Raw genomic sequence first — 57,671 nt, forward strand, 5'->3', positions numbered from 1 at the left:
TGACCGCATATAGTATACCCTGTACAATACAATAGTGGCAGACATACACGAACATCAATACCTTCTGTTGCAAACGGACAGCTGTCCGTTTACATTCATGATGCTAACAGAAATTTCGTTTCTTTGTCAATACGAACATAATAAATTCACATCTAACGAGGTGGTTACAGATGTCCATTCGTCATGAACGCAAGGACGCCATGGAAAATCGCCAATTAATACTCCAAACCGCCAAACAACTCTTTCATGATTATGGCGTTCAATCGGTCAGCATGCATCAAATTGCCAAAACAGCGGGCATTGGACAGGCAACTCTCTATCGCAGATATGCGCATAAAGGTGACCTTTGCTTCGATGTCCTTCAACATTATGGGAAGCAATTTATAAATGAAATTATGATGTACCTCGACAAACATAACCATGCCGCACCTATTGATCGACTAACGGGTATTTTGGAGCTATGGATTGATGAAATTGAAGAAAAAGCCGAACTAATCGTTGCCATGTCCACCAAGATTGATTTGAACTGCGAGGATGGCCGCGGCAACTTCTTCCTATCCCCTATCTACCACTTCATCCGCGATAAATTGTCGGAGCTTATTCTCGAATGCCTTGGCCCCAAACTAGATCAGCAAGCGGATCCAGATTTTGCAGCCCATACGATCATTTGTTCCATCTCGCCGATTGGCTATTTTCATATTAAAAACGAGAAAGCCTATACGAAAGAGCACATGAAGGCGCATTATCGTCAGTTGTGCTGCTTACTTTTCAAAAGAGATTAGCTCGCTTGCCACAAATGCCTAAACGGCTGAATAAAGACCTCTCAATGTTGAATTGAGAGGTCTTTTGTCGTTTCACTTATGGGACTCACGATAAATTAATAGTAATACCGCGGCTTCTCCTGCAGTTCCGATCTCTTTTGCAAGAAACGGTAGAACGCACTCGCTGCCTGTGCCTTCGTCACTTCTTCCTGTGGCGCAAAGTAACCATCGTTGAGTGACATAATATTCAGTCCAACAACAATCGCGGCATCGCCCAAGTTCGCCAGCTTCCCAGCATCTGCGAATTGGCTATTAAATACACCGTCAAACTTCGTTAGACTGTGATACCCCAGCGCTTTCACGATCAATTGCGCCATCGCTTCACGATCCATCGTAGCTTCCGGATTGAACTCTTTCCCCACATCAAGCAGTCCGCGATCAACCGCATTTTCAACATAGGCAAAATATTTGGAACCATTGCTCACATCAGCGAAGGAAGCAGCCCGATCAGCTCCATAATAGATGCCGCCGTTGCCACCGTTCATAGCGATGACAAGCATTTTGACCAACTCACCGCGCTTAATTGTTTGATCAGGATTCACTTTGCCGTCTTTCACATCCAGTGCTTGATAATCAAGCATCAGTTGAAGTTCATTTTGTGCCCAGTGCTTATCAATATCACTCACGATGACCTTATCCAAAGAGATGACCTCGCCAGATTGCGCACTGCGCCATTGACCGGACTGGGCATCTAGAAGGAAGCTATCGCGATTCGGATTTTTGGAAATAAGGGAATATACGAGCTTCGCTTTCGTTTCCCCTTTGGCATTCGCCGCCGCTGACATAGGAAGCTCTCCTGCAGCCATCATCACGCGGTATTTCTCAATTGGCATAGGGCCGTAGTATCCGTTGTTCTCCAATACGAAGCCAAGCTTCACATCGAACTGCGCCAGCCACAGATCCTTTGCCTTATCGACCGAAATAACCTCAGGCTTTTGAGCAGGATACGCTACATCGCTAAGGGATACATAATAGTTGGAGATGCCACCTGTTACACGGTCGATGCTTACCCGCACCTCTTCATTGCCTACAGCAACACCGTCAATCACACGTTTGTAACTAACTTCCCAAGTACGCATCTGCTTCAGCATGTCCTCGGAGAAGTCTTTCTGAACGTTCAGTACAAGCTGATCCGTTGAAGCAGGTAGCTGCGCTTTGACGAAGTCCGTGCTTTTCGCAATCGCATCATCCAATGAGATTTTGCCCTCGATCGGCTTGTCATTTTCATTGCTATAAGGTACGTAGAAGTTGAAATTAGTAATTGCTCCGGTTTTACTGTTCACTGTTGCCCAAATGTTATTTCCTGCAATCATTTTCCCACTTGCTGCAGTATCCGTCGTCGACTTCGTCCAGCTCATATTCCAGCTCGAGGATGTCTCGCCTGTTTCAGGGTTTTTCGATTCATTATAATTCGCTTCTTGCAGCTTATAGTCAGAGGACAGGCTAAACGTCGATACGATCTTCTTAACCGCTTCTTCCTTCGTCAAATTCAAGGTAACTGACGGATTCGAACCCAACGGTTTATCTGTTAAAGGCTTATTGCCTCCGCTTACATTAGGAAGTGCGTTCCAGACCTCTCCCGTCGCAGCATCCAAAGCAAAACCGTTCATTAAGTATGCAATAATCGGAATTCGCTTCCCTTGGGTGTTATAAGGGATTTGATACTGCAAGGAAAGCTCCGTCTTCTCACGGAATTGCTGGACAGCCTTCTCCTTCGAAATCGGTGTGCTCGTCTGGTCGAAAATCACATTATCGTCCCAATTGTACCAATAGCTCGTAACCTGACCGTCACCATTGACGTTGACATTCAGCCCATTGCCTGAGAAGGGAATTCCCCCTACGGATCGATCATAGCGGATATTATACTGATAATTGCCGTCAAGCGGGGTACGGAACGCATTCTCTACCGAGTCATTGTACAGAAGCTCTTTCTGTTTCGTTGGATTTACTTTGGCAACGAATGCAGCAGCCAGCTCCTTCGCAGCTTGAAAATCCACCTTAGGCGGATACGATGGCTTGTTTTCAGGATCATTGTCATTCATCGAGTAGGAAGTTAACGTTCCGTCCAGACCGTTGATGGAGATATTCGCGGAGCCGTAGAAACGATCTTTCACCTTTTTCGCATAGCTGATGTTCCAGGTCGGGATATTTTGGCCGTTCATCCCGTAATACGCATTTAAACTAATCGACTGGAATGTATAGTCAGTGGGCAATGTTATGTAAGCTTTCGCGTGTTCTAGCGCTTGTTCTTTGGTAATTTTGGCATCGAGTGACGACGTATCGACTTGCCCTGGGAAGGCAGGGGATGATATGGGGGTCGCCGCACCTGAACCAGTTGCAAATTCCGCCCATACCCCAGTCGGGGCAACTGTAAGCAACAATGTCGAAGCGAGTACCATCGTGCTTGCTTGTTTTAATAATTTCAAAGTCATCTTCCTCCTTAGTGTTCTCCATACAACATGTGGATCCACATGTCGGGCAGCTGCTTGGACGTGTCCAACTGCTATATATAACTTGACGGTTAATTCTGGAAAAAGGTTGCGAAAGCGCTCCATAAATTTCAAATAAATAATGACTTGCTTCAAACCCGATCATGCATCCAAGGAAATAAAAAACACATGCTCGAACATTCGTTAAACGAATTGTCCTGCATGTGTTATTGGATACGACTTTTATGTAATTACCGCTCAGATTTAGCATTCTCTTGACTGAGAGTCTGCATTAAATCCTTCAGCTCGCCTTGCGTTAAATCCCGCCATTTGCCTACCTTCAAAGTACCCAAATGAATATGCATAATGCGAACACGCTGGAGACGCACCACACGATATCCGAACGCTTCGCACATTCTGCGGATTTGGCGATTCAGACCTTGCGTTAGAATGATGCGAAATACCCGTTCATTCACTTGAATAATTTCACAAGGCTTCGTCATTGTCCCCAGAATACGGACGCCGCTTGCCATTCCCCGTAGAAACATCTGCGTAATCGGGCGATTCACCGTTACAATATATTCTTTGTCATGGTTGTTCTCTGCACGGAGAATCTGATTCACAATATCCCCATTATTCGTCAGCAGGATGAGCCCCTCCGAGTCCTTATCCAATCTGCCGATAGGAAAAATACGCTCCGAATGCCCCACGAAATCCACGATATTCCCTCGAATATGCGCTTCCGTTGTGCTGGTTATCCCTACAGGCTTGTTAAGAGCAATGTAGACATGCTCTTTCTTCTCTCCGATCGCTCGACCATCCACCTTTACTTCATCGCCCGGACCTACTACACTACCCAATCCAGCAATTTCACCATTGATCGTCACACGCCGTGCTTCGACCCACTTGTCCGCCTCACGTCTGGAACACACGCCGGTTTCACTAATAAACTTATTAATTCTCATGCCCGCGAAATTCCCTTCTATCCCGTCTTCATTTGAATTCAATACCTTCTATTATGCTGGATTCGAGGCGGCGGTTCAAGTTGCCCTTGCAAACAGTCCAAGGAACGCCAGAGCATCTTCGATATCTCTCTATCAAAAAATGATATGAATGGACTGGTAGATTCATCCACGCAGACTCTCTTAATCTAGCATCTATTAGAATAGAAGGAGGGGATGACCAATGAGCGCAAAAAAAGCAAGAATCGTTAAAGCTGTTTCCACACCTCAGCAAGCGAATCGTAAAACCGATTTAGGCAACGGGTTCCAACGTTTCTTTTTCAATCGTACCATTTCACCGAACACTTATTTTACCTTCACGTTCCGAGGTGGGGCTTACAAACCGGTAAGTGGCGGATTTTTTATCTCCAATCAAAACTCCTTGCCCGCTTATGCAACTAGCTTCTACAACCAAACCGACACCGTTTATGTTATTACCGTCTACAACCCAACTCTATTTACACGTGCGATCTCCTTTACATTCGTAGCTAAGCTGTAATCGTATACGTCCAGAATATAAATCAACCCCCTCGCACCTAAACGGTGGACGGGGTTTTCTACTTCTTACGTGTTGTTTGTTATACTAGTGAACAGATTACATACCGAAGGAGTACGATGATGCACTTTCTACTATTAGGAGCAACGGGCCGCGTAGGGCGGCGTATACTAGAACAAGCTTTGCAAGATGGTCATGAGGTAACCGCAGTCGTACGAAATATTGAAAAAGTAGACCTGCGATCCGATCGACTCACCTTGCTGCAAGGTGATGCTTGTTCCGCAGCGGATCTGGAACGCGCCATGAGCGGCGTAGACGTCGTCGTGAGCTGTCTTGGCACCGATGGTGGCACGGTGCTAACCGATGCGACGCCCCTGCTTATCGGGGCGATGAAAGCTGCCGGCGCGAGCCGCGTGGTCACCGTCGGCACAGCCGGCATCCTGCAGAGCCGGGAGCATCCGGGGCTGCTGCGCTTTGAAGCGCCGGACACGCGGCGCTCCTCGACCCGCGCAGCTGAGGAGCACCGCCAGGCGTGGGCGCTGCTCGCTGCGTCAGGCCTGCGCTGGACCGTCGTGTGTCCAACGTATTTGCCCGACGGCGAGGCGCAGGGTCAGTTCCGCGCGGAGCGCGATTTCTTGCCGGATGGCGGCACGTCCATCTCCGTCGGCGACACCGCGGCGTTCACCTACCGCGTCGCGGTGGAAGACATGTATGTGGGCAGCCGCGTGGGGTTGGCATATTAGATGCCAGACCGCCTTACCCGGCCGCAGCCGGCAACCTCGGCCCCCTCGCGGCAATTAACTGGATTTTATGCAGCTAATCCAGGCGAATATCTTCACATTCATTGAATAACTGGATTTCCTACAGCTAATTTCAAGGGTTTTCTTCCAAATCGGCAGTTTGGGCAAATTTAGCTGTAGGAAATCCATCTAATGTTCATTTAGAGCCAAATTAGATGAAATTAGCTGTAGGTTTTACAGCTATTTCAGGATTGCACGCCGTGCCGACAGAGAGTGGGGCTTATGATTGCCCCCGCTCAAGGTCCATGTTACATTGAGCTCACCTGCAACGACGCACCTTTCACCCCTTACTTCGAACCTACCTGTTACGTCACACTATTCTACTTTTCAACAAGCTAATCTACAGCGGCATACCATCAACTTTTACATTAAGCTCACCTGCAACGTCGCACCTTTCACCCCTTACTTCGAACCTACCCGCTACGTCACACTATTCTACTTTTCAACAAGCTAATCTACAGCGGCATACCAACGATTTTTACATTGAGCTCACCTGCAGCGTCGCACCTTTCACCCCTTACATCGACCCAACCTGTTACGTCACACTATTCTACTTTTCAACAAGCTAATCTGCAGCGGCATACCATCAACTTTTACATTGAGCTCACCTGCAACGTCGCACCTTCGGCCTTTACAACAAACTTGCCAGTAGCGTCGCGCCATTCAACTACACAAACTCCACTCTCGAAACCGAAGCTCCTTGACCCTCTGCCACGCAACTAACTGGATTTTATACAGCTAATCCAGGCGAATACATTCACATTCATCGAATAACTGGATTTCCTACAGCTAATTCCAAAGCTTTTCATCCAAAGCGGCCGTTTGGGCAAATTTAGCTGGAGGAAATCCATCTAATGCAACATTACAGCCTAATTGGATGAAATTAGCTGTAGGTTTTACAGCTATTCCAGGATTCAGGATTGCACGCCGTGCGGACAGAGAAGCGGTCGAAACGAGGCCGTGTAGCTTCTAACAGCCTATAGCTACTTCACGAATTCCACCAGGACACTGCAGCAGCCATTCCTTCAAAGTAAGCGATCAGTGGTCAGGTCATATCACAAAAAAACGGATGAGCGCCAGTTCGGCGCCATCCGTTTTTTACTGCTTCTTAGTGATTACGTCTCTTGGACAGCTCTCTCATATTAAGGCCTGACACAACAATTCCACCAAAGCGGAATAGGTAACCGAGCAAAGGAATGAGACTTAGGAATGCCAATGCAATGTTGATGATGGTTTTCAGCGTAGTCCCATTGCCCGTGAGAATCGCAAATACCAGATTGACGAAAACCAACGGGATGACCCACGCGCATGACCATGCATACACAAATGGGATTAAACCAAGTACATACCCCACTGCAATTGCTATCTCGGATAGCAGCTGCAACAGGTTAAGCAGACGAATTGTATCTGAACGCATAAACTCTCCTCCACTTCACACAAGTATCAATTTGCTCTCATTGTAGCATATTGGAAAGTCGGAGTCGTTAGCCTTTTGTCGAGTTTCGTCCACGACTCGAGACCGAGTCCTTACACCCAAGCGACCGTCTACAGCTTGCTCGGCACGCTGGCCTCCTCTGCAGCCGCAGCAATTTCCGGATGTCCAGCCTGCAGCTGGTACATCTGGTAGTACCGCCCTAGGAGCCCCATGAGCTCCTCATGCGTGCCACGCTCGACGATCTCGCCGTGGTCGAGGACAAGAATAAGGTCGGCGCTGCGAATCGTCGACAGCCTGTGGGCAATGATGAAGGTGGTCCGCCCCTTCTTTAACACATCGAGCGCGGCCTGAATGATGGCCTCGGTCTCCGTGTCGATGGAGGCCGTCGCCTCATCGAGGATCAAGATCGCCGGGTCGAACGCCAGCGCCCGGGCAAAGGAGATCAGCTGCCGCTGCCCAGCAGACAGCGTGCTGCCCTTCTCGATGACAGGCTCATCGAGGCCATGCGGCAGCGCACCAAGCATTTCCGCTGCGCCAACCTCGCGCAGCGCTGCCTCCACCCGTTCCCGGGTGATGGACGGATCGTCCAGGGAGACATTGGACGCAATCGTCCCCGTGAACAGGAACGGATCCTGCAGCACGATACCCATGTGCTGACGAAGCTGCTGCTTCGATAGCTCGCGGATATCACGGCCATCCACCGTGATGCGGCCTTCGCTGACCTCATAGAAGCGGAACAGTAGGTTCAGGATCGAGCTTTTGCCTGACCCGGTATGCCCTACCAGTGCAACGGTTTGCCCTTGTTTAGCCTCGAAGGAGATGTCTTTCAGCACATCCTCCCCTTCTTTGTAGGCGAAGCGAACGTGCTCGAAGCTCACGTGGCCTTTGTAGCGGTCATTTTTTTCAGCGACAACGTCAATTCCTTCTTCATCCAACAGCTCGAACACGCGGTCAGCTGACACGAGTGCTCGCTCCAAGTTCGGCAGCTGATTCACGATACCTACCATCGGATGGAACATCCGGTTGAGGTAATCGACGAAAGCGTAGAGCACACCAACGGTAATCAACGTATTCAGCGAACTGCCGCCCACGTACCAGATCAAGCCGAAAAAGAACAAGTTCCGCACCACGTTCATCAGATTATGAGAGGTTAAGGAGTTCAGGCTGAGCAGCTTATTTTGGTACCGTGTATATTCCTCGTTCAGAATTTCAAATTCTTCGGTCGTTTCCTTTTGCCGGCGAAAAGCTCGAATGATCGTCATCCCTTGAATTGCCTCATTGATCATACCGTTGATCGCGCTAATGCGCTCCCGAATTTCGTGATTGATCGTGGAAGCGTACTTGCGATAGACGATAATCCAAGCCACCAGCAGCGGAATAATCGGCAATGTGAAGAGAGCCAAACGGTAGTCTAGTATGAAAATAGCGGCGATAATCCCAACGATGTAGATCGTACCCGTAAAAAAGTTCGCCAACACCTGCACATACAGATCCCGAACGGATTCGGTGTCATTCGTGATGCGTGAAACAATTTTGCCCGCAGGCTGATTATCAAAATAATTGATAGGGAGTCGCTGGATTTGAGCGAACACGTCCCTGCGCATGCGCTGAATGATGCGATTCGCCGCAGATTGAAGCAAGAACTTCTGCCCATACGTAAAACCGGCTCCCACGAAAATTAAGATCACATAGAACCCCGCCAGCGTCATTAAATCCGCCCATTGCGGTTTATAAAAGTCGTACAACTCCTGTACGCTCAGCCGCTTCACCACGTATTCGGCTTGCTTCCCATCTTGTGTGACGAGCAGCTTGCCATCATCCGTGAGCTTGCGTACACCATCCCAAGGGAGTGCCTGATCTAACCAGACGAACTTGCCCCCCACTTGTAAAATACGAACCTCTTTCCCCTTCGGCTCGCCTTCCACGAAGTTATCACTCCGCTTGTAGAAAGTCTGTTCGAACGCTACGGACTTCTCACTCTTCGTCGCCGACTGCGTCTCGTACCACGGCTTCTCGATGCCAAGAATGTGCGTATCGATCATATGCTTCGCAATGAACGGTCCCGCCAGCTCGGTCGCGACAGCCAAGGATAAAAATACCAAGGCAATGAGCAAGGTTTGCTTAAATTTTGATGCGTATTGGAACAACCGCTTCCCGGTTTGTTTGGTCGATTTCGTTTGTTTCGCTTGTTTCGTTTCTTTCATCAGGAGTCTCACCTACTTTTCTTTTGTTTCTATTTATCTAAGGTTTTGAATCGCCAAGTCGTCTATATTATTCAACTGTCTGTTCTTCCAGCTGCTGCCGGTCATACTGCTCTTTATACCAGCCGCCAAGCGCAAGAAGCTGTTCATGCGTGCCTTCTTCGATGATGTAGCCCTCATCCAGCACAACAATCCAATCGGCATGCTGCACGGCGGAAAGTCGGTGCGTGGTGATCAGGGTCGTTTTGCCAGCCCGCTCGGAGCGAATGCCTCGAATGATCTCGGCTTCCGTCTTTGCATCGACCGCAGAGAGAGCATCGTCGAGTAGGAGAATCTCCGGATCGACGTATAACGCCCGCGCAATGGACACGCGCTGCTTCTGACCTCCGGATAAGGCGACGCCTTTTTCCCCGACGAGTGTCTGCAGACCTTCCGGCAGGAACTCAACGTCCTTGCGGAAGGCGGCCAAATCAAGCGCACGCATCAGCTCTTCTTCGGTGCCCTGCCCCTTGCCGAACATGATGTTTTCGCGGACGCTTTTGGAGAACAGAATCGGCTCCTGTGGCACATATCCGATCCAACCATGCAGCGTATCGATTGCGATTTGTTCGATTGGCGTATCCGTGATCGTGATCGCGCCTTGACCGACAGGATACTCGCGAAGCAGCTGCTTCAGCAGGGTTGTTTTACCGCTGCCTGTTCGGCCGACGATCCCGAGCGTCTGTCCGCGTTCTAAGCGAAACGTCATGTTAACCAAATTATCAATGGATGAGGACGGATAACGGAAGGTTACTTTTTCAAAATGGATAGAATCCGGCTTCAGCTGTGTCGCAGCATTCGGCACTTCTTTGACATCTGGCTTGTAGCCAAGGGTTTCGTTAACACGATCTAAGGAGGCATTCCCGCGCTGCATAATGTTCATGAGCTCACCAATCGCAAACATTGGCCAGATCAACATACCCAGGAAGGTATTGAAGGACACTAGCTCTCCGAGCGTTAGCTCACTGTGGAACACGAGATAGCCTCCGTAACAAAGTCCGATCAGGTACGAAATGCCGACTAGAATTTTGACCGTTGGTTCAAAAAGAGCGTCAATGACTGCTACGGCGATATTTTTACGATAAACGTCGTCCGTCATCGTCGCGAAATTGTGTTCACTCGCCTTCTCCTGCACAAAAGCCCGGATAACCCGAACACCTGCAATGGTTTCCAGCACACGGTCATTCATTTGCCCAAAAGCATCCTGTGCGAGAATAAATCTCTCGTGGATGCGCCCTCCATAAATCGTAATGGCTACGGCCATAATTGGCAGAGGCAAAATGGAAGCAAGCGTCAGCTTCCAGCTAATGAAGAAGCCCATCATACTAAGGATTGTTAACATGAACAGCGTGGAATCCACGAAAGTCAAAATCCCAAAGCCCGCTGTCGTCGACACCGCTTGCAGGTCGTTCGTGGCTCTCGCCATAAGGTCTCCCGTGCGGTTACGTTCGTAGAACGTAGGTGTCATCTTCAGCAGCTGTCGCATGAATCGCGAGCGAAGTACGCGCTCCAATACGAAGGCGCCTCCGAACAACTGGTAAAGCCATACGTATGACAGACCGTAGCCAGCAATGATCAACACGCCCCAAAAAGCGAGTAATTGAACCATTTTGGACCCGGTTAATGTACCCATGTGTATCCCATCAATCGCATAACCAATCAGCTTCGGCGGCATGACATCGATAATTCCCACGATGATCAGCAACCCGATGGCGAGGCTGTAGCGTTTCCAGTTCATTTTGAAAAACCAAGCTAATTTCTTTAATACCGAAAACATGTGTGATTTCACTCCTCTCAAATGGCGCATAGACACCTAAAGACGCAAAAAGACATACCGCGCGCAGCGATATGCCTTCTATGAAACAGAAAAGCGCTCGTTACGAACTTTTCGTAACCCGCGCTTCACAACTTAACGTATAGGAAGGGGTGCTAACAGCCGAACATGCGTATGCAGTCGCTCGGGCTAACCAGCGGGTTACCATCTATGAAATTAGGTTGGACGTATGTCCGCTTATGATGTGCGTTAACTGCAATAACCATAATATCCATTGTGAAACCCCCCTTTGCGTTTATGATTTGGGCACGTTAGGCGCCTGTTAACTTTTCCAAAAGATGTCTATTCGATCCTTACAGGGTGATCTTACCATCCCTCTTCTGAACGTGTCAATCGGAGAAAAAAATTAAAACGCAACTATCCCAGCCCGACATTTCCGATGTCCATACTCGTGATGAGAAGGCTTTCAAATGTCACACATGTTTCAAATTCATCGCGCATATTGATAGATTAGGAGTTCATCGCGCCTCAAAGGAGTGAATGCACATGATCGATCAAGTGTTTGCATTGATGGGATGGATTGTTGGATTCGGAACGATCATAGGCGGTGTCATTGCGGCTACAGCTAGGTTTGTCTCGAAGGACTCAACAGCATATGACATGGTTTTTTTGTGGGACAACCGGTACACGTTGGAGGAGTTAGAGTTGGAGTTAAAATAAAAGAGAGAGGGTGTCCCAAAGCCATGTGGCGTGGGACCCTCTCTCTTTCGTTAATACATTTGTTCCTACTATATTCGACTACGCTTCCAGTTCAGTCAGCAAGTCCCGCTTTTCAAATTCGGCAATAACCTTGAATTGGTCACCATCAATCTCAATCGTGAGTGTGCCGCCTTGCAGCTCAACGATGCTCTTGGCAATCGCGAGACCGAGGCCGGAGCCTTCGGTAAAGCGGGACTGGTCGCCACGCTTGAAGCGTTCGAACAGCTCATCTACGCCATAATTCAGCTCGTGAAGCGAGATGTTCTGAATGATGAGGATGACACGCTCTTTATTTTCCGTCAACGTGACGTAAACACGTGTTCCCGGCAAGGCATATTTCAAAGCGTTGCCTATGAGGTTCTCAAAGACGCGCCATGTTTTTTTGCCATCTAGCAGCGCATACATGTGCGGGCTTTGCACGTTTACGCGGAAAGTCAGTGTGGACGCCTCGATTTTGTCGCTGAACTCCGCCAAGGCCTGAGTCAGCAGGGCGGATACGTCGACTTTTTCCCAATAAAGCTCGGTAGCTCCGCTTGCCATCTTCGACGCCTCGAAGAGATCTTCGATAAGTATCTTCAGCCGCTGCGTTTTCCGATCGAGCACCTCGAGATAGTGGGTGGATTGGTCAGTGGACAAGCCTTCCTTTTTGAGCAAATCGACATAATTGATAATTGAGGTTAACGGCGTTTTCAAATCATGTGAAACATTCGTAATCAGCTCTGTTTTGAGACGATCGCTGACGCGTTGTTTCTCCAGCGAAAGCTGCAGGCCGTACTTCAGATTGTTAATGTTCATCGCCATGCGGGAGAGCTGCCCTTTTCCTTTGGCAGGGAGGGTTACATCAAAGTTGCCTTGCGACATTTGTTCCACGCCTTTGATAATGGCACGAAGCTGCTTGATCTTCCGCATCATGTAAGGCAGTACCACGAGTAGGAACATGATGTACCAAGCGAACGTAAAGACGACAACAATCTCTTCTTCATCATTACCAGCTACAGCTACACACACGGGCAGGAAGCCCATGATTCCGATAATCGCCATAAAGACCAACAGCTTGAAGCGCAAACCTCTTTGCTCCATGGCATCTTTTATGGTTTGCCAGAACGATGCGGTTAAGCTAGCGCTCCACTCCTGAGCGAGTTCTTCCGGATGTCTAAGCAGTGCCACTGCACCTCGAAGGCCACTGCACACAATGACAAGTAGAGCAGAAGCGATGAAGACGATCCATATTTGATATAGGCTTATATACGTCGGAGACCAGTAATAGAGCTCACATTCCATCAGGATACCAAACAGCGCAGCTGTCGCGATGAAGGTCGTCCAAGCCCGAACATCCAGTGGGAAGCGTTTCCTAATCGCAGATTGGATATCGCTTAGCGATATGTCATCTGTCCGATATTTGCGTGCAAGGTAAGTTAGCGCGATTGTAAAGATCACAAGTGTTACGAGCAAGTAAACGGTTGCTGTCGCTTGCTTTTTCATAGACTGGTAGGAGAGATAATCCGCTTGAATAATGCCCGAGCCTTGCGATGGGTTTAAGATGTAGTATGTAGCATTGACCTGATCATAGTTCATTGCGTACAACATTCTATTCTGTTCATCTATCTTAGGTAATGTTAGTGTATACATGAACGCTTGCTGATCCCGCAATTTTTGCAGCGCTTCAGGCGCAATATTGCTATAGGTTTCGCCGGTTTTCAAGTTTTTCACGACGTAGTAAAGCGATTTTAGACGATTATCTAGATTCGTCTTGGCTGCCAAGAATTGCTTTTGTTTAGCCGTGATTGCGGTCTTAAGATTTTGTTGAAAAGTCGCTTCTTTCTCCTTATCCAACTCCGCAATTTTCGCATCTCTTTCGGCTTCCAGCCTATCTACCTCTGCATTGTCTTGACGGTTGCGAGCCGTATCGATGCGCGGGCTGTACTTCTGCTCCAGATTGTTGATGCGATCTTGTACGGTTCGCTCCGCTTCATTCTTCACATTATAATATTCATTATTGCCAAGCTGCTCTTCTGGCGTTTTCTCACTAAAATGCGGAGCCTCCAGATGATACAGCTGAATGTTCTGATAGACAGAATTCATTTCCCTGGCGAATGCCCCGCTTTTGAAATAAGCGTCCTCACCGAAGTACACGCTGTTCTTGTAGACATTCGTTGCTGCGAATAACGTCAATGTCCACATGATGAAAACACCGGCCAGCAGCACAAGTGAGAGTGATCTACTTCTCCATTTTATAACCAACACCCCACACCACCTTCAAATATTTAGGATCTTTCGGATTGATTTCGATTTTCTCGCGAATTCTGCGTACATGCACAGCGACGGTATTCTCGGCGTTAAAAGCGGGATCCTTCCACACCTTTTCATAAATGTCATCAATGGAAAAGACGCGTCCCTTATTCACCATCAACAGCTCCAAAATTTTGAATTCTGTTGGCGTCATACGCACTTCCTCGCCATCGACTGTGACTTCCTTGGTGACTTGATTGAGCACAAGGCCGCGGACACTTAATTCCTCATTTGCCGTCTTTTCCATCTTGCCAAAGTGTCCTAGTGTTGTGTAGCGCCTTAACTGCGACTTCACTCTGGCGATCAGCTCCAGCGGATTGAAAGGTTTCGTTAAATAATCGTCAGCGCCAACATTAAGGCCCATAATTTTGTCCATGTCCTCCGTTTTGGCGGAAAGCATCAGAATCGGGACATTGCAGCTCTCTCTAATCTTGAATGTCGCTTGTATCCCATCCATCTTCGGCATCATTATATCGAGGATGATCAAATGGATTTCCTTTTCCTCCAGCACTCGCAGCGCTTCTAGACCGTTGTTCGCCTTGCTGACTTCCATCCCTTCGCCTTTCAAATAAATTTCAATCGCTTCCTGAATATCGATATCATCATCGACGACAAGCACCTGATATTTCGTCACGTCCACGCACCCTTTTTTTAATCTCACATCAACCACCGTACTAGCCTAATGATAATAGACACTATTTACAAAATTGTTATTAAAATTCTTAAGAAATTATGAAGACAAGGCTGGCATGCTATTCATCTCTTTAGTGTAGCACGGAAGTGCCTGTTTCATCATGAGGTCTGTTGTACAAGCAGAAAGCGATCGGACACGCAAAAAAAGCCGTTTCCAGCGTAGTTGTGATCTACGGGATACGGCTTTTCATAATTGGGATGTCTTCCTTTTCAAAATGCGTTTATTCCAAACTCGCCAGCCTTGCCTTATCCTCATCCAAGGAGTCCATGGCTTGCTGCACAGCGGGACTATCCGATTGGAGACTAGCCTGCGTTACGGCGTTTTCCGCCTTGGCAATAGCATTTTGAGCTTCTTCCGTTGTTTGAGCTGTAGGGTGAGAAAGGGCGTGATTTACGGCTTGGTGAACGTTATCGACGGAATTTTGTGCGGATGAGATCGGATTTTGCGATTGTAAGCTTGAATCAACCTTTGTCATATTGTGGTCGTTACCTCCTCAACAGTATGTACTACAACCGCTATCATGAGATATTTCGGCCTATTTTATACGTAATAACTCCATATGACAAAAAAGAGCTAACCCGAGGACTTGATCCCCAAAGTTAACTCTCTGCAAATTTTAGCTATTTAGCTGGCGCGGCGGATGATTGGGCTCCTTGCCCGCCTGCACCAGGGCCGCCTTGACCCTGTCCCTGTCCACCTTGACCACCCTGAGGGCCTCCGTTTCCACCGGGACCACCTTGCATGCCAGGCCCACCACCGCCAGGTCCGCCCTGCATCATCCCAGGACCGCCTTGCATATCACGATGTACCATTTTGCCGCCAAGATGTCCTGTATAGCTAACGAGTAGCACCGCAACAAGGGAAGCAACGAGAAAGATCGGGTTGCGGCCTAGCTCAAGCTTTTTCCAAACGAGTAAGCCTACGCGCACTACTGCTAGTACAATGGCAAGTATCATCGTTAGCTTAGCGTAAAATTCATGGGAGCCAACGAGCGTATTGCGCGATTCTGGCCCTGTCAAAACACTGGCAATAGCGCCAAGTGCTCCAACAACCAAACATAGCATCCCGGCCGAATGCCAATCCTTCTTTTTAAGAAGAAGAGCCGCGACATCAAAAACAAAGCTGAAAATTAATAGCGCAATCGGAACGTGTGTAAATATAAAATGTAGATTTTTCGTTATGTAGTCCATGCTATTCTCTCCTTCATTTCGCGGAAAATAGTTACACTACAAATTGTAGTGTTGAATAGAGAGATTGTCAATTCTTTTCAGACAAGCCCCAAATGGCATACAAAAAGGGCTTATTTAGATAAGCCCCAGGACTAGTATAAAAATGAGAGCAGACATCGCGAGTCGAATAAGCGGCCAACGCAAGGTCACTTTCTTCTGTGGATCCAAAATATGCTGAATGCGCACATTCATCGACGTCTCTGCAAAAGAAGCATGTGAGAGTGGAAACCGCGGCTTCGTTGTTTGCCTGAGCAGCTTAAGCAGCGCACTGCCTAAGTCCGTGGCCTGCTCCATCCGTTCAATCGCATACTTGTCTGCACGGAGCTCGATCATCATCGGATATTTATGTGCAATCCACCCAAAAATAGGGATATACCGCATCGACTTCGAGATCAGCGCTAGCAGGAAGATAGCCGCAGGGTCCCTATGCTGTAGATGGCATTTCTCATGCTCAATAACCGCTCGAAGCTCGTTCGGCTCCAGCATGTCCATCAGTCCCGTCGAGACGAGAATACGCGGCCTCCATAACCCGATAGTCAGAGCCAGTGGGGCCTTGTAGCTGACGATCTGCAGTTGCTGTGGTGCAAGTTCGAATTTCGCCGCATTTTCTGCGGAAAGATCAGCGTCGTGAAATTTCTTCACGAGCTTATTCGCCTTGACAACATCATAGCCATGCTTGACGACGAGCCAAACCATCGTTCCCATCGTGTAGAGGATGAGCCCATTCACCAAGGTCATTGGTACGGGACCAGGCACGTGCAGATAGTGAAAAAGAATCATACACAAATCAAATAAATTATGAGAGGGTCGTAAATGAAACAAATGCCCTAGCAGGAAGGCAACCATCTGCCATACAATCGTGCCTCCGATTACCAGCGCAGCCGCGTACAGCCATTTGAACCGCGATTCCGTCATCGTTCATCGATCCTTTTTCAGAAGTAGAATGTGCTGCTCCAACTGGTCAAGTAGCTCGGGATCCACCTTATCGAGCGCATCAACCATATGGGTAACCGCTAATGAGCCAAATTGTTCAATGAGGTCGTATGTCAATTCCTTGGATTGCGTTTCCATGAACTCTTCGATCGTCACAACCGGCTTATAGTGAAACGACCGTGCGACAGAATGCTTCTGTAAAATCTTTTTGTCAACCAGACGGTTCATCACCGTCATGACGGTATTGAAATTGATCGCTTTGTCTTCATCCAGCTTCTGTTGAACGTCTTTGATCGTCATTTCCGAAGGGCTGGTCCAGAGAATCTCCATGATTTTGGACTCTAGCGGTCCGAAAAAGCGGTTAAGTCCGCTTTCCTTTAATTTAAAGTTTTGCATTTTCACGTTAGGCCACACTCCTTACACTATAGATTGTAGTGTGGCGATAGGCTGGAAGTCAAGAAGCAACGCGTTGCGTGAGGAAAACCTTTTGACATCTGGGGCAAAAGGCGATATACTACTTACATAAAGTAAGTTATTAAATATTATATAGTTAAGGAGTGATTCTGATGAGTATTCATATATATCCGGCTAATGAACAAGGCGTTGGTGCATTTGATGACGGCAAATTCGTCGAACAACGGGCGATCAGCTTCCCTGGCGAAAAGACAGCCGTAGATCGTGTAGGCCCTTTATTCTACTGGGCTTGGGGCAAAGCATCCGATGTGTCGGAAATCGGCATGCACCCGCACAAAGCGTTCGAGATCCTCACTTATGTGATCGATGGGCTTGTTGAGCACCGTGACTCCCTCGGTTCCTTGGAAACTGTGACGAACGGCGGCGCTCAAGTGATTCAAGCTGGATCCGGAGTCTACCACTCTGAAGCCTTCCGCAGAGCGGGAAGTGAGGCGATGCAGATTTGGTTCGAGCCTCATTTGAGCGAGACTGTTAAGAAGCCAGCTACTTATCATCAATATGAGCATGAACAATTTCCAGTTAACGAGCAAGCTGGCGCTACGCTGAAAACCGTAATTGGCGGGGACGCACCTGTTCAGCTTGATACTGATGTACGGATGTATGACTGGACACTTGAGCCTGGTGCAGCGTTCAGCTACGATTTGGAGCTAGGACGCAGGCTGGCGTTCCTTGTGATTCGCGGAGAAGGCGCGGGCGTAGTTGCCGCGGTGGGACTAGACGGGCAAGAGCAAGGACAAGAGCGGAAAACCTTGTCTCACAAGGATTTTGCTGTGGCGCAAGCAACAGGTGAAGGCGAAGCGCTTCACCTGCGGGCGGGCAGTGAGCAAGCGTTGCGCATCATAGCAATTGATGTGCCTGAGAATCCAGGGTACGCCCTGTATCGGAAGTAAGTAGTTTTACACTCACCTCCCCGTCCGTAAAGATTGGGAGGTGTTGTGTTATTTGGAGCTTCACTTCTCCGCAGTCATCCGCCCTTCATTCCTTCAACTTTAACGCCATCCCCAGAAATTAGTTTATGCCTCCAACACACAAACAACCTCAACAATTACTTCATTCCTCGAACTCACACACGACCTCAACAACTACTTCATTCCTCAACTCCCACACTCCCGCCAGCAATTACTTAATTCCTCCAACACACACACAACCTCAACAATTACTTCATTCCTCTAACTCCGACACGACCGCCAACTAGCTAGCCCTCCCCATCGAATAACTGGATTTCCTCCAGCTATTTTGAGCAATCCCGCCACTTTTTCAGTAATAAATGGAAAATATGCAGTTAATATCACTCTTATCTGTCCGAAAGTCTAACATCCGAGAAATTAGCTGCACTTTTTCCATCTATCCACAGCTTTCTGTGAAATCGAGCCAAATTACATGGACTTTTTCCATCTATTTGTAGGATCTGCCTCCCTTTTATGGAAAAAACCAAATTGACACTCTCGTCTCGCATCTTGTATGATCAAAGAAATTATATTGATAACGATAATCATTATTACAAATTGGAGCGTGCTCACGATGCCCATCGAAACCAACGTCGATTTCTCTCTAGTTGAAATGTACTTTCATATTTCACCAAAAGGAATGGAAGAACCCCTATTCCACATCCCTGGACGGCAGCTTTTAGATGGACCGACGATGCTCGACATCCTGCAGCAAGGGCAAACGTTGCTCCGCGGCAAAGGGTTGGACATTTCTGCGTCGTACTTGGGACTGACTCTGTTCAACCTGGTAGCTACAATCCAACTCTTCCTTGCCCAGTATAATCAATGGTTAGATTTTGAGTTAGACAATATTGCACTTGAAGTCGAGAATCATGGCGACCATGCGCATGTCGGATATAAGATTCTAAATCTCCAATGGAAGGAAGTCCCCACTGAAGATCGTGATCTTTTCATTGAATTGGAAATGCGTAAGCTATTCGCAAACCTCATAACGCCAGTGATTACGGTCATTGCAGAACAAGCAAAAGTGAATCAAGCCATGATTTGGAACCAATTTGCGGCGCGAATGACGTTCGTTCGTGACTATGTGATGGAAAATGACCCTCGACCTCAAGTTCGCGATCAGTTCGCCGCTGATTATGAAGTGTTGACGAAGCAGTTGACGGCGGACGTTTTTGGCCGTAAGGTCCATCCCTTCGTCCATGAGCCAAAGTACATAGATAGCCCTTACCAAGAAGGCAAAAAACTTCTTTTACGCTCCTCATGTTGTATGTACTACCGCCGCGAAGAAGGGACAAAGTGCTTCACTTGTCCGATCCTCAAGGAGTCGCAGCGCGAAGAAATGTTCATCGAGATCAAAAGTAAGCAGGAGAGCGCAGCTGCTACTGGATAAATAAAAAGACAAAAGCCCCCGAGAGCAATCTCGGGGGCTTTTGTCTTTTTGGGCTATTGGAACTGCATCATCTATTTCCCACCCGCACCGTTCAAGAAAGTGAACGAATCAAAGGCCTTGTTCAACCGTGCGACATTCGCATTCGTGCTGACCGCATCATCAATTCGCAGCGTCACCGTGTAAGTGACTTGTTTGCGATTAAACACGTACACCGTTTCAGCATACGGGATGTGCGCTTTCGAATAGCTCACCTTATACTTTTTCGCCTTCACATCACCAAAAAGCGTGACATCCTCTGACGTATAGGTATAGTCACTATCATTGGTGTGACTTTTCTTGTGCTCGTCTTCGACATCCTTCAAAACCTCGGCGTAGGCTGTTTTGCTGTCAGTCACTACACGCAAATAGCCACCAGTGAATGAGAAGGACTTCGTCGCCTGATCATTGCCGTCATACGAACGGTTCGTTGTCCAATTCTCAGGGATACGCAAGGTATAGTTGAATTTCTCGTTCTTGTACAGCACCGTACGGTCGGGATCGGCAAGTTCATCTAGATCTTGAATGAAGCCGAGCTCGCCATCCATCGTCTCTTTATCCACGGAGATAGACGCCACCACGTTATCCCAAATCTTCTCCAGCTCATCATTTTGCTCGTCTTGCGGATAAGTCATCTGCACTTCATATTTGTACTTGTCTTTGATGAAAAAGAGCGATCTCCCCGCAACCCACTCATCCCCTAAGGAGCTCGCAAAGCCTACCTGCCACGCTGGTACACCGTCTACGGTCACTTCCACTGGCTTGTCTACACGGCGATAATCCGCTGTATATTGCGCTTCAAATGCACCAATCTCCCGATCCACCCAATCCTGCAGGGTATCACCAGAAGAAGCTGAAGTCACATGAACCTCGAGCGTTTGCGAATAATCATCATTATAAAAAGAGGTGCCTCCATGATGATCCTGCTCCCAGGCTGCAGGCAAATCGATGGATAACCCATACTCACTGGTGTAGGTCACATCATCGGAATTGAACACGGAAATATCCTTCAGAGAGTTATCCGCCGTATTAAAAGCAAGCTTAAAGCTGTCCAACAAGTCATTGTAGCTATTTTGTTTAGAACGATTCGTGTATTGTTCCTTGGTTACGAAGAGCTGAACCGTATACAAACGACCGCCGTGCAAGTAACCGCGCGTCTGAATGTAACCATCCTCTCCGGAGCGACTCACGATTTTGGCATAAGGATTCTCTGCCCGTTTCACATACTGACGCTCCAAGACCGTCGCACTGTCGGCATAGCCCGAATAATCGCTGCCATCATCACCGGCGATTGTGTTCAAAAGCGCAGATTGCGACATTTCATCGCTTTGATCGCTAGCTACGCGAATGGAAAGAGCGAATTCGCCCTTCGCATCAACGAAGCTTACAGCATCGCCGTCATCGGATTGCTGTCTTTTGACAAGACCCGCCGGGTACTTCATGGACCAGCCGAAGTGGCTGTCGCCAATCTTCGTTTTGCCGCTATCCGCGTCTAAAGAGCTCCCCTCAGCATCCTCAGTTAGCGTCGCTTCCGTGTTGTGCAGCTCGCCTAGCTTTACTGACTTGGTCAACGTCTTGCTTCCCGACTGAAGCTGAATGTCCACCGATTGTCCTGGCAAATACTTTTTAATCGCTTCGTTGTAATCCACGAGTGTTTTGACGGAAGTAGAACCTATAGAAACCAAGACTTCGTCTTGTTCAATCCCCGCTTCTGCTGCCGGTGAATCCGCGTCCACGTAAGCCACCCTTAGGCCCGCCAAGCTAGGTAAGCCAACAACAGCCTCCCAGCTTTCTTCCAATTCGAGCCCGGTGTAGGCGCGTTTCACTTTGCCATACAGCTCAAAATGCTTAAGCACATACTTCACCGTATCTACTGGAATCGCGAAACCGAGGTTTTCAACGCCAATATCGGCGTATTTCATCGTATTAATCCCAATGACTTCGCCCTTCATATTAATCAAAGCGCCCCCGCTGTTACCTGGGTTAATCGCTGCATCTGTTTGAATTAACTGGTACTGTGAACTCACAGAGCGGTCTAATCCACTGACAATACCGACTGTAACGGAGTTACGTAATGCGAATGAAATCGGCGTTCCAATGGCCGCTACCGTTTCACCAACCTTAATGTCCGAGGAGGATGCGAAGGTGGCAGGCTTTAAACCGACAGCGTCGATTTTGACCAAAGCTAGATCACTTTCCTCATCAATATTCGAGGCATGCCCGCGATAGGTTGTTCCTTCGGAGGTCACGACGACGATATTTTTCATATCTTTAACCACATGGGCATTCGTTACAATCACACCGTTCGAGGCCACAATGACACCCGTTCCATGTGCAAGATTAAATCGATTCTTCTCTAATGACTTGTCCACCTCTGAGGATGGTTTTCCTATTATGGCAACTACGGAAGGCGAAGCTCTCTCGATAACCTGCGGAATGTCTGCATTGATTTCAGCTGCATACACATGCGAAGACATAGGCCCTGCATACGTCGTCAACAACACGAAGGCTGCGACCAGCGTTATGCCCCCTTTTTTCATCCTAACTGTCCAATTCCCCATTATGTCGTTCCTCTCTTAACAAAAGTTGGCAATAGCTAGAATCTAGCACAATTCTGATAGAGAGACAATATAATTATTTCCACAAAAAGGTAACTTTATTGACATTCCGCAATGCGTTCTGGATGCGTATAGACCGTCAAATGGTCCCTCCGGATGAATCCAACGACCGTAATTCCTAAATCTTGAGCCAGACGAAGGGCTAGATCCGTTGGCGCTGATTTGGATAAAAGAATGCCGACGCCTATTTTCGACGCCTTTAAGACAACCTCGGAAGAAACTCTTCCGCTGAACGCAAGAACCTTATCTCGTACGGGTATCCGCTGCCGGAGGACGTGTCCGTATATTTTATCTAGCGCGTTATGCCTGCCGATGTCAGCTCGGGTAACTAACAGTTCGTTCGCCGTACACAAGGCTGCATTATGCAACCCTCCTGTCGCCCGGAATTCAGCCGATTGCTCCTGAAGCTCACTCATCAAATAAAAACATTGGGGAATTGTCAGACTGAGCTTCGTAGTCACCGTTTTGGCGGTGCGCATATCATTATGAAAATAAAACTGACGGCTTTTCCCGCAGCATGATCCGATGAATCGCTTGGATACCATCTGACGGCTCAGTTGATGTAGATGCCGCAGCTTCACATGAGCGAAGCCACGGTCCTCCTCAATAGCTAGGGATTCAATCTGGTCCACGAATCTGATCATGCCTTCGGAGGCAAGAAAACCAGTGACCAAATCGACCGTGTCGCTTGGTGTGTAGACGAGTGTGGCGAATTCTTCGCCACCCAGCAGAATGGTCAGAGGTGCTTCGATCGCGATCGTATCCTCCGCAGGAAGCACCTCCGAGCCATTATAGCGGTGAATAGACCACGTAGTTGTTGAGGGTGATACAGGCTCCATCTCATCCACGCTCATCCCTCCATTTCGGTTTCCAACTCTAAAATACGCTTCTCCACGTAACGTGTGTCTTTGTGTGCGTGATAGGTTTCAGCCTTCTCAACAATGACGGCCGTGTTATACTCCGGAATGCCCGCGTAAGGCTCATATACCCCCTTGGGTATTAAACTGTTACCTTCGGGCCAATGCACTTCAATATTGCCTCTTCGGATATCAGCCTTCTTAGCTCTGCCATGCATGTTGCCATACCCGTTGTAGACGACAATGGCTTCGCCTTCTTGTAAAGCAAGGCTGCGCATATCGTCCTGATCCATCAGCACATCGTAGCGATCCGCATCATTGAACGGATCGATGTCGCTGTAGATCATCGAATTGAACTGCTTGCCGCGGCGCGTCGTTACCGCGAAATGCCCCTCCGGCTTCCGCAGCTCCGGAAGCTCGATCGGCAGCAGCCGGCCGCGGCCATCCGGCGTCGGACAGATGCCGTCCTCGCAGAGCCACGCGCCGCCGGATTGAAACACATCACCGCGCTCCCGCAGGTGCTGAATGCCGTCATAGCTCGGCGCGGCCAGCGAGATCTCCGCGCGGATCGCTTCCGCACTGCCGCAGCCTAGCAGCGCTGCGGCTTCGGGCTTAACCCGGCGAGCGAGATCGACGTAGATGTCCCACTCCGCGCGCGCTTCACCGATGCGGGGACCGGCGATCTCGGGCGAGAAGTACACCATCCGCTCCGTCGAGGTGGATGTACCTCCCCCAGGCTGCTCGTAGCGCGTCATCGCGGGCAGCACCACCACAGCCTCCCGCGCGTCGAGCAGCGTGGAGGTGTTGAGAATGATGTCCTGGTGGACACGGACATCCATGTTGGTTAGTGCATTATGGACGAATGCCGGGTCCGGCATCGTCTCGAGGAAGTTGCCTCCGGAAGTGTAAAACAGCCGGAGCTTCCGCTCCTGCTCCTCGGGCAGGAGCGCGTTCTCAAGGGTGACACCGACGATGTCACCCTGCCAGCTCGGCAGCTCGAAGCCCCAGAGCTGCTCAATGCGCTTGCGGTCGGCGGCGCTACTGATCTCGCCGCCGGGCAGGGAGAAGGGATCCGCGCCCATTTCGCCGGAGCCCTGCACGCCGCTGTGGCCGCGGATGGGCATCAGCCCGCAGTGCTCGCGGCCGAGAAAGCCCCGCAGGAGGGCGAGATTCGCCACCTGCGAGATGTTGTCCGTGCCGAAGCGGTGCTGTGTGAGCCCCATGCTCCACACGAAAACCGCGCTAGCGGCACGCGCCAACAGTGCAGCGAGCTCGCTCATGCGCTCGCGGGTGAGGCCGGACGACTGCTCCAGCGTCGTCCAGTCCTGCTGCGCCACGTGGGCGCGCAGCTCTTCGTAGCCGTTCGTGTGCGCAGCCACGAACGCATGATCAATCGCGGAGCCAGGCTCGCGCGCCTCCATCTCGAACCACACCTTCATGATGCCATTCATGAAGGCAATATCTCCGCCGATGTTCACTTGGTATACATCGTCGGCCAGCTTGGTGCCGAATAACGCCGATTCGGCAATCGAAGGGATCCAGTACTGCTCCATCGACGGCTCGTAGTACGGGTTAATGACGATGATCTTCGTCCCTTTGCGTTTGGCCGCATACATATACTTCGTCGAGACCGGCTGATTGTTCGCGGCCACACTGCCCCAGAATACAAGGACGTCCGTACCAATCCAGTCCTTGTAATTGCACGTCGAAGCTCCTACGCCTACGGAGCGTTTCAAAGCCGTCTTCGACGGCGAGTGGCAGATGCGCGAGGCATTGTCAATATTGTTCGTACCGAGCAATCTCGCCGCCTTCGCTGCCACGTAATACGACTCGTTCGTGATGCCCCTCGCCGTTAAGTAGAACGCCATCTGCTTCGGGTTCAACCCGCGCATCTTCGACGCAATCGTATCCAGCGCTTCATCCCAGGTTGCGCGTCGGAAGCGTCGCTCACCCTTCTTGCGGATGAGCGGATACGGAATGCGCCCGAGCTGACGAAGCTCAGTGGAGCTTAAGCGGCTGAGCTCGTCGATGTCCGCGTGGAGGAGCTCCTCGCGGATCGCTGGCATCGTATTCAGCCGCAGCACGTTCAGCCGCGTGGTGCAGATATGCGGCCCCGCAAGCGTCTGATCGTAAAGCCCCGATACGCCAAGTGCGCAGCCATCGCACACGCCTTGTGTCAGAATCCTCACCGCATACGGCAGATTATCGCGATTTTGCCATGCGATTTTGGCTGTCTCTCGAATATGCTTCGGCTTGACCTTGCCTAGTCCGAAAGGTATTTTGCTGACCCAGAGCTTCGGATCAGGCTTCGCGGGTAGCTTGATCGGCCCTGTGTGCTTCGTTTTCCCCAAGTGAAACGCCTCCCATGCGTGTATGTATTGTTGTGTTGCATCTATTTCTCTCTCTCACCAATCACACCAGTCGTCGCCCGTCACCACAAATAATTGCGAATAAGCATCCTTTTACTAGCCAATTCACTTGTTTTTGAGAAATGCGTGCAAATCCGCAACTATTTCTGCCATTTCTAGCATTTTTAGCGTACTTCCCGCCAAAAGGTTGCCTATTCGCAACCTTTCCTACTCGACGAGTTATCAAGCGTGAAATTGTTGCACATTTGCATCTTTCACCTTCTGTCGGGCCGTTAACTGGCTAAACGCATGACCTGCTTACTCGCCATTAGACCGCCCTGCCCCTCTAGACCTTCCGCTCATCCCCCATGCTCCTCAGCTCCTTAGAAGCAAAAAACCACCGCAAAACAACCCCAAGCCCCTCTTACGAGAAGAGTCTCGGGTTGTCTCACAGTGGTTAGTCTCCGGCAGGTTCGCTACCAAGTGCCAAGCACCTTACTTATGTATATGTAGATGTACGAGCGGTTAGTTATCCGTTTCTTGTACCAAACTTCTTTTCCAAATCCTCATCAAAGACGAATACCGACATCCCTACATCCTGGGCAATATCGATATCGACAAACAGCTGAATGAACTTCGCGCCGAGCAGCGCTTCCATCTCTACAGGCGGATGATCCTTGTAGATCTCTTTGACCATTTCTGTGCGTGCCGTGCGGAGCATTTGCCTGCCATCGCCCGTCTTCGCCATAAACTTCTCCACAGGGGAAAGGTTCCCTGCCATTTCGCAGATCGCCCAGCTTTTGCAGAAGGTCGTCGTCACACGTTCCGGTCCTTTGCCCATATGCCTCTTGCGATACGCCTTCACGAGGTTACTGAACTCGGCCTCCATACGATTCATCGGCCAGCCACCTTTATGTTTACGTTTACAAGCTTGTCCTAGCTTCATCATAGCAAGAAAGCCTATACCTGACAACACCCTAAAGCACTACTCAAACTACCCGCCTGCCGGGTATCTCCCCGTACGGAACGACGTTCCGATAATTTCGGTGAAATCTCTAGAACTTCTATTCCTCATCTTCCCACTTACGCGAGTAGGCCTTCTTCGTTACCCAAATCGTTAGCCCAATCACGATGATAATCGCGATCACGCTTCCAATAACTGCACCAACCACCTATCACACGCCCCTTTTATCTGCTCATAGCTCATACATCCCATTGTATCAAAAGTCGTCTAGCCAGACAGCATCGACTTCGACAATTCAGCGACAGAACGCTGTCCGTCGGTTCACAGGTTGATCAATCACATGGTCACATTCACATTGGCAACTTTTCAAAACAAATCTAGCTGCCTCGGCGCCAGCCCCTCGTAGTCTAAGCCTAGCATGCTCATCAATGTTTTCGCATTTCCCGCAGCATGTCCACCTGAGTTGTTGTTGAAAATGATACAAATCTCCCGCGTCTGCTCCTGCAAACGAAGCAGCCTCACCTTCCACTCCAACAATTCCTGCGGATTGTAGTCGTACAGATACCGCACATCGCGCCAGTTGGCCTCGTTCGTCTGCACCCATCCCCCGACATTGCGTCCGTGGAAGCGAACCATCGTCATGTCAGGATGCGTCGCCTCCAAGACGATCGGAACGGATCCAATCCCTGCCTGCGGCTCGTCGCAGATGCTATGCATCCAGCCCTCGCGCTTCATGAAGGCCAGCGTCTTGTCCCGCATGTCCTCTGTGAACCAGCTCTGATGCCGGAACTCCAGAGCTAGCGGCACATCTCTCATTCTGTCCTTCGCTTCCCGAATCACATCCACACTCGCCTTGTTGCACGCAAACCAAGGTGGATACTGAAACAGCACAGCCTTCAGCTTCCCCGCTTCCTGAACAGGTCGAATCGACTGTAAGAACGCCTCGTACATCTGGTCAGCCCCGCCTGCAAAAGGATTCTCTCCCCGCAGATGGCCAGTCATCCCTTGGTAGGCCTTTATAATAAATCCAAAGTTCTCGGGTGTCTCTTGGACCCATTTCGCATAATTGCGTTCAGGTTGTACCGCATAGAAGGAGGTATCTACCTCCACAATCGGGAAATGAGCGCCGTACGTCGTGAGCTTCCCCTTGCTCCCGCCCAGGTCATGGTCACCCCAACCCGCTAAGCCGATATTGATCAACGTTATCACCTCGTGCTCCATCACTTTATCTACAGTGTTTCGTTCCATCTATCATAACATCCTCCTCCACCATACCAAAAGCAATAGGCGTTCATACTGAGGATTAATTAGAAAAAAGCGCGTCTCCTCCATGAAGGGACGCGCTTTCCGATTGTGCATTTATTATTCGTTTACAGCCAGCCAATGGCCAGGCCGTACTTCGACGAACCGCGACCGCTCCAGCCCGTATGGATCTTGTATAGACGAATCAATAAGTGGCACGAACGCCTTACGAGACTCTACCGCCGGATCAGGAACCGGAATCGCCGCAAGCAGCGACTTGGTATACGCATGCATCGGGTTGGCATACAGCTCTTCGCTCTCCGCCAGCTCGACGATTTTGCCCTTGTACATCACCGCTACTCGGTCACTGATATGTTTAACCATCGAAAGGTCGTGAGCGATAAATAGGTACGTCAGCCCCAACCTCTGCTGCAACTCCTCCAGCAGCTTAACGATCTGCGCCTGGATGGAAACGTCCAGAGCTGATAACGGCTCGTCGCAGACGATAAACTCCGGCTCAACTGCCAGTGTTCGCGCGATTCCGATCCGCTGCCGCTGTCCGCCGGAGAACTCATGCGGGTAGCGCATAGCATGAGATGCGCTAAGACCTACCATATCAAGCAGTTCCTCAATCCGATGCTGCCGCTCCCCCTTGCTGCTTGTCATGCGATGGAGATCCAACGCCTCGCCGATGATGTCGGCAATGCGCATACGCGGGTTCAGGGAGGCATACGGATCCTGGAAGATCATCTGCATGTAGCGTCGCATCGTCTTCATCTCCCTGCGGTTTAACCGGTTCAGTGAGATCCCCTTGTACAACACCTCTCCGCCTGTCGCCTCGTTTAACCGCAAGATCGTACGACCCGTGGTGGACTTACCGCAACCTGATTCTCCTACAACGCCTAGCGTCTCCCCGGCACGGATGTCAAAGCTGACATCGTTGACCGCTTTGATGATCTGGCCTTTGCCTAAATTGAAATGCTGTCTAAGCGACCGGACCTCCAGCAAAGGGCGGTCATCTGCCGAACGCATGACAGAGGAAACCAGTTTAGGTTTCTTCTTCTCGTTAAGCCTTGGCAGTGCGTTCAGTAGACGCACCGTGTAAGGATGCTTTGGTGCAGAGAAAATTTCCTCCGTCGTGCCCGTCTCGACGACCTCGCCATCCTTCATAACCACGACCCGGTCGCACATGCCAGCTACGACACCTAAATCATGCGTAATCAAGATGATGGATGTGCCGAGCTTGCGCTGAATCTCCTTCATCTGGTGCAAAATTTGCGCCTGAATGGTTACGTCAAGCGAAGTAGTCGGCTCGTCCGCAATAAGCAGCGATGGTCGACAAGCAAGCGCGATGGCAATCATCACCCTTTGACGCATACCACCGGAAAACTCATGGGGATACTGATAGTAGCGTGTTTCAGCGTAGGGGATACCGACTAACTTCAGCATCTCGATGGCTTCCCGCTGTGCTTCTTCCTTGCCAAGTCGCCGATGCTTGATCAGACTCTCCTCAATCTGCCGACCTATGCGCATCGTCGGGTTCAGCGAGGACATCGGATCTTGGAAAATCATGCCGATATCGCGGCCGCGAATCTGCTCCATCTCCAAATCTGACTTATCAGCTAGGTTCTGTCCATGGAAGAGGACCTCTCCCCCCTTCACCATTGAAGGAGGAGATGGTAATAACCTCATGATCGTACGTGCCGTAACGCTCTTCCCGCTGCCGGATTCGCCTACAATTCCCAGCGTCTCGCCTTCGCGAACTGAGAAGCTTACGTTACGAACCGCTTCAACTTCTTTATCGCGAGCGTAGAAAGAGACAGATAATTGCTTCACTTCTAATATTGATGTCATATAATCACCTTTGAGTTGGGATAAACTTGAAAAGAAAGTTTCTAACATTCGTAATTACATGTTAAAATATAAGCTAATCGAATCGCAACTATAAAAAAAATATATATTTCAAATAAATGAAACAATTTTCCGACGGTCATTGACATTTTTCGCTACCACTCTTAAAATCTACTATATCGATCGGAATAATGCAATATAAACTGACCGACAAAGGAGCATACGAACTTGACCGGGCACACTTCAGCTATGGATTCACCTCTAGTCGACCGACTCGGGAACATCTTTTTCAAAATGCTATTGCATCCTACTTATCGCTTTCTGCTGCTGCTGGCAGGGGCTCCCTTGCATCTAATCGTCTATGTGGTCTATCTGTCCAACAAGAAGAAGAGTATGCACAAGGCTAATTTGGACAAGTTAGAACAGCAATGGACTTCCTCCGGATACCGAGATCAACTGCTCGCAGAGACGAAGGAACAGCTTGAACGCAAGCACCGGTTTTTCGATCAGACCGTCTCACCAGAGAAGCTGGATCGCGAAGCTAACCAGATCACGGCGATCAAGTTCAAGGAAGCGTTATTGCGTCACCTTGATGCTGAGCAAGAGGGGAACGGCAAATCGCAGACCACCTATGCCGATACATTTACCCAATTGATCCGGCACCCTGCGTTTTTGGCTATCTCCATTATTCCCGGCGTTCTCATGTACATACTCATGTTGATTTATAGCAACGCCTATTTCAAATATATCGCTGAACGGCTCGTGATGACCGTTTTTGTCATTTTTGGCGTCGCCTTTCTGGTCTTTACCATTCTTTATCTGTCGCCCTTGAATCCTGCTGCCAACATCATCGGGGAAACGGCTACAGCAGAGCAGATTGCCAAGTTTAATCAGCTTTACGGTCTTGATCAACCATACCTGACTCAGCTTTGGCATACGTTCCGCGGTATTCTGACGTTCGATTTAGGCAAGTCCTTCGCAGGCAACGAAGTGGTCACAACCTCCATCGCTGCGAAGTTTCCTGTGACGTTGACGCTAACCGTCATCTCCACGATCATAGCGGTATTAATCGCACTGCCGATCGGGTTGGTATCCGCTACTCGGCCGAATTCTTTTTTTGACTATACGTTCATGCTGATTGCGCTGATTGGATTGTCGATCCCAAACTTCTGGCAAGGGCTCGTCCTCATCCTGAATTTCTCGATCAAGCTGCACTGGCTCCCAGCTACGTATAATCCGCAGAACGCATTAACCATGATCATGCCGATTGTCGTATTAGGAACAGGCCTTACGGCGGCAGTCGCTCGGATGACACGTTCTTCTACACTGGAGGTCATCCACGAAGATTATATTACGACAGCCCGGGCCAAAGGGTTATCCCGCAGGCAAGTGCTTTGGAAGCACGCCGTAGGCAATGCGCTAATTCCGATTATTACGGTCATCGGACTTCAGTTCGGTGCGATGCTCGGAGGAGCAGCTGTGACGGAGAAGGTTTTTAATATCAACGGGATTGGAAGCTATATCGTGGACAAGCAGTTTATACCCGATATTCCCGCAATCATGGGCGGAGTCGTCTACACCGCTATCACGATTTCTATCGTCAATGTCGTCATCGACATTTTATACGCTTTTTTTGATCCAAGAATTCGTTCAAAAATGAAACAATACTAGCAGGTGACAACGTGACCAAACCGATACTTACTAAACAGGACACTCATTTCAGATTACGCACCTGCTCGGAATACGGACAGGCCAGCTTTGCCGGAATCGCCTCCTTAATCTTGGCGTTGGTACTGTTGATCAACAGCTTTGAAGGAGCCCACTTGGCTGTGAATTCAGCCGTATTCGCCGCCTTCGTCTCTTATTTAGTCTTTGCTCTTCTTCAATTGGGAACAATGGCCTTGATCCGCAGAGATTTGCTCCAACATGGCGAGCTGCAACGTACAACTCGCTGGATAGGCTACGTACTATTGCTCAGCCTGCTGACCGCTAATATTTTCATCGTAACGGCAGCCTTTCAGCTCATCAAACGCAAGAAGAGCGCAGCCTACATACTCTCGGTCTACGCATTGTTGACCACCGTGTTCGTGTTCGCTGTCTCTGCATTAAACGTCTTCAAGCCGTATGTATCCAACTTATTCGTACCCGGCATGTCTCTCATTATAGTCGCTGCCGCCATTCAATTACTTGCTCTGCTTCTGATCTCTCGGTATGCAGATGACCAGCTTCTACCCAAGTGGTTGTGGGGCGTCGCGGTCCTGCTGCTTGTAACTTCTCTAACGGGCAATGTATTCGCCCTGGCTCTTGGCATCCTGTTGATGTCCCAACTTAAGAACAGAGATGGTTCGTCCGGAACAAAATTAAATGAGGTTGTCGATCGGCTGTCCCGCAGCTCCACTTCCATGCTGGGCCTGTGGTTCATCGGCTTCCTGCTGGCCATCTCCTTGTGCAGCTACTTAACGTTTGACTACGGGATGGCGATCGATAACAACTACGGAGCTATCCTGCAATCGCCAAGCCTTACCTATCCGCTTGGTACGGACAACTTTGGTCGATGCTTGTTCTCCCGAATTGTATTCGGTGCACGCATCTCGCTCTTCGTCGGTATCCTCTCAACATTGATCCCCGTCATTATCGGAGGTTCACTGGGAGCGATATCTGGCTACTACGGACGCAACACGGACAATCTCATCATGCGAGCGCTTGATATTCTGTACGCAATTCCAGGCATCCTACTAGCCATTGCTATCATAGCGGCATTCGGCGCTAGCACGGTCAATCTCATTCTCGCGCTGAGCATAGGGTCCATCCCAACGTATGCTCGGACCATGCGAGCCAACGTGCTGCTCGTCTCAACACTTGAATATGTGCAAGCAGCACGCGCTTTCGGCGCAGGCGATCTCACAATTCTGCTCCGACATATCATCCCGAACTCCCTTGCGCCGATGATTGTTAAGTCTACGCTGACCGTCGGCGGGGCCATCATTTCGACGAGCAGCTTAAGCTACCTCGGACTCGGCGTAGAGCCGCATATCCCTGAGTGGGGTAATATTCTGAAGGTCGGAAGTTCCTATCTTGAGACTCATGCCTACACGGCAATCTATCCCGGCTTGGCTATCATCGCACTGGTGCTGTCCTTCAACTTCCTCGGAGACGGACTTCGCGACGCGCTTGATCCTAAGCTTGACTAGCACATAAAAATCTAGTTTGGAATATTCATTCTTACTCCATGGACCTCATCGTTGCACGTACAATTGAAGGAATATGGAATGAATGTGCGTTCATACACTTACATTTTATTAGGAGGGTCAATCTATGATTAAGAAAAGTAAGGTCGTCATCCCTGTCATCCTCGGCGTCTCTATGATGCTAAGTGGATGCAATTTCACAACCAAAAATGACGCCGCGGCGTCACCAACACCATCGCCAGGAGCAGCTGTTGTCAACAATACCCCAGTCGATATCGAACTGTTGGGTATGAGCGCAAACGAAACAGACCTTAACATCGTTCGCGACCAGCTTACAAAGAATGGTTTTAACGTTAAGTTGAACATCCAGCCGGATTACGGCACGTTCAAAGCCCAACAAGATGCAGGCAACTTCGACGCTGCCCTGTCCAGCTGGACGACGGTTACTGGTAATCCAGACTATGCGGTACGTTCCCTGTTCAAAACAGGCGGCGACTACAGCATCATGTCCGATCCAGAAATCGACAAGCTGATTGATCAAGCAGCATCCCAAACACCAGAGAAGTACACAGAAACATACAAGCAATTCGAACAAAATTTAGTACTAGACAAGGCTTACATCGCTCCACTTTACAACTCCCTTAAATCACAAGCATTCAATCAAGATGTTCTGAAAAAAGAGTCTGTTCGTCTCTCGAAGTCACGTTCCCTTCCGTGGGAAGAGTTGGACTTCAAAGATGCTGCTAAACGCGCGAAGGACCCGATCATTTTGCAATCCACGCTTCCGTCCTTGACGTCGCTTGACCCGATCAAAGGTAACGATGGATCAATCAACATTATCAACACGAACATGTACGTACGTCTACTTAACTTGACAGACGACGACAAGCTAACAGCTGAAGGCTCCCTTTCGCACAACTTCGCGATTGCTGAAGGCAATTCCGACTACTACTTCGTACTTCGTGACGATATCAACTTTGCGCAAATCAAGAATAAGCTAGCTGCTGATTCTGGCGAACGCGTAGGTGCAGAAGATGTTATCTTCTCGCTGAATCGTGCCAAGAACAAAAATTCAGTGCCAAATCACCGCACATTTACGCTTCATGAACATATTAAAAATGTTGAGCTCGTGACAGACCCTGCCGTACTAGATTCCATTAAGATCTCTGGCAGCTCCGACACGATTAAAGCTGGCTTAGAAAAAGGTCTTGGCTCCAAAATTGCTTCCCTCGTTTCTGATAAAACAAAAGCGAGCAATAAAGAAGGTAAATACCAAGTTGTCAAGTTGACAACAACAGAACCGTTCCCGCAAGTATTGAACTATTTGGCGCATCAATCCGCTGGCATTGTTTCCAAGAAGCAAGTCGAAAGCATTAACACGTACGATGTAGCGAAGTATGACGTAAATAAAGACGTCGCCTACGGTGACCAAGCGACGATTACTGAGGGTGCTAAATACAACAATACGTTGGCAACAAGCGGCCCTTACATTCTTTCTTACAAAAATGATTATGAAGCTGTCTTCTACAAAAACCCAGGTTACATGAAGGGTACGAAGTATGAGCCGAAAGTCGACTCCATCAAAATCCGTTTCATCAAAGATGCTGAAGCATCCCTGTCCGCGCTTAGAAGCGGTGAGATTCACTTGTACTACGGCGTTTCCGAAGTGAAGTTCGATGTTGTCAAAGCTGATACTAAACTTTCGCTCCAAACACTCCCTAGTAACGCTGTGTCCTACTTGTTGTTCAACACCAAGAATCGTGAGATTGCCAAAAGCGCTGACTTGAGAAAAGCTGTGCTGTACTCCATCAATCAAGACGAATTCCTTGCTTACTACAAGAACAATAAGTTCAAAGCGATATCAACGTTAAGCCCGCTTGTCAAAACGGGATTAGAGGTTAAAGCAGACTCTGCTAAAGTGAAGGATTTCTTGAGCAAGTATAACGCTAGCAAATCCAGCAAATAGCTCAACCACTGAACATGCTAAGAAGACTGCCTCGTCGTCGACATGACGATTGGGCAGTCTCTTTCATACAAAGCCACATCGCACAGATTGGAGCGAACAAAGATGCCAACTCCCGAAGCCAACCCAGTTAAATTGTCTCAATGGGATGCACTTATCCTAGAATCACTCAAGACCCAAGAATCGTCCGCAGACGAGCTGCTTCATCGGGTCCAAGCTGGCCAGCTTCCGGTAGATGAAAGCAAGTTCCAATTCGACTATACGCGCTTAACCGAGCTCGCGAGTCAAGATCTCGCTGCGTTCGAACAAGCCGTTCGTCACGGCTACCAGATCAAATACAATACGCTTCGCGGCATCGCCAGCTGGATTCTCGTTGTTTTCGGCCAAGAGCCTGAGTTACAGCTCGAGCCCGGTCACGAAGCAGTCGTCGCAAATCTTACCGCGGAGCAGCATAAACGCCTAACTGCCGTGCTCTCCTATGGGTGGGTCGTGCGCGGCGAGCATGCAGCTACGCCTGAAGCGAGTTCGACATACGTCATCGAGCCTCTCGTCCGAGGTTGACGTTACGCAATCGTAACTTACTTGCTCCACGATGCTACTCATGACTTTATCTTTACAACACCCATGGGAGCAGGTATAGTTACGCTATATAGGATTGACCCGGAGGAGCCTGCCAACAGCGGGCTCTTTTTGTCTTTTTCAGGGTACTGCGGGTCGAAAACACATAACTCAGGACAATTCTGGAAATCCTGAAATACAGTCAATGGAGGCAGATCTAGTGGAATTACAAGCTTATTGGGCTATCGGCATCTTCTTACTTATCTATGCGATTATCATTTCCGAGAAAATACACCGAACCATTATCGCCATACTCGGCGCCGTGCTTATGGTTGTTTTTGGCATCGTGAGCCAAGAGACAGCTCTGCACCACATCGATTTCAACACACTGGGCCTACTCATCGGGATGATGATTATTGTGGGCATTACAGCGGAGACGGGACTTTTCAAGTATGTCGCTGTGAAGGCCGCGAAGCTCGCTAAGGGACAGCCCCGTAGAATATTGATCGCGCTCGTGATCATCACAGCAGTTTGCTCTGCCTTTTTGGACAATGTGACGACAGTCCTTCTTATGGTCCCTGTCACCCTGAGCATTACGAGACAGCTTCGCGTGAATCCATTCCCGTTCCTTTTTACACAAATTCTTGCCTCCAATGTTGGAGGTACAGCGACGCTGATCGGCGATCCGCCGAATATTATGATTGGCAGCGCAGTGAAAGAGCTTACGTTCATGGCTTTCATTAACAATCTGGCGCCTATTGCGATCATTATCATGCTGGCTTATATTCCGTTGTTCCTGCTGCTCTTCGGGAAGCAAATTAAATCTACCCCCGAGCTGCAACAGAGCATTATGGCGATGGATGAGAAAGCAACGCTAACGGACCGTAAGCTGCTCTGGAAATGCCTCTCCGTGCTAGCCCTTACCATTCTAGGCTTCTTCCTGCATCAGAGCTTGCATTTGGAATCGGCTACGGTTGCGCTGAGCGGCGCGTTTCTGCTGCTTCTCCTGACTGGAGAGCACATGCTGGAGTCGGCTTTCGCTAGTATCGAGTGGCCTACGATCTTCTTCTTTATCGGTCTGTTCGTGCTCGTATCGGGACTTGTAGAAACAGGCGTAATTACGCAGTTAGCTGTACATGCGATTGAACTGACAGGTGGCAATGAGCTCGCAACCTCGATGCTCATTCTGTGGCTGAGTGCGATAGCTTCGGCTTTCCTCGATAACATCCCATTCGTTGCCACCATGATTCCATTAATTCAGGAAATGGGTACTCTAGGCGTCAACAATCTAGAACCGCTGTGGTGGAGTTTGGCTTTGGGCGCTTGTTTAGGTGGTAATGGCACGTTGATTGGGGCGAGTGCGAACTTGATCGTAGCCGGACTTGCTGGCAAAGAGGGCCATCCGATCTCCTTCATGAAATACCTCAAATACGGTTTCCCTCTAATGCTCGTCTCGATTGTGCTGTCTAGCTTGTATATTTACTTCAGGTTTTTGATCTAAAAGCTAAGTTGCCAGATTCTGTTTACACAATTGGAACACTTGGGCGAAAAGAGAGGAGGAACTGACATGATTCATTACTGGCTTGTCCTGCTTACCATCGCGGTGGCCATTGCGTATTTGGCGGATAAAACGAAGCAACCCTACCCTACACTGCTTGTCATAGCTGGCCTACTGCTTGGGCTTCTCCCGATTCCAGCCATGCATAAGCTCAAAGATTACATTGCATCCGATCACGTGTTCCAAACAACGGTTATCCTTATCTTCTTATCAGCCCTCATTGGAGATGCGGCGATCAAGCTGCACTTTCATGAGGTGAAGGAAAGCAAGCGGCCTATCCTGCTGCTCTCCTTACTCGGCACATTGATCACCTTTGTTCTTGTAGCAGTGCTCTGCTCCGTTTTCTTAGGTCTCTCCCTGCAAAAAGCACTCGTATTCGGCGCCTTGATGGCCGCTACCGATCCCGTTTCCGTGCTCAGTATCTTCAAGTCGTTAGGTCTTAATTCGAAGCTATCCACCATCGTCGAGGGTGAAAGCTTAGCCAACGACGGTGTTGCTGTTGTCCTGTTCAAAATTGCGCTAGTCACCACGATGCTCAGCATGTCCAGTCTCCTTGACGGCACATTGGAGTTTGCTAAGGTTGTAATTGGCGGCATGGTAATCGGGATCCTTGGCGGCTTCCTAGCTTCCAGAATCACGTCGCGCATCGATAACTATCTCGTCGAAATCGGCCTATCCATTGTGTTGTTCTATGGGGTATTCGAAATTGCCGAGATGTTTCATCTATCTGGCGTGATTTCGGTCGTCTTTGCTGGTCTAGTACTCGGCACCTATGGAAAAAACATCGGCATGTCCGACACCACGTTAGAGAAAATGGACTCCTTCTGGGAGGTCATCGCCTTCATCGGCAATGCGCTTATTTTCCTTATGGTGGGCTTGGAGATATCGAACATCGACTTCACGGACAAATGGCAAGAGATTGGCGGCAGTATCGTCATCGTACTCCTCGCCAGATTCATCGCCGTCTATGTGAGCCTAGCCTTGGATCGCGAGATGCCTTCAGCCTGGAAGCCTATCATCGCATGGGGTGGGCTAAAGGGGTCGCTATCGATTGCGCTTCTGCTGGGCGTGTCGCCAGCATTCGAAGGTCGCGACCTGCTGCTCGCGATGACGTTCAGCAATGTCGTGTTTTCATTGCTCGTACAGGGGACGACCTTGAGCCGGCTGGTTGCAGTCTTAAAAGTGAAGTGAGTGGTCTGTCGCTACCACCGACGGTCCCCCCTCAACAAACACGACAAAAAATAGCCAAGAGGTTTATCTACCTCTTGGCTATTCTTCTATTTCGTCGCTAACCGTCCATACGTTTCCTTATCACAAATCACGAAAAGCCTTGCCCCCTGCGGAATCTCTTCATGGAGCCTTTTATTTATATTCAGATGCTCGCCATCTGAGATCAGTGTCGCACCCTTTTGCAGCAAATCCTGAAAAGCATCATGGAACGTCACCCACTTCGCCTGTGCGGGAATCTCATAGAGATCTTCCCCTTGCGGCGTGCGGGTTAGCAGCTGCGTTAGAATCTTCGAGCTGCCCGGATTGAATGCTGAGCGCACTGCGAGCTGTGAAATGGTCTCACTGCCGAATATGAACTCATCAATGCGAATGTGCTGGAAGTTGGGTAAGTTGTTTTTATCGCGAATCTCGACAATCGTGTACACATGGTTATAGTTGCGCTCGACGGTAGTGGCGACTAGCAACGTTTTGCCATCGACGAAGGCGGGATCTCGAATCGTGTTCTGGAACTGCGTCACCTCATCAGCAAAGATGAAGACCGCTCTCGCCTTGGACGTATTCGCCATGTCGAGTGTCGCCACGAGCTGCGGGTTGCCCAGCACATAATGCACGCGATCATGCTGAATTGGTGATTTTTCCAGTGTATCTATAAGTACAATCTCCACAAGGGGGTCTGAGTTCAGAATTTCCTTGATCGCATTCTCTGCATGCTGACTCCAATCAATAATGACAAAATGGTTCGCCCCTGCAAACTTCAATTTCCCTTCCTCCTTCATGCGCTGATACACAAATAAGGCATCCACGACTTTACTAATCGTTATGGAAATAAGCCCAATACCGAAGATGTAGACGACGATTCCTAAGCATTTGCCTGCAACTGTATGTGGATAAAAATCACCATAGCCCACAGTTGTAACTGTTGTCATGACCCACCACAAGCCGTTAAACCGAGTCTCGAAAGTGCTGGGCTCAAGTTCATACGCTAACAAGGAGCTGCCTACAATGAACACAACAGCTATACCAAAAACAAAGAGATTATTCCACCGGATCAGACGTAATAGGAATTTCGAGAAAAAAAGCATGGTGACCTCCTCACAGGCATCCACCTAACATTTACCAATACCTCCATTTTAGCATATCATCCACAACGCTTATATATGAGGGAATCACAAAATGCCTTGGAGAAGGAAAAACCCCAGCACCAGAACGGCACCAGGGTTTTCTTCATGTACAAGCTTTATACGCTTGATCTTATTTATTTCGCAGCTTTCTTTGCCCATTTGGCTTGCATGGAACTCGAAATTTCTGCGTACACTTGCTCCGTTGTTTTACCGTCTGTGGAGATGCCCAATTTAGCTGCTTTCTTATTCACAGCCGCGGATTGCTTAGCCTGTTTCGCTGCTTTTTTGGCTTCTTTCCCAGCCTTCAACGCCGCGTGGATTTCCTTGCCAGATTTCCCTTCTGTCGCGATGCCCGCTTCGGTTGCTTTCGCTTGCAGCTTGGTCAAGGCTGCGGCTTTCAGAGCTGCTTTCAACTCCTTGTTCGCCAGCCCATCCGCGCTCACGCCAAGCTTTGTCGCTTTCTCCTGCAGCTTCACGCCAACAGCAGCCTTGATTTCCGTTTTGAGCTGCTCCGCTGACTTGCCATTTGTGGAGATTCCCAATTTAGCTGCTGCAGCATTCAACTTCTCAGTGTGATTAGCCGTGGCTGCCGTTTTCAGTTCTGCCTTAATTTCCTTGTTCGTTTTCCCATCCGTCGATATACCAAAAGCTTGCGCTTTTTCTTGTAATAGTTGCTTCATGGGATGAAATTTCGTTGTTGAAGACGCTGTTGCATCTCCTTGTACACCTTCGGCGAAAGCTGCTGCTGGAACGGAACATACAATCGCACCGATCAACGCTATTCCTGCTAATTTCTTCAACACATGGAGTCACTCCTTCATTTGTTATGGGTGGGTTCTTTGCCTTACGAATCTAATCATATCCCATAGTTATGTCATAAGTTTGTCATGAGCGGACCTTTCTGCGATAGGCAAAAAGATTTTGAATACCGTCCCAGCCCCTGGCTGTGACTCCACACGCATGGTGCCCCCGTGAGCCTCAACGATGTGCTTACATATCGTCAGCCCCAGCCCCGCGCCAGAACGATTACGGCTTTCGTCCGCTTTGTAGAATCGATCAAAGACATACGGCAGCTTCTCCGGCGAGATGCCTTGCCCATGATCCCACACCTCAACCCAACGCTCCTGCCTGACAGCCTTCACCCGAATCCCCGCACGCGAGCCCTCTGGAATGTGGCTAATCGCATTATCCAGTAGGTTAATGAATACTTGTCTGAGCCGGTCTGCGTCAGCCTTAACGAGGTAGGGAGCCTCCGCATCAGCGCTGAGCTCGATCCCTTTGGCTTTCGCCTTCATCTTCAGTTGTGTCACGACGAGCCCAATCAGCTCAGGGAGATCAACGGCTTGCATATTCAACTTCACTTGCTTCTCCTCAAAAGAAGACAGCTCCAGCAGATCATCCACTAGACGGCTCAGGCGAAGTGTCTCCTGGAGGGAGATGTCGATGAATTCCTTCGCATCCTCTGGCTCCACAATGCCATCCGTGATACCCTGCAGCGAAGCCCGAATCGTCGTCAGCGGCGTACGTAACTCATGTGAAATTTCAGATAGGAATCGCTTGCGCCCTTCTTCGATCTTCTGCAGCTTACCTGCCATTCGATTCAGCGAACCCGACAACGAAGCGATTTCATCTTTGCCGCGCACTGGTACCCTGCCGCCAAAATCTCCGAGAGCCAGCGCCTCCGCTGTCTTACTCATCTGCTGAATCGGTTTCACAAAATGCCGTGACACAAAGTACAGAACGGCAATCGCCAGTAAGGCAACAACGAGGGCAGAGGCATAAATAGCGCGATTAATTTCATTAATCGTTCCCTGAATGTTTTCAATAGGCGTATACAGAAAAATAGCCCCAACGACACGACTGTCTTGCAGGACAGGACGCCCGACAATCAGCATTTTCACCTTGCTATTCGGAGTAAATGTACTCTTCACCGTCACTGGGTTACCGGAGAGCACCTTCTCCACCCAGCCCAGTCGAGCAGGAACTTCGCCCACAGCTTGGATTTTATCCAAGGTCGCTTTCGGGTGCTTGATGACCGATACACGCACATTTGACGTTTTCTCGATGGCACTAATTTGCTTGCGGAAATCCTTCTGTGCCGTCGAATTATCGAACAGATCCTTCGCCAGCTCCTCCACTTGCTCCACCTTCTCCAGAAGAAGCTTCTCACTTCGTTCATACGTCTTCTGTTTCATCGTATAGCCAATCGTTCCGGAAATCGCCAAAATCGATACCACTGTAATAGAAATATAGATAAATAATAGCTTGCTATAAAAGGAATTCAGCATGCACCAGGCCCCTCAAACTTGTACCCGACTCCCCACACGGTGCGGATGCTCCAGTCCTCTTTCCGCTCCGTGAGTGCCGAAAGCTTCTGTCTTAACCGTTTAATATATAAATCAACGACGCGATCTTCCCCCTCGAAATCCCACCCCCAGATCTTGGCGATCAGATCCTCACGCGTGAACACTTGATTCGGATTCCGTACGAAAAACAGGAGCAGCTCGTACTCTTTCTTCGGTAGGGGCACTACTTGCCCTTCAACAGTCACTTCATGGCCCACGCTGTCCACGCGCAAGCTGCCGATCTCATAGATATGTGCCGCTGGCATAACTTGCGTACGAAGCACCGTTCGACGAAGAATCGACGATACACGTGCGACCAACTCGTTCGGGTCAAACGGCTTCACTAGATAGTCGTCGGCTCCCATCCGCAAACCCTCCACGCGCTCATCCACGTGGCCCCTTGCCGTTAGCATCAGAATCGGCACATCGCTCTGCGCGCGAATAGCCTGACAGACCGACCAACCGTCGCGCTTCGGCAGCATAATGTCCAGCACGATGAGATCTGGCTGCAATTCCTTGAACCTCGTGAGCGCCTGCTCGCCATCGTTCGCGGTCGCTACTTCGTAGCCGTTTTTTTCCAGGTAAAGCTTCGTAATTTTACATATATTCAAATCGTCATCTACGACTAAGACCAATGTCACTTGTGCGCACGCTCCTTATGTACGGTTCATCCCCTTTATTTTACAGGATAATTGTGAACAAACTATTTATTTCTTAGCGTCCTTCACACATTTTTTACTCATGTAGGGGAATTTCCTATCGGGCAACCCCCTTCTTGCATCTACTAGAATCAGAGAATATAAGGAGGTGAAATCAATGACTAACAAACTTCTACTCCCTAGCTCCGTAGATAGAGGCCAAGGTAAAGCTGTTCATCGTATCGCAGCGAAGCTCAAACCCACTCAAAGCTTGACTAGATTTACAGTCCTTTGGGTTAACAACGCAGGCGTTCCCTTCAACACAACCGGCTTTACTTGCCAAGCACGCACATTGGGTGGAGCCCTTATAGCTACAGTTAGATTCGACAGCTTTGGGACAGCCATTTTCAGAAACATCTTCACACCAACAAATAGAACGCTTGTCATCCGTACTTTTGACCGGAATGGCGTCCTGTTCCGTACACGCACAGTTCCAGCCCGTGTCTCTGCCTACGCGATTATTGGTTAATGTAAAGAAAACGTTAAAACAGAGCAATCCTTCAGCTACCATCGGCTGGGGATTGCTCTGTTTTTCTAGTTAAATGTCGTAGCTCAAATCTAGTAAGGCCATCAATTGTGACGCCATTTCTATTCACGGTGTTCCCATAGTCTTGTTACTTCCTCTAATACGAGGTCATTAAATTCCATCTTATAAATATCAGGTTTCATAGTTTGCGTCAAGAAATCGAATCCATATGTTGCATCAAAATGATTCATCATTAATGTCATCACATTACCATGCGTGCCAATGGCTATTTTCTTACCTTTATTTTCTTCTAAGATATTTCTCAATACGACCACTGCTCTTTGCTGGCAGACTCTATTAGACTCTCCACCTGGATAGGCATAATCAAAGTCATCAAACATCTGCTGCATCTCAGACATAAACACTTCTTTCGGAATCGGATCCTCTTCTCTAGAAAAATGTCTTTCCCTTAGATCTTCAATTATCTTTATCTCTTGTTCTAGTTCTTTAGCCAACCCCTCTAAGGTTAGATTTGCTCGCGCATAAGGGCTTGATATCAGCATGTTGATTCCCTCAGCTTTTAGTATCCTTGTGATTTCTTCAGCATGCAATTTCCCTTTTGGGGTAAGCCCTCTAGTTCTTTCATTTCCTTCTGTATAGGGTGATTCCGCGTGCCTAACCATATATATCGTCGTCTTCATATAAGCCTCCTCTAATTGCTTACAAATATTCCCTTGTATGCATTCGAGAATGGCTTTAGATCTCCTGCACGAAAACATAGATGTGGTCGCTTACTTCCTTAAATGCTACACTCGCATCGAAGGAAAACTGCAAATAGGCATCCTTTTTCAAATCAATCCCCTAGGTAGCAGTATATGCCTGCAAAAATACATCCTTTTCCCCATCAATACACCAATTTCGCATATTTGCATCTTTCCCACCTTTTTCACTCAAAAGGCCCTACAAAGGTTGCACTTTTGCATTTTTGCAGGTTTTACGAGCTGAAAATATAGTCCCCTGTATTGCGGGGCATGAGATAAGCCAAAACCCCCCAAGCATCCGCTAGGGGGGTTCAACTATTTATAGCTGTTCGTTACACCACGAACGAGCTTTTCAACGATACGATCAAGTTGAACACCAGATGATCCGGTGTTGTGTACTTCGGATCTACGTTAAAGTAGCCGTGGCGGAAGAACTGGAACTTGTCATGTGGGTTCGCGCTCTTCATGTTGTCTTCGACGAAGCCTTGCACGATTTGCAAGGAGTTCGGGTTCAAGTTCTCAAGGAACGATGCTCCTTCTTCGCCTTCCTCATCGTCCAAAATCAAAGGCTCATACAAGCGGAATTCCGCTGGTACAGCGCTTTTCGCATCCACCCAGTGGATGGTGCCTTTGACTTTACGGCCGGTGAAGCCGCTGCCGCTTTTCGTCTCAACATCATAGGTGCAGTGCAACTCAACAACGTTGCCATCGGCATCCTTGATAAAGTCGTTGCACTTGATGAAGTAGGCGTTTTTCAAGCGCACTTCGTTGCCAGGGAAAAGACGGAAATACTTAGCCGGCGGATTTTCCATGAAATCGTCTTGCTCGATGTAGATCTCGCGGGAGAACGGAATCATGCGATTGCCCATTTCCGGATTCTCAGAGTTGTTCTCCGCTTCCAGCATCTCCACTTGATCCTCTGGATAGTTGGTGATGACGACTTTGAGCGGATTCAGCACGCCCATCGTGCGCATCGCCTTCAGCTTCAAATCCTCACGGATGAAGTGATCCAGCATTTTCGCATCGACAACGCTATAGCTGCGGGCCACGCCGATTTCGCGAGCGAAATTGCGGATGGATTCCGCTGTGTAGCCTCTGCGACGAAGCCCAGAGATGGTTGGCATCCGCGGATCGTCCCAACCGTCAACGGCTTTCTCGTCGACGAGCTGTTTAAGCTTTCTTTTGCTCATCACGGTATTCGTTAAGTTCAAACGTGCAAATTCATATTGTCTCGGCACATTCGGCATCTCACACTCACGAATGACCCAGTCGTAGAATGGACGTTGATCTTCAAATTCCAGTGTACAAATGGAGTGCGTAACGCCCTCGATCGCATCCTCTAACGGGTGCGCGTAAGCGTACATCGGATAGATGCACCAAGCGTCTCCCGTATTATGGTGATGCGCATGTACAACGCGGTAAATAATCGGATCACGGAAGTTGATATTCGGTGAGGACATATCGATTTTGGCGCGAAGCACGCGCTCCCCATCCTTGAACTCGCCAGCACGCATGCGCTCAAACAAAGCAAGATTCTCTTCTACCGTACGGTCACGGTGAGGGCTGTTCGTTCCCGGTTGTGTCAGTGTTCCACGCGTTTCACGGATTTCATCCGCTGTTTGGTCGTCCACGAAAGCCAAGCCTTTGCGAATCAACACAAGCGCACGTTGGTACATTTCCTCGAAATAATCCGATGCAAAGAACAAGCCATCCCACTCAAAGCCGAGCCAAGCGACATCTGCCTTAATGGATTCCACGTATTCGGTATCTTCCTTAACGGGATTCGTATCGTCAAATCGCAGGTTCGTTCTTCCTTTGAATTCATCCGCTAACTCAAAATTAAGACAGATCGATTTCGCATGTCCTATATGAAGGTAACCGTTCGGCTCCGGGGGAAAACGGGTCACGATCTGACTAACTTTGCCTGATTTCAAATCTTCGTTTACAATGTTCTTAATGAAATTAGAGGGTGTACCTGCAGTTGCTACTGTACTCTTCGTTTCCATATGTGCCCAGCCTTTCTCCCACGGGTTAAAGTTTTATTTTCTATCATACACTAAATGGTACTCAAATATAAAGGAGCCAATGAGATGGAATCATTCGAGCATTACTTAGATCAATACGCGGAGCTTGCCATACGCGTCGGATTAAATGTACAAAAGGGTCAAACCGTCGTCATCTCAACGCCAATATCGTGTGCAGATTTCGTTCGCAAGCTGGCGCAGAAGGCCTATGACGTTGGTGCTAAGGATGTCGTCGTGGACTGGGATGACGACGTAGTGAAGGCGCTTCGACTGAAGCACGCACCTGAAGATACTCTTCAGACCTACCCTGCATGGCGCGCTACCGGGATGGAAGAGATGGCAAAGGAAGGCGCAGCGTTCCTGTCCATTTACGCGCCTAACTCGGATTTACTCAAAGATATCGATCCAGCTCGTGTCGCGATGTCCAGCAAAGCAGCAGCTACGGCTCGAGCAGGCTACCTGAACTATACACGCAGTAACAAAGTCAACTGGCTTATGGTTTCCTACCCAACACCTGAATGGTCAGCGAAGGTATTCCCGAATTTAGACGAGGCCGAGCGGGTTCAGAAGCTTTGGGAGCAAATTTTCAAACTGACGCGTGCTGATCTAGCCGATCCTGTGACGGCATGGAAAGAACATATCGGCACCTTGACGGCGAAGCAGAACCTGCTTAACAACAAGAAGTTCAAGCAGCTGCATTTCCAAGGACCAGGTACAGACCTGTACATAGAGCTAGCACCCAAGCATCTATGGGTAGCCGCAGGCAGTGAATCCGAGAAGGGCATTTTCTTCGTGCCGAACATCCCGACAGAAGAAGTGTTCACGATGCCAGCACGCAACGGAACGAATGGTACGGTTCGCAGCACCCTGCCGCTGAGCTACCAAGGCTCGTTGATCGATGGCTTCAGCCTAACCTTCAAGGATGGCCGCGTCGTCGAAGCGACAGCAGAAGTTGGTCAAGAAGTGCTCAACAATATGCTCAATATGGATGAAGGCGCTCGTTATCTAGGCGAGGTTGCCCTCGTGCCTTACGACTCGCCGATTTCGCAATCGGGCCTCATCTATTACAATACGCTGTTTGACGAAAATGCGTCCTGTCACGTCGCACTCGGTAATTCCTACCCGTTCACCATTGAGGGTGGAACGGCAATGAGCCCCGAGGAACTGGCTGAAAACGGCTATAACAAGAGTTTAATCCATGTGGACTTCATGATTGGATCCAAGGATATGGCAATTGACGGTATAATGGCAGATGGATCCCGTGAGCCGCTATTCCGCAATGGGAACTGGGCATAAGGCCGAACGAACGCCCCTGCATAACGTATAAAGACCGCTCGTACTTGGAGATCTCTCCGAGTATAAGCGGTCTTTTTGTCTCGTCGACTAGTCCTCGTCTACCGGATACGGTGTGCGCATCATACCGGTATTCAAGGTTTGCACCACGGCCGCCTCTTTCAGCTTCCACTTGCCCTTGTGCCATCTCCATACCGAGGTGACATAGCCGAGCGTATCCGCATTGGCGATACCCGTGATGCGTTGAACACCCTTCAACTCACAGAATCCATCCCGATCCACATCGATTGGCTTCAGCAAGCTGTAAGCATCCACATTCACGATGAATGGTTTCACAATCTTCCCTTGGTTGTAAATACCAAATTGCTCGTAACTATCCTTCCGATCTGCAATGTCGAGGGTGAAGGATTTACCGGTCTCCTCGATTTTCATCTTCACCTTATAGTTATTCTTAAAGGTCGCATTAACATGCAGCGGCTCCGGCATCGGGATCGCGGTGGGCACGTTATTTTTGAGCGAATAGATGTAATTCGAAGTGAAACCGCCACTGCCGCCCGTATCGGAAGTCACATAGATCTGAGGCAGCTTGTCGTGGATAAAATCACAAAAGTCCATCTTCGGGTTATACCCGCCCTCCAGCGGAATCACGACCTGTGCCTGACCCTGTCCGACGACGGAGATAAACAGCTTGTCATAATAGGGACTGTTCAAGTCCGATTTCAGACCGACGAGGGAGACGATCTCGAATTTGCCATCGCCCGTGACATCAATCTCACGCGTTTGGATCAGCTGGCCCTGGCCGCTCTGCGGGGGTGTTAGTTGTGATGAGGGCGGAGGCACCGTTTGAGTGAAGGCATCTGCCGATCCACTTAACCCTAAAGCGCCGCTTAAGATTATACCGATGGCTGCTATGCGCAGCGGGATTGTAACGCTTTTTCTAAACCGAGACATTGTTCGCACTTCCCATCATGGAATTGAATTCGGTTTATTATTTCAAATTTTTCCATGGGGTATGCGGAAAACAATTACAAAAGAGGCGGTTTGCGGTAATGAGTCGCCTGCTCGAACCCAAACGCAAGCTTAATCAACGTCGGCTCACTGAAAGCTCCTGCAGCAAACATGACGCCCATAGGTCCTTTACTTGTGTAACCAGCGGGTACAATTAGCAGTGGATAGCCTGCCCTGGCAGCGAGATCCTCGCCTTCATCTTTTGGAAAGAACAACGCATCAAGTTGATACGTTTGGAGAGCATGATCAATCCCTTGTTGCCGGGTAAGCTCTCTGTAAGTATGAAGACTTGCCAAATAAGTTTCTTCCGTTAGCGTTCCCTTGGCGTCCTCCGACCAAATCAGCGTATCCTGCCCATAGGCCAACGCCTTATCCGCATGTGCTTCATTGAACGCAATGACCTCCTGCAACGAGTGTACGGGAGTCTTGGACGGATCTAGCTTTCCGAGATAGGCATTGAGATCTCTTTTGAACTCGTAGAGCAGCACATCATAGTTCCAGACAGCATCTTGGCAAGGAAGATTCACATCATCTATCACGATCGCGCCCTCGTCGCGCAAAACCTGAATAGCCTGCTCCGCAATCTGCCGTTCTTCCTCATCCAACTGCTGATAATACCAACGTGGAATCCCTATTCTGGCTTGCTGAAGCCCTCGGCGGTCGAGATATGAGGTATAATCCCGATGGCCTTGTCCCTCACTAGCTAGACTATGTGCATCCGAAGCATCCACACCTGTCATCGCGCCAAGCAACACAGCCGCATCGCTCACCGTTCGCGTCATCGGCCCCGGCGTGTCCTGACTGCTAGAAAGCGGGATAATGCCTGAACGGCTTAACAAACCTACGGTTGGCTTCAAGCCTACAAGACTGTTATGACCTGCTGGATTGACGATAGATCCTGACGTCTCCGTGCCAATCGCTCCCGCTGCAAAGCCCGCCGCAACCGCCGCACCTGACCCCGAACTGGAGCCGCCAACCTCAAATCTACCCGGCCCGTAAGGGTTCACCACTTGTCCGCCTCGTGAGCTGTAACCCGAGGGCATCGCAACTGCCATGAAATTCGCCCATTCCGTCATATTGACTTTGCCGAGCAGCACCGCACCAGTCTCACGCAGTTTGCCCACTATATAAGCATCTTCTGCCGCCACAAACTCAGCTAAACAGATCGACCCTGCACTGGTGTGCATGCGATCTTCCGTTTGAATATTATCTTTGAGCAAAATAGGAATCCCATGCAGAGGACCCCGACATCCACTTTCTTCACGCTCTCGATCTAATGCTTCAGCAATCTCTAGCGCATCTGGATTTAACTCCAGCACCGCATTAATCTTGCCATTGTAGGCTTCGATACGCCCAGTATAGTACGCAACCAACTCTACCGAGCTGATTTCCCGTCGTTCCATCGCAAGCTGAAGTGTTTGTATATCCACATTTGCCATAAATTCGTCTGATATAAGCGTCATTACCAACAGCCACCCTTCCACTATTCATGCTACACTAATTCCCTAGGCTTTCCGTTTTACCTTCGTGGGCTACAAAGGATTTTCATCGGCACAATCGAATCCTTTAAGAAGAATATGACCAGAAGCAATGAGGTGTTTTTTTGAAAATAGATCGTTTACTCGCCATCACCATGCTGCTGCTCAATCGTCGACGCATTAGCGCCAAAGAGCTTTCCGAACGTTTCGAGGTGTCTTTGCGCACTATTTATCGGGATGTGGAAGCCATTAACCTAGCTGGAATTCCCGTCGTTTCTTATGCAGGACTCAGCGGTGGTTACGAAATTATGGACCAATATCGGCTCGACCGCCAGTTTCTGTCCTTGGAGGAACTGCAATCCATCATCATCGGACTCAAAGGGATTCGCGCTTCTGTCGGCGACCAAGAAATCAGCAATTTGCTGGATAAAGTTGGTGCACTCGTCGCCAAATCCGAGCAACCCGCTGCAGCGCAACTAGGTAACCAGCTCATCCTCGACATGAATCCATGGCGGAATGGCCATCAAGATACGGAGCAGCTTACAGTTCTGCGAACTGCCATTAAGGAGACAAGGCTCGTCACCTTTTCTTATCTTTCATCGCAAAGCGAATCGACGGTGCGAACCGTTGAGCCCATGGGCATCGTCGTCAAAGGCTTCGGCTGGTATCTGTACGGATACTGCTTGCTGCGTGAGGATTTTCGAGTATTCCGGTTATCCCGTATGCATAACGTCGAGATGCAGCCCCAAACCTTCGAACGCAAACAAGAAACGCTGGAGCAGCTTGATTATCGCCGGGGCAAAAGAGACCCTTCCACCCTCATTACGCTCGTGCTGCATGCACAGCCGAATATCAGGGCGAAGATTGAAGACTACTTCCGCCCTGAGCATGTCACCATCCAGACCGACGGAACACTGATGGTAAAAGCCATGCAGCCGGATGAGCCTTGGCTGCACAGCATGCTGCTCGGCTATGGTCCCAGCCTGCGCATTCTAGAACCTGCGCATATCGCAGCCGTTGTCAAAGAGATGGCCGAAAAAATTGTTGCCCTCTATTCGACTCACTGACACTCTGTTGTCAGTGAAGTTTGTCTATACTGAGGATATGAGGTGTGCATATCAACCAAGAGCAAGAACCTATATGAAACTCTGCCCCTGCTGACGACGTATCCATACAGGAATGCCATGCTTACGATGCCAGTTTGTTCTGGCGAAAAAACCAAAGCTTATGCTTACGATGCCAGTTTTTTCTGGCGAAAAAACTTTGAGGAGGACAACCCCCATGTTCAAAATGATTGAAGATTTCGCAACCGAATACACCCAAGAAGCAAAAGCCACCCAGCGCGTGCTGGATGTCCTAACGGATGCTTCACTTGCCCAAAAAATCACGCCTGAACTTCGTTCGCTCGGACAAATTGCTTGGCATATCGCGACAACGGTTCACGAAATGCTGTCTCGCACAGGGCTGACATTCGCCGCCCCTGAAGGAGAAGAGCTTGCTCCCGCTTCTGCTCAAACCATCGCTGACACCTACCGCTCCTCCGCTGCCGCAGCCATCGAAGCCATTCGCGCGCAATGGACAGACGCGAAGCTGACCGAAACTAGCGACATGTACGGTGATCAGTGGCCTAATGGGCTCACCTTGCGCATCCTCATCTCCCATGAAATTCACCATCGCGGTGAAATGATCGTGCTGATGCGCCAAGCTGGACTGATCGTACCGGACATTTATGGACCTACACGGGATAGTTGGATTGGTATGGGGATGCAGCCGTTGGTATAGGTGATGCCCTTAGGCAGCTTGGAAGTGGAAGTGGAAGCAGCTGCAATCGCAGACGCAGGCGGAACACCATTATATACACTTGACTTGCCTGCACCTGCACTACTCCACTCTCACAGCTCCTCCGTCCATCGGCGGAGTTACAAGTAGAATAGATGGATTTTCTGTAGTTAATTTCGTTGAGATCATCGTCATTTGGCTAATAACTGGATTTCCTCCAGCTAATCTAAAGCATTCTAGCCAGAATGGCGCCTAATGGCCGAAATAACGGGAGGTTTTCCAGTTAAACTGCGATTTGGTTGAAATACGTCGGAATTAGCTGGAGGTTTTCCAGTTAATTCTTAAATCTAGACGATCGAGACATCCAAATCTCGTTCAAATTTAGAAAGAGTTGTCCCCTCAAGTCATCATAGACATGTGGGACAACTCTTTTTTGCTTATTAGGCGTGCTATTCTCCTACAACCTCTCCACCGAACCATCCTTATACCCCACGATCACCTGGCTCGCCATCCCAACAAAAAGTCCATTCTCCACAACACCGGGAATCCCGTTGATTGCCTGATGAAGCTCAGCAGGGTTAGGGATGCTGCCAAAGTGACAATCGATGATGTAATTCCCGTTGTCCGTCACATATGGCTGATTGTCAGCAACTCTAACTTTGGGCTCGCAGCCAAGCGCTTGGAGCTTGCGGATCGTCAGTTCATAGCCAAACTTTACAACCTCAACAGGAAGAGGAAAGACGCCAAGCCGCTCAACGACTTTGCTTTCATCTACGACCACGATCAGCTTCTTACTTGAAAAAGCAACGATCTTTTCCCGCAGCAGTGCGCCTCCCCCGCCTTTGATTAAGTGCCAAGCTGGATCGACTTCGTCGGCCCCATCGATCGTGACATCAATTTCTGAGATATCTGCAAAAGGAATCATCGGGATACCCAGCTCCTTGGCCAAATCCTCGGACGCTACTGAGGTGGCAACTGCCTGAATGTGCAGGCCATTTTGCACCCTAACTCCAAGACCTTGAATCGCCCAATATGCCGTTGAACCCGTCCCCAAACCAACAATCATCCCATCTTGGATGTCCTTTATAGCTAACTCTGCTGCTGCTTTTTTCGCTTCCACTTGTGCACGCTCCTCACTTCCACTGATCGGAATTCTATCTAACTATTTTAACACAAAAAGGAAAACCCAACGGGGCATCGTTCGGTCAGTATTGTATGCGTAGATTCGTCTCATGGGCTATACTGGAATAAAAAGGAGGCGATCCTCGTTGCAAAATAAAACGGTACTCGTCACCGGTGCTAACTCCGGTATGGGCCTTGCCACAACGGTGGCACTGGCCAAGCTTGGCGCCAACGTCATCATGCTCTGCCGCAGCCGACAAAGAGGCGAGCAGGCGCTCGCCGAAGCCCGCCGCCAGAGCGGCTCTGCGCACATCGAGCTGATGCTGTGCGACCTGGCGTCGCTTGCGAGCATTCGCGCCTTCGCGGCGGCGTTTCTGGCTAAGCACGATGTACTCGACGTGCTCGTGAACAACGCAGGCGTCGTCACCGTGAAGCGGCAAACCACTGCAGATGGCTTCGAGGCTATGATGGGTGTCAACCATCTCGGTCACTTCCTGCTGACCCAGCTTCTGCTGGACGCTATGATCCGCTCTCCACAGGGGCGGATCGTCAATGTCTCTTCCGGCGCCCACAAAATCGGGCGCATCGATTGGGCGAACCCTCACCTGCAGCGAGGGTTCCGGGTCTGGAACGGATACGCCCAGTCGAAGCTGGCGAATATCCTGTTCACCCGCGAGCTCTCGAAGCGGCTCGCAGGCACTTCGGCCACGGCCAATTCGCTCCATCCGGGAGCCGTGGCCACGGACATCGGTGTCGATCGCGACACCGGGTTTGGGAAGGCCGTGCATGCGATGATGCGGCCGTTTTTCTTGACGCCGGCGCAAGGCGCGGATACGGCGGTGTACCTCGCCACGAGCGCGGACGTGCAGGCGGTCAGCGGCTAGTACTTCTACAGGCGGGCGATTGCGCCTGTTTCCGCCCGAGCGAAGGACGACGCGTTAGCTCGTCAGCTCTGGGCGTGGAGCGAGGAGCAAGTCGGACTAACCGGCGGTGCGTAATGGGCATTGGGGCTTACTCCCCCGCAAACGACGGATAGCTCATCAAATATAAGGGTACGTTATAGGGAGCATTTACCTTATGTTCGGAGTGTGACGCCCCTTGGACTTCTTTCGCAGTCAAGAATCACTAACCACCATGCAGTGGATTTTACGTGCCATTGTAGGCTACTTTTTCCTGCTTATCACCGCCAAAGCATTAGGCCAACGTTCCATCTCCCAGCTGCGTTTTCTCGATTTCGTTATAGCACTCATTCTAGGCAATATTATGGCGCATCCACTTTCTGACGAGCACTTAGCTTTAAAAGGCTCCATGATCACGACCCTTGCGCTCGTGGTGCTCTATCTCCTAACTTCTTGGCTGAGCTTAAAATGGAACTTCCTCAAGCATCTCTTTGAGCCGTCACCACTGACGCTTATTGAACACGGAAAGCTTCGCATGGGCGGCCTGCGCAAAGCCAAAATCTCAGTCGACCATCTCTTCTCTGAGCTCCGTAAACAACAAGTTGAGGATATTGAGAAGGTTGCGCTCGCTCTCTGGGAGCCTGGCGGGATGGTTTCCGTATTCCTTGAGCCGCAGCATCAAACGGTGACGGCCAAAGATATGGCAATCCCCAGCGACCCTTTCTCCCTCGTGAAGCCACTGATCATACAGGGTGCCTATGATAAAAAGCTGCTCGCGCAGCAGGGAAAAGATCTCGCTTGGTTGGAGACGCAGATGCAAGCGGCACATGCCCAACTCGAGCATGTCGTTCTCGCAACGATCGACGATCAAGACCAAATCCGCGTGTACAAGGAATTGGAAACGCCTCAGAAAGACGAATTGACGCTGCATTAAGCGTTGCTTCGTCTTTTTTCGAGTCGGGGGTCGGGGTTGTAGGCCTCTCCCTTCCTTCTAGGTCCCACTTGCAGACACAGCCATTAGATGGATTTTCTACAGTTAATTTCCGCGCTTATCGCCATTTCCCTGAACTAAATGGAAAAGCTCCAGTTATTTTCACCAATTCCCCTAATTTCGGGCTCAATGCCCGAAATTAACTGTACCTTTTCCAACTACTCTACCAACAGTAGGATTCTCCGCAAATTTAGCTGCATAAAATCCAGTTATTTTCAAAATACCCCCTCATTCCGTGCCCTTCCCCCTACCCTTGGACAACCCTATTATGTTATTATGTAATTACGTAATTAAATAATTTATATGAGGTGATCCTTTTGACCACAACACGGGATTATGGCACCGAGCTAGATGCTTTGCAAATACAAATGAACCAACTGGGGCAGCTGGTTCAGCAATTATTGAAACGGGATGCGCAGGAGCATTCCCCTATTTTCTCACACGCCCAAGAGACCCCCGCTTCCGCAGAGCTAGGCCGTTTATTTTATGCTGGGCAGTATCGGGGAGAGAATGCAAGCTACCGCTGGGAGCCGCAGGACAAAGATGTCAGTCAACTACTTCAACTTGATGGCGATAAAGCATCCAAAGTGCTAGGGGCGCTTGCGCATAAGCAGCGTTTGGATATTTTGCGACTAGTGTTACAAGAGCCGCTTACGGGGCCTGAGCTTGTGGAACGCTTGAATATGGGAACAACGGGTCAGCTCTATCATCATATGAAAGCCTTGGTTGGCGCGGATTTGCTCGTGCAAGAAGAGCGAGGCGGAACGTATGCGATCCCGGGACATCGCGTACTCCCTCTTTTATTACTGCTGGCAGCCGCTTCGGATCTGATGGATACAACAGACTACATCGCAATGACGGAGGCACGGACGAATGCTCCCGCCTACCTAGGCGGTGCTGATGATGCCTACAACCCGCACCTGCTGCTCTGGGCAGTCGTGGAGAACAGCCTTTTAGAGCACCAGCATGGCACGTGTACGGAGCTTAGTCTCATTTTGCATGAAGATGGCAGTATAACAGTCTCGGATAATGGTCGTGGCATTCCTGTTCAGGCTTTGCCTGGTGCAGAATTGCCTCGTGTTCAGTCTGTTCTGACGGATATGAACCACCTTCGCGGAAGCGCCCTGTTCTTCGCACCTAACAGCGAGAAAGGCATCAGCATGCCGGTCGTCAACGCACTGTCCCTCAAGCTTTCTGTTACGATCAAGCGGGATGGGCTCGTTTATCAGCAGTACTATAAGCATGGCATCCCTCAGAGCGAAGTCCATACAGTGGGTGTGACCAAGGAGACCGGAACGAGTGTTACTTTTTTGCCGGATCGGGCCATTTTCGGCCGGTCGTTTGACCTCAGTCTGATCCAACAACAAGCAGTTGAGCTTGCAGCCAACTATCCCGATTTAACACTTCACGTGTTGAGCGATTCTAAATAATTTTGCCTACATGATACAAATGACCCCGCCACAGCTAAGACAGCGGCACCCACGTGTTGGGAACCGATATCCATTGCTGCGAGGCGGGGTCAACTTGTTAATATCACATAAACCGCTTCTCTACTTTTTTGCTAATCACCAGTGAAATACCAATGAATAAGGCCACATAAATAAGCTCATACGGATTGTTTACGAACCTCTTCAAATCATAGCCAATAAAGCTAACGGACATGACCATCACCGCTTTCCCCGCTGCAACCGCCACGAGGAATGATCGAAAACGCATCCGCACCAGCCCAGCAGCCATATTAATGACCACAAAGGGTCCTAGAGGAAATAAACTAAGGATAAAGACATAATTGAACGCTTGGCGCCGCGCCCAGTTGAGGCTTTTTTGGACTTTCGGTTTCTGCGACCAACGCACGAGATAAGGGTGGCCAGCCACCTTTTTCACAATCGCAAACGTCACCAAGCAACCGCACACAATTCCTATCCACGAGTAGAGAAAGCCGAGCCACAGCCCATAAACTGTCGCGTTCACACTAATGATCACCAGTGTTGGGAGTGGTGGAATGAAGGATTTCATAAAGGGAAGCAGCAGTCCCGGCAGCGGACCGAATGAGCGGTACTTGTCCAAAATCAGCATCAGATTCTCTTCGGTTAAATAAGATAAGAGCTCTTTGATATCCATATGGCGTGAAAAGTCGACAACCTTCGACCTTTCCTCTCCTCTCGTTCATATGGCACGATTATAGCATGACGGCCCCAATCCGCGCACGGCGAAGCACAAACAAGCTGACACCGGATGCAACCAGTATCAGCTTGGGTTTCGAACTTATTTAGACTTTTTGGCACTCATTTGAACTTATCAGGGAACTGCTTGAAAATCCCATCCGACAACATATCGGCATACATCATCATATGATCCTCACCCTTATCATAGGCAAGGATATCGGCTTTCCAATCCTTTTTCAGCCTCGCGGTAACTTGATCGGTAATGAACTGCAAATGTGCATACATCATGTCACGCTGTTCTTTCTCCGACCAGTTCGGGTTAGCGGCGCTTAGAAACTTAGCGATATCATCCGCATTCCGGTACAACTCTTTGTTAAATTTCGCTAGATCGGCTTGATTGCCAGCTTTGACCGCGTCTACTACGCCTCCTGCTAATTGGATGTGCTCCCTCAATAGTTCGGCCAGCTTATTCCCCGCTGCATCGCCATAAACCGGCTTGATCGCGTCACCGATATCTTGCTGATTCTTCAGCAGCCTAGCCAAAACATCTTGCTGATCCTCTAGCCCTGCAATCGCACTGATAATGTAACTCCTCGTCCAGCCTACATGATCAACCCAGAGTCTTCTCATGTCTTGCTTAAGCTTCACCTTCGATGGGGTCATACAAGACGCAGAACCAGGTTCTTTCCCCGCAGCATGTACACCCATCGGCATGAAAGTGAAGGAAAGAACCATCGTTACGAGCAGCGTTACTAATAAGAACCTTCGTTTCATAAAAACCTTCTCCTCTGCAAACAATTCTCGAACATGGTTATTTTGAGGAAAAACTTACGTTATTATGCCCGTTCTCTACGGCTATAAGCAAAGAGACCCTCAGCCATCTGCTGAGGATCTCCTATTTAGACTAACTTGGCATTCTGCTTATGGAGTGATATCTTCGCTCGAGGGCGATGGTGCAATACATAGTACAAAGCAGCGGATAGCAAGGGAACGAGCCCTGCGACGACATACATCATGCGATAGTCCGACACGGAAGCGATCATTCCCATGACATAAGACCCTAAGCCGTACCCGAGGTCAAACAGTAAGAAAAACGTCCCCGTTGCACTCCCTCTGCGGTGTTCAGGGGCCAGCTTCATCGCTAAAGCTTGAAAACACGGTAAGAGCGCCCCGTAACCAACGCCCATAATGACTCCCGCCACCAAAACCATTGTTCCGGAGTGCGCTTGACTTAGCAGCAGCATGCCAACTGCAAACAAAATAATCCCAGGGTAATACAGATAATGCTCATTGTAAGAGTCGAATATTTTCCCAATCAGCGGCCGAAACACCACGATCATCAGCGCAAACACCACAAAGAAGGTTCCTGCAACTTGAGATTGATGAATTTCAAC

48 protein-coding genes and 1 pseudogene (1 of these 49 only partly in view) are annotated in these 57,671 nt (G+C 49.4%); 20 read left to right on the forward strand and 29 right to left on the reverse strand.

What is annotated here, in order from left to right:
- Positions 1–170: 170 nt before the first annotated feature.
- Complete coding sequence (locus AC58QG_RS24745) at positions 171–782, forward strand: TetR/AcrR family transcriptional regulator (RefSeq protein ID WP_497364775.1); 612 nt, start codon at positions 171–173, stop codon at positions 780–782.
- Positions 783–877: 95 nt separating this feature from the next.
- On the opposite strand, the gene AC58QG_RS24750 is transcribed toward AC58QG_RS24745, so the two are convergent.
- Positions 878–3,247: a YcdB/YcdC domain-containing protein gene (locus AC58QG_RS24750; RefSeq protein WP_497364776.1), complete on the reverse strand. Its 2,370-nt coding sequence runs from the start codon at positions 3,245–3,247 to the stop codon at positions 878–880.
- A gap of 254 nt (positions 3,248–3,501) precedes the next feature.
- Positions 3,502–4,215: a 23S rRNA pseudouridine(2604) synthase RluF gene (rluF, locus tag AC58QG_RS24755; protein WP_497287212.1), complete on the reverse strand. Its 714-nt coding sequence runs from the start codon at positions 4,213–4,215 to the stop codon at positions 3,502–3,504.
- A gap of 220 nt (positions 4,216–4,435) precedes the next feature.
- Between rluF and AC58QG_RS24760 the strand changes: the two genes are divergently transcribed.
- The gene (locus tag AC58QG_RS24760; protein ID WP_497364777.1) at positions 4,436–4,750 is read left to right on the forward strand and encodes a hypothetical protein; all 315 of its coding nucleotides are present in this window, start codon (positions 4,436–4,438) and stop codon (positions 4,748–4,750) included.
- Positions 4,751–4,869: 119 nt separating this feature from the next.
- On the forward strand, positions 4,870–5,490 hold the full coding sequence (locus AC58QG_RS24765) for an NAD(P)-dependent oxidoreductase (RefSeq protein ID WP_497364978.1): 621 nt from the start codon (positions 4,870–4,872) through the stop codon (positions 5,488–5,490).
- A 1,165-nt stretch (positions 5,491–6,655) separates the two neighbouring features.
- Here the strand turns inward: AC58QG_RS24765 and AC58QG_RS24770 are convergent.
- From AC58QG_RS24770 to AC58QG_RS24780, 3 genes are all read right to left on the reverse strand, one after another.
- On the reverse strand, positions 6,656–6,964 hold the full coding sequence (locus tag AC58QG_RS24770; protein ID WP_497364778.1) for a hypothetical protein: 309 nt from the start codon (positions 6,962–6,964) through the stop codon (positions 6,656–6,658).
- A 128-nt stretch (positions 6,965–7,092) separates the two neighbouring features.
- Positions 7,093–9,186, reverse strand: a complete 2,094-nt coding sequence (locus AC58QG_RS24775; RefSeq protein ID WP_497364979.1) for an ABC transporter ATP-binding protein — start codon at positions 9,184–9,186, stop codon at positions 7,093–7,095.
- Between the two features lie 67 nt (positions 9,187–9,253).
- Positions 9,254–10,999, reverse strand: coding sequence for an ABC transporter ATP-binding protein (locus AC58QG_RS24780; RefSeq protein ID WP_497364779.1), 1,746 nt, complete (start codon positions 10,997–10,999; stop codon positions 9,254–9,256).
- A 543-nt stretch (positions 11,000–11,542) separates the two neighbouring features.
- On the opposite strand from AC58QG_RS24780, the gene AC58QG_RS24785 reads away from it, so the two are divergent.
- Positions 11,543–11,716: a hypothetical protein gene (locus AC58QG_RS24785; RefSeq protein ID WP_497364780.1), complete on the forward strand. Its 174-nt coding sequence runs from the start codon at positions 11,543–11,545 to the stop codon at positions 11,714–11,716.
- A gap of 78 nt (positions 11,717–11,794) precedes the next feature.
- Here AC58QG_RS24785 and AC58QG_RS24790 read toward each other — a convergent pair whose 3' ends face one another.
- The 6 genes from AC58QG_RS24790 to AC58QG_RS24815 form a co-directional block, all read right to left on the reverse strand.
- Positions 11,795–13,999 (reverse strand): sensor histidine kinase, encoded by a 2,205-nt coding sequence (locus tag AC58QG_RS24790; RefSeq protein ID WP_497364781.1) that lies wholly within the window; start codon positions 13,997–13,999, stop codon positions 11,795–11,797.
- Positions 13,974–14,678: a response regulator transcription factor gene (locus AC58QG_RS24795; protein WP_497364782.1), complete on the reverse strand. Its 705-nt coding sequence runs from the start codon at positions 14,676–14,678 to the stop codon at positions 13,974–13,976. Before AC58QG_RS24795 ends, AC58QG_RS24790 begins: the two co-directional genes overlap by 26 nt.
- A gap of 280 nt (positions 14,679–14,958) precedes the next feature.
- Positions 14,959–15,213 carry a hypothetical protein gene (locus AC58QG_RS24800; RefSeq protein ID WP_497364783.1) on the reverse strand — a complete coding sequence of 85 codons (255 nt, stop codon included), beginning with the start codon at positions 15,211–15,213 and terminating at the stop codon, positions 14,959–14,961.
- A gap of 145 nt (positions 15,214–15,358) precedes the next feature.
- The gene (locus tag AC58QG_RS24805; RefSeq protein WP_497364784.1) at positions 15,359–15,928 is read right to left on the reverse strand and encodes a DUF2231 domain-containing protein; all 570 of its coding nucleotides are present in this window, start codon (positions 15,926–15,928) and stop codon (positions 15,359–15,361) included.
- 114 nt (positions 15,929–16,042) lie between these two features.
- Positions 16,043–16,882: a M56 family metallopeptidase gene (locus AC58QG_RS24810; protein ID WP_497364785.1), complete on the reverse strand. Its 840-nt coding sequence runs from the start codon at positions 16,880–16,882 to the stop codon at positions 16,043–16,045.
- A 3-nt stretch (positions 16,883–16,885) separates the two neighbouring features.
- Positions 16,886–17,302, reverse strand: a complete 417-nt coding sequence (locus AC58QG_RS24815; protein WP_497364786.1) for a BlaI/MecI/CopY family transcriptional regulator — start codon at positions 17,300–17,302, stop codon at positions 16,886–16,888.
- Between the two features lie 164 nt (positions 17,303–17,466).
- On the opposite strand from AC58QG_RS24815, the gene AC58QG_RS24820 reads away from it, so the two are divergent.
- Positions 17,467–18,264 (forward strand): pirin family protein, encoded by a 798-nt coding sequence (locus AC58QG_RS24820; protein ID WP_497364787.1) that lies wholly within the window; start codon positions 17,467–17,469, stop codon positions 18,262–18,264.
- Positions 18,265–18,835: 571 nt separating this feature from the next.
- Positions 18,836–19,714 (forward strand): (2Fe-2S)-binding protein, encoded by an 879-nt coding sequence (locus AC58QG_RS24825; protein WP_497364788.1) that lies wholly within the window; start codon positions 18,836–18,838, stop codon positions 19,712–19,714.
- A 71-nt stretch (positions 19,715–19,785) separates the two neighbouring features.
- On the opposite strand, the gene AC58QG_RS24830 is transcribed toward AC58QG_RS24825, so the two are convergent.
- The 6 genes from AC58QG_RS24830 to AC58QG_RS24855 form a co-directional block, all read right to left on the reverse strand.
- A complete protein-coding gene (locus tag AC58QG_RS24830; protein ID WP_497364789.1) occupies positions 19,786–22,311 on the reverse strand; it encodes a trypsin-like peptidase domain-containing protein in 2,526 nt (841 codons plus the stop codon).
- Between the two features lie 95 nt (positions 22,312–22,406).
- Positions 22,407–23,207 carry a formate dehydrogenase accessory sulfurtransferase FdhD gene (gene fdhD, locus AC58QG_RS24835; protein ID WP_497364980.1) on the reverse strand — a complete coding sequence of 267 codons (801 nt, stop codon included), beginning with the start codon at positions 23,205–23,207 and terminating at the stop codon, positions 22,407–22,409.
- Between the two features lie 11 nt (positions 23,208–23,218).
- Positions 23,219–25,576, reverse strand: a complete 2,358-nt coding sequence (locus AC58QG_RS24840) for an FdhF/YdeP family oxidoreductase (protein ID WP_497364790.1) — start codon at positions 25,574–25,576, stop codon at positions 23,219–23,221.
- 526 nt (positions 25,577–26,102) lie between these two features.
- On the reverse strand, positions 26,103–26,471 hold the full coding sequence (locus AC58QG_RS24845; protein WP_310500079.1) for a Na-translocating system protein MpsC family protein: 369 nt from the start codon (positions 26,469–26,471) through the stop codon (positions 26,103–26,105).
- A gap of 432 nt (positions 26,472–26,903) precedes the next feature.
- Positions 26,904–27,737, reverse strand: a complete 834-nt coding sequence (locus tag AC58QG_RS24850; RefSeq protein ID WP_497364981.1) for a DUF72 domain-containing protein — start codon at positions 27,735–27,737, stop codon at positions 26,904–26,906.
- A gap of 162 nt (positions 27,738–27,899) precedes the next feature.
- Entirely contained in the window at positions 27,900–29,633 is a 1,734-nt protein-coding gene (locus AC58QG_RS24855) for an ABC transporter ATP-binding protein (RefSeq protein ID WP_497364791.1), read from the reverse strand.
- A gap of 225 nt (positions 29,634–29,858) precedes the next feature.
- Between AC58QG_RS24855 and AC58QG_RS24860 the strand changes: the two genes are divergently transcribed.
- The 6 genes from AC58QG_RS24860 (at position 29,859) to AC58QG_RS24885 (ending at position 38,088) form a co-directional block, all read left to right on the forward strand.
- Positions 29,859–31,301, forward strand: coding sequence for an ABC transporter permease (locus AC58QG_RS24860; RefSeq protein WP_497364792.1), 1,443 nt, complete (start codon positions 29,859–29,861; stop codon positions 31,299–31,301).
- An 11-nt stretch (positions 31,302–31,312) separates the two neighbouring features.
- Positions 31,313–32,821: an ABC transporter permease gene (locus tag AC58QG_RS24865; RefSeq protein ID WP_497364793.1), complete on the forward strand. Its 1,509-nt coding sequence runs from the start codon at positions 31,313–31,315 to the stop codon at positions 32,819–32,821.
- Between the two features lie 124 nt (positions 32,822–32,945).
- The gene (locus AC58QG_RS24870) at positions 32,946–34,784 is read left to right on the forward strand and encodes an ABC transporter substrate-binding protein (protein ID WP_497364794.1); all 1,839 of its coding nucleotides are present in this window, start codon (positions 32,946–32,948) and stop codon (positions 34,782–34,784) included.
- 102 nt (positions 34,785–34,886) lie between these two features.
- Positions 34,887–35,342, forward strand: coding sequence for a hypothetical protein (locus AC58QG_RS24875; RefSeq protein ID WP_497364795.1), 456 nt, complete (start codon positions 34,887–34,889; stop codon positions 35,340–35,342).
- Positions 35,343–35,559: 217 nt separating this feature from the next.
- Positions 35,560–36,840: an ArsB/NhaD family transporter gene (locus tag AC58QG_RS24880; protein WP_497364796.1), complete on the forward strand. Its 1,281-nt coding sequence runs from the start codon at positions 35,560–35,562 to the stop codon at positions 36,838–36,840.
- A gap of 66 nt (positions 36,841–36,906) precedes the next feature.
- A complete protein-coding gene (locus AC58QG_RS24885) occupies positions 36,907–38,088 on the forward strand; it encodes a cation:proton antiporter (RefSeq protein WP_497364797.1) in 1,182 nt (393 codons plus the stop codon).
- A gap of 86 nt (positions 38,089–38,174) precedes the next feature.
- Here the strand turns inward: AC58QG_RS24885 and AC58QG_RS24890 are convergent, their stop codons facing one another.
- The 4 genes from AC58QG_RS24890 to AC58QG_RS24905 all read right to left on the reverse strand — a co-directional run bounded on the left by AC58QG_RS24890 (position 38,175) and on the right by AC58QG_RS24905 (position 42,234).
- Positions 38,175–39,209: a potassium channel family protein gene (locus AC58QG_RS24890; protein ID WP_497364798.1), complete on the reverse strand. Its 1,035-nt coding sequence runs from the start codon at positions 39,207–39,209 to the stop codon at positions 38,175–38,177.
- Positions 39,210–39,382: 173 nt separating this feature from the next.
- On the reverse strand, positions 39,383–40,051 hold the full coding sequence (locus tag AC58QG_RS24895) for a hypothetical protein (protein ID WP_497364799.1): 669 nt from the start codon (positions 40,049–40,051) through the stop codon (positions 39,383–39,385).
- Between the two features lie 66 nt (positions 40,052–40,117).
- The gene (locus AC58QG_RS24900) at positions 40,118–41,536 is read right to left on the reverse strand and encodes a sensor histidine kinase (protein WP_497364800.1); all 1,419 of its coding nucleotides are present in this window, start codon (positions 41,534–41,536) and stop codon (positions 40,118–40,120) included.
- Positions 41,530–42,234 (reverse strand): response regulator transcription factor, encoded by a 705-nt coding sequence (locus tag AC58QG_RS24905; protein ID WP_497364801.1) that lies wholly within the window; start codon positions 42,232–42,234, stop codon positions 41,530–41,532. Before AC58QG_RS24905 ends, AC58QG_RS24900 begins: the two co-directional genes overlap by 7 nt.
- A 175-nt stretch (positions 42,235–42,409) precedes the next feature.
- Between AC58QG_RS24905 and AC58QG_RS24910 the strand changes: the two genes are divergently transcribed.
- Positions 42,410–42,760 carry a hypothetical protein gene (locus AC58QG_RS24910; RefSeq protein WP_497364802.1) on the forward strand — a complete coding sequence of 117 codons (351 nt, stop codon included), beginning with the start codon at positions 42,410–42,412 and terminating at the stop codon, positions 42,758–42,760.
- Between the two features lie 119 nt (positions 42,761–42,879).
- Here the strand turns inward: AC58QG_RS24910 and AC58QG_RS24915 are convergent, their stop codons facing one another.
- Both AC58QG_RS24915 and AC58QG_RS24920 read right to left on the reverse strand, forming a co-directional pair.
- Complete coding sequence (locus AC58QG_RS24915) at positions 42,880–43,458, reverse strand: histidine phosphatase family protein (protein ID WP_497364803.1); 579 nt, start codon at positions 43,456–43,458, stop codon at positions 42,880–42,882.
- Between the two features lie 392 nt (positions 43,459–43,850).
- Positions 43,851–45,524 carry a glutamine--tRNA ligase/YqeY domain fusion protein gene (locus tag AC58QG_RS24920; RefSeq protein WP_497364804.1) on the reverse strand — a complete coding sequence of 558 codons (1,674 nt, stop codon included), beginning with the start codon at positions 45,522–45,524 and terminating at the stop codon, positions 43,851–43,853.
- A gap of 84 nt (positions 45,525–45,608) precedes the next feature.
- On the opposite strand from AC58QG_RS24920, the gene AC58QG_RS24925 reads away from it, so the two are divergent.
- Positions 45,609–46,838 (forward strand): aminopeptidase, encoded by a 1,230-nt coding sequence (locus AC58QG_RS24925; protein ID WP_497364805.1) that lies wholly within the window; start codon positions 45,609–45,611, stop codon positions 46,836–46,838.
- Between the two features lie 87 nt (positions 46,839–46,925).
- On the opposite strand, the gene AC58QG_RS24930 is transcribed toward AC58QG_RS24925, so the two are convergent.
- Both AC58QG_RS24930 and AC58QG_RS24935 read right to left on the reverse strand, forming a co-directional pair.
- Positions 46,926–47,786 carry a YybI family spore inner coat protein gene (locus AC58QG_RS24930; protein ID WP_497364806.1) on the reverse strand — a complete coding sequence of 287 codons (861 nt, stop codon included), beginning with the start codon at positions 47,784–47,786 and terminating at the stop codon, positions 46,926–46,928.
- Positions 47,787–47,860: 74 nt separating this feature from the next.
- Positions 47,861–49,306: an amidase family protein gene (locus AC58QG_RS24935; protein WP_497364807.1), complete on the reverse strand. Its 1,446-nt coding sequence runs from the start codon at positions 49,304–49,306 to the stop codon at positions 47,861–47,863.
- A 140-nt stretch (positions 49,307–49,446) separates the two neighbouring features.
- Between AC58QG_RS24935 and AC58QG_RS24940 the strand changes: the two genes are divergently transcribed.
- From AC58QG_RS24940 to AC58QG_RS24950, 3 genes are all read left to right on the forward strand, one after another.
- A complete protein-coding gene (locus AC58QG_RS24940; protein ID WP_497364808.1) occupies positions 49,447–50,388 on the forward strand; it encodes a helix-turn-helix transcriptional regulator in 942 nt (313 codons plus the stop codon).
- Between the two features lie 214 nt (positions 50,389–50,602).
- On the forward strand, positions 50,603–51,103 hold the full coding sequence (locus AC58QG_RS24945) for a DinB family protein (RefSeq protein WP_497364809.1): 501 nt from the start codon (positions 50,603–50,605) through the stop codon (positions 51,101–51,103).
- An 18-nt stretch (positions 51,104–51,121) separates the two neighbouring features.
- The gene (locus AC58QG_RS24950) at positions 51,122–51,250 is read left to right on the forward strand and encodes a hypothetical protein (RefSeq protein WP_497364810.1); all 129 of its coding nucleotides are present in this window, start codon (positions 51,122–51,124) and stop codon (positions 51,248–51,250) included.
- Positions 51,251–51,557: 307 nt separating this feature from the next.
- Here the strand turns inward: AC58QG_RS24950 and rpiA are convergent, their stop codons facing one another.
- Positions 51,558–52,220 (reverse strand): ribose-5-phosphate isomerase RpiA, encoded by a 663-nt coding sequence (rpiA, locus tag AC58QG_RS24955; RefSeq protein WP_497364811.1) that lies wholly within the window; start codon positions 52,218–52,220, stop codon positions 51,558–51,560.
- A gap of 112 nt (positions 52,221–52,332) precedes the next feature.
- Here rpiA and AC58QG_RS24960 point away from each other — a divergent pair.
- The 3 genes and pseudogenes from AC58QG_RS24960 to AC58QG_RS24970 all read left to right on the forward strand — a co-directional run bounded on the left by AC58QG_RS24960 (position 52,333) and on the right by AC58QG_RS24970 (position 55,542).
- Positions 52,333–53,220 (forward strand): annotated as a pseudogene (locus tag AC58QG_RS24960) (SDR family oxidoreductase).
- A 100-nt stretch (positions 53,221–53,320) separates the two neighbouring features.
- Complete coding sequence (locus AC58QG_RS24965) at positions 53,321–54,055, forward strand: DUF421 domain-containing protein (protein WP_497364812.1); 735 nt, start codon at positions 53,321–53,323, stop codon at positions 54,053–54,055.
- Between the two features lie 374 nt (positions 54,056–54,429).
- The gene (locus AC58QG_RS24970; protein WP_497364813.1) at positions 54,430–55,542 is read left to right on the forward strand and encodes an ATP-binding protein; all 1,113 of its coding nucleotides are present in this window, start codon (positions 54,430–54,432) and stop codon (positions 55,540–55,542) included.
- Positions 55,543–55,645: 103 nt separating this feature from the next.
- Here AC58QG_RS24970 and AC58QG_RS24975 read toward each other — a convergent pair whose 3' ends face one another.
- From AC58QG_RS24975 to AC58QG_RS24985, 3 genes are all read right to left on the reverse strand, one after another.
- Positions 55,646–56,233, reverse strand: a complete 588-nt coding sequence (locus tag AC58QG_RS24975; protein ID WP_497364814.1) for a TVP38/TMEM64 family protein — start codon at positions 56,231–56,233, stop codon at positions 55,646–55,648.
- A 164-nt stretch (positions 56,234–56,397) separates the two neighbouring features.
- Positions 56,398–57,051: a glycosyltransferase gene (locus AC58QG_RS24980; protein ID WP_497364815.1), complete on the reverse strand. Its 654-nt coding sequence runs from the start codon at positions 57,049–57,051 to the stop codon at positions 56,398–56,400.
- Positions 57,052–57,176: 125 nt separating this feature from the next.
- Positions 57,177–57,671, reverse strand: the 3' portion of a protein-coding gene (locus AC58QG_RS24985) for an MFS transporter (RefSeq protein ID WP_497364816.1). 729 nt of this gene lie beyond the right edge of the window; the window shows 495 of its 1,224 coding nt (coding positions 730–1,224); its start codon lies off the right edge, out of view; the stop codon is at positions 57,177–57,179.

This window comes from Paenibacillus sp. J22P169 (assembly GCF_059691995.1).

Bases quoted from the DNA above. Each gene is read 5' to 3' on its own strand.
- AC58QG_RS24825 (WP_497364788.1), top strand. From the start codon at position 18,836: ATGATCAAAGAAATTATATTGATAACGATAATCATTATTACAAATTGG.
- AC58QG_RS24855 (WP_497364791.1), bottom strand. From the start codon at position 29,633: ATGACATCAATATTAGAAGTGAAGCAATTATCTGTCTCTTTCTACGCT.
- AC58QG_RS24935 (WP_497364807.1), bottom strand. From the start codon at position 49,306: ATGACGCTTATATCAGACGAATTTATGGCAAATGTGGATATACAAACA.
- AC58QG_RS24770 (WP_497364778.1), bottom strand. From the start codon at position 6,964: ATGCGTTCAGATACAATTCGTCTGCTTAACCTGTTGCAGCTGCTATCC.
- AC58QG_RS24830 (WP_497364789.1), bottom strand. From the start codon at position 22,311: ATGGGGAATTGGACAGTTAGGATGAAAAAAGGGGGCATAACGCTGGTC.
- AC58QG_RS24875 (WP_497364795.1), top strand. From the start codon at position 34,887: ATGCCAACTCCCGAAGCCAACCCAGTTAAATTGTCTCAATGGGATGCA.
- AC58QG_RS24945 (WP_497364809.1), top strand. From the start codon at position 50,603: ATGTTCAAAATGATTGAAGATTTCGCAACCGAATACACCCAAGAAGCA.
- AC58QG_RS24925 (WP_497364805.1), top strand. From the start codon at position 45,609: ATGGAATCATTCGAGCATTACTTAGATCAATACGCGGAGCTTGCCATA.
- AC58QG_RS24765 (WP_497364978.1), top strand. From the start codon at position 4,870: ATGCACTTTCTACTATTAGGAGCAACGGGCCGCGTAGGGCGGCGTATA.
- AC58QG_RS24975 (WP_497364814.1), bottom strand. From the start codon at position 56,233: ATGGATATCAAAGAGCTCTTATCTTATTTAACCGAAGAGAATCTGATG.
- AC58QG_RS24915 (WP_497364803.1), bottom strand. From the start codon at position 43,458: ATGAAGACGACGATATATATGGTTAGGCACGCGGAATCACCCTATACA.
- fdhD (WP_497364980.1), bottom strand. From the start codon at position 23,207: ATGGAGCCTGTATCACCCTCAACAACTACGTGGTCTATTCACCGCTAT.
- AC58QG_RS24780 (WP_497364779.1), bottom strand. From the start codon at position 10,999: ATGTTTTCGGTATTAAAGAAATTAGCTTGGTTTTTCAAAATGAACTGG.
- AC58QG_RS24805 (WP_497364784.1), bottom strand. From the start codon at position 15,928: ATGGACTACATAACGAAAAATCTACATTTTATATTTACACACGTTCCG.
- AC58QG_RS24820 (WP_497364787.1), top strand. From the start codon at position 17,467: ATGAGTATTCATATATATCCGGCTAATGAACAAGGCGTTGGTGCATTT.
- AC58QG_RS24870 (WP_497364794.1), top strand. From the start codon at position 32,946: ATGATTAAGAAAAGTAAGGTCGTCATCCCTGTCATCCTCGGCGTCTCT.
- AC58QG_RS24760 (WP_497364777.1), top strand. From the start codon at position 4,436: ATGAGCGCAAAAAAAGCAAGAATCGTTAAAGCTGTTTCCACACCTCAG.
- AC58QG_RS24845 (WP_310500079.1), bottom strand. From the start codon at position 26,471: ATGAATCGTATGGAGGCCGAGTTCAGTAACCTCGTGAAGGCGTATCGC.
- AC58QG_RS24785 (WP_497364780.1), top strand. From the start codon at position 11,543: ATGATCGATCAAGTGTTTGCATTGATGGGATGGATTGTTGGATTCGGA.
- rluF (WP_497287212.1), bottom strand. From the start codon at position 4,215: ATGAGAATTAATAAGTTTATTAGTGAAACCGGCGTGTGTTCCAGACGT.
- AC58QG_RS24900 (WP_497364800.1), bottom strand. From the start codon at position 41,536: ATGCTGAATTCCTTTTATAGCAAGCTATTATTTATCTATATTTCTATT.
- AC58QG_RS24920 (WP_497364804.1), bottom strand. From the start codon at position 45,524: ATGGAAACGAAGAGTACAGTAGCAACTGCAGGTACACCCTCTAATTTC.
- AC58QG_RS24980 (WP_497364815.1), bottom strand. From the start codon at position 57,051: ATGAAACGAAGGTTCTTATTAGTAACGCTGCTCGTAACGATGGTTCTT.
- AC58QG_RS24930 (WP_497364806.1), bottom strand. From the start codon at position 47,786: ATGTCTCGGTTTAGAAAAAGCGTTACAATCCCGCTGCGCATAGCAGCC.
- AC58QG_RS24775 (WP_497364979.1), bottom strand. From the start codon at position 9,186: ATGAAAGAAACGAAACAAGCGAAACAAACGAAATCGACCAAACAAACC.
- AC58QG_RS24745 (WP_497364775.1), top strand. From the start codon at position 171: ATGTCCATTCGTCATGAACGCAAGGACGCCATGGAAAATCGCCAATTA.
- AC58QG_RS24910 (WP_497364802.1), top strand. From the start codon at position 42,410: ATGACTAACAAACTTCTACTCCCTAGCTCCGTAGATAGAGGCCAAGGT.
- AC58QG_RS24810 (WP_497364785.1), bottom strand. From the start codon at position 16,882: ATGACGGAATCGCGGTTCAAATGGCTGTACGCGGCTGCGCTGGTAATC.
- AC58QG_RS24885 (WP_497364797.1), top strand. From the start codon at position 36,907: ATGATTCATTACTGGCTTGTCCTGCTTACCATCGCGGTGGCCATTGCG.
- AC58QG_RS24890 (WP_497364798.1), bottom strand. From the start codon at position 39,209: ATGCTTTTTTTCTCGAAATTCCTATTACGTCTGATCCGGTGGAATAAT.
- AC58QG_RS24800 (WP_497364783.1), bottom strand. From the start codon at position 15,213: ATGACAAAGGTTGATTCAAGCTTACAATCGCAAAATCCGATCTCATCC.